A 57,671-nucleotide genomic window follows, 5' to 3' on the forward strand; every position below is an offset into this window, starting at 1 on the left:
CACTTCTCGCAGTGAAGGCTATGTCTGATGAAGTGACTTCTAATAATTAATTTCCTTCATATGAATCAAAAGATACCACTAAAGGTAATGAAGGATCATATTTTTATTTGAAAGGAAAACGGCCTTTCCCCGATTGAAAAAATCGAAAAAAGGCCGCTTTTGTCATAAGCTGCTTAAAATCAAAAAAAGGAACTTCCACAGCTTTATTTCATAAAACTTATAGTTGAGCGAATTCAGGTTCCGCAACTTTTACAAGCTGTTTACCGAGGTTCGTTCCTTTAAACAAACCTAAAAATGCATCAGGTGTGTTTTCGAACCCTTCAATAATCGTTTCTTCATACTTCAGCTTTCCTTCTTGAAGCCACTTACCTAAATCCGTAGCACCTTCTTGGAATCTAGAGGCATAATTTCCAACTGTGAAACCTTTCATTAGTGCACTCGTTTTGATCATCGCCGATTGCAGACGCGGTCCTAGATCTTTTCCTTCTGCGTTATACGAGGAAATCGCTCCGCATAATGGTATTCGGGCATTCGCATTCAAAAGTGTGAAAACAGCATCGGACACCTCGCCGCCCACATTATCGAAATAAACATCGACTCCATCGGGAACAGCATTAGCTAAATCTGTCGCAAAACTTTCACTTTTATAGTTTACGGCTCCATCAAATCCTAGTTCTTTCGTTAAATACTCAAGTTTTTCATCTGAACCAGCGATGCCAACAACCTTCGCACCTTTAATCTTAGCAATTTGTCCGACTACTGAACCAACTGCTCCAGCCGCTCCTGAAACGACTACCGTTTCACCTTCTTGAGGTTTTCCAATATCAAGCAAACCAAAGTAAGCAGTTAAACCGGTCATTCCAAGAATCCCTAAATGAGTTGTGACCGGAGCCACCTTGGGATCAATCACGCGGATTTCCTTTTCGGTGACAACTGTGTATTCTGCCCAGTCGATGTTCCCAACAACGACATCCCCTTGTTTGAAGGAATTCGATTTGGACTCAACAACTTCAGCAACAACGCCGCCCGTGATGACCTTATTCAATTCAAATGGAGCAATATATGATTTGGTATCTTGCATTCTGCCACGCATGTATGGATCGACAGATAAATATAGTGTACGTACTAAAATCTCATTATCCTTTGGTGTGGGAACTTCACTCTCAACAAAGTTGAAATCCCCTTTCGAAGGCATACCTTTTGGACGGTTTGCCAGGGTGATTATTTGTTGTTTAGTTTGTGTCATCATTGTTCCTCCTTGGTTTGAATACGTAATTTCGAAAAGAAGCGTATCACTGATGAAGTTCATAGGTCAAAGAATATGATTGGCTATTGCTTCCATAACACTCTTGATGTAGCCTTTCCTGAAAACCCCAAACATGCTACAGCCTATTATGTCCCATGTTTTCATTTCAATATACGATTCACTCCCGAGAAAAATTTAACGGCCTTTCCCCGATTGGATACCGAGAAAAGGCCGCAGCTTGAAATACTCTATTTTTATCGTGTGCTAGGCAGATGATCAAGCTCCGCACTTTCCCGAATTAAAACATCAGCCTGGACAGTTTGTACTGCAATCATTAAGACTATGTTCGCCCTTGAAAAAACTTTGCAAACATATGTGAACTTGGTTTAATGGATAGTCTACATCAATTTTGAAATAAACATCGTGGCAATTCCAAAGTAAATAAGTAACGAGAGTATATCATTTAGTGTTGTAATTAGCGGACCAGAAGCAACTGCAGGATCGATGTTGAATTTATATAATATCAAAGGAATAATGGTCCCAGCTAAAGTCCCGATAATTAGGGTCATCACTAACGAACTTCCAACCACTAATCCCAGAACGGAATTTCCCTGCCAAACATAAGCTATGATGGAAATCAATATTCCACAGGTAATGCCTATTATCAATCCAACTTTCAATTCCCGTATAATAAGTCTGGTCACGACTCCTTTATCCGTATCACTAGTGATTAGGCCTCTTACAACAACAGCTAAAGATTGAGTACCTGTATTTCCAGTCATCCCTGCGATCATCGGCATAAAGAAAGCAAGCGCAACAACTTTGGACAATGTTTCTTCAAAACCGCTTATAATGGTTCCAGACACTAATCCGATAAATAAAAGTAAAATAAGCCAGGGCAGCCGACGATATGCGGCCACGTGCGCCTTCGTGTCAAAGTCTATAGCTTTACCGGATGCCGATAATTTTTCAATATCTTCATTCGCTTCCTTAATGACAACATCAATAATATCATCGACGGTTACTATTCCTAATAATTCATTATTTTTTTCAACTACAGGAATTGCTAAAAAATCATATCGCTCAATGACACGAGCTACCTCTTCTTGGTCTTCATCAGCAGAAACGGAGATAACCCGGCTATACATAATATCTTGAATTTTTTCAGATTCATCATTTATTATTAAATCCCGATATGAGACAACACCTACTAATTTTTTATCATTATCTATTACATAAAGATAATTGATCGTTTCCGAAAACTCCGCAAAGATTTTCAGTTTTTCAACTGCTTCACGAACCGTATAATGTTGGGGGATCCATACAAAACGGTTTGTCATTATTCGCCCGGCCGTTTCAGGGGGATAATTCATGATATTTTGAACGATTTTTGATTCTTCCTGTTTCATGCCTGAAAGAAGTTCTTCAATTTTTCCAGGGGATAGGTCCTCTAACAATGAAGCTAGATCATCATTATCCATTAAATCCATAACATGGCCGGATTTCTCTATTCCTAATTTACTAAGAATTTTTAATTGATGCACTTTCTCAACTTCTTGAATCAGTTCAGCGATTTGTTCTGAATCAAGTAACAACAAGAAACGTGTATGGTGTTTTTCTGGAAGCCCCTCAAAAGTTCGAGCAATGTCATATGGTTGGAGTTCTTCTAATATTGCTTGAAATTCTTTCTTTTTTCCTTCTTTTAAAACCTTTATGATTTGTAAAGTCATTTGATCTTCCGTCAGGACTTTTATCATTTGTCACTCACTCCTTTTTAGGGGAGCCAAAAAATATTTCCCTTAAATATTAAGAGTAAAAAAAATATTTATTCCCCTTCCAAAATCTTGTTTTCATTCACGTGTATGTCGTCGTGTATAGTTATCCAAATTCCTCACCCCCAGGAAAAAAACAAAAAAACCTCCATTACAAATGAAGGTGTTAAATACGGTAAATATGCGTACATTGTCTGGATGACAAATACAAACAGCCTTATAAGACTGAATGACAAATACAAGCATAAATCCAGTTCCTCCATTCGTAGAGCTTTAGCACTGTGTGGCATAGGACAAAGCCAGCTACATTAAAAACCACCTTATGTCGATGGTTTCTGTTGACCCATTGGCGTCTTTCGACATTTTTGGGCAGTAGCGTATCTCCTACACAGGAGCCTCACCTAACGAGGATATTTAATTTACACATCCACTCTAAAAGAGTTTCTTTTAGATGTCAATGTTTGATTCAAATAATTCTAATTTTGACCTAATATCCCGACCTTTAAAAAGGTAAAGTCAAAACATCACCGACTTAGGCGCTCTCGATTAAAGCAGTCTTATTGAATGTCTGTGAAGCAAATATTCGATTGATTCTTCATAAAGTACATACCAAAATCAGTTATTGGATTCCCCAAATAGACGTGAAATATATTCTATCGAGGTAATTGTTGAAAATATTGTCCTCTTAAAAAGCCTTCCTTCATTTACATAATTGATATTCACCAGTTGGTAATGGTGAACGATCCTTTTTCAACAAAATTTCTCATCCAGAAAAACAATGGCAGGTAATCTAACAAAGAGGAAGATTTTGTATAAATTCATTAGTATAATTGATGAAATTACAATAAGAAAGGAAAGATCACTATGAAGATGCTTATACATGCTTTAAAAAAGAATGCCACATGTATCCTTGAAATCATTTATCTGTATATACTTTTCTTTTTTTCAGAGCTACAAACTACTACTGCAAGCTTATTAAAAATAAAGTAAGAACTATGTAATTTAATCCTCTTGAATGGACTTATGTTAAAAAGATCCTCTAGTTCCCGAACATTCCATAACATTTATTTTATTTCATCTTCATAATTAGAACTTTCAACAGTCATAACAGCCAGTTTGCACACTTTGTCTGTGTAAAATTCCCTCAAGGGCAAAATGCAGATCGATAAACTTGGAGGTCCGACAAGCGTTTTAGGACTTTAACTCAGTCGTCTGTAACTCAATCTAACCAACTTGACTCGATATGCAGCTGAGCCCCTTTTTTCAACAGGTAATGATTATTCTACGTATCCTCCCTACTGAGCTACCTTACTAGCCGTGCACTTGATAAAGAAGTTACTTTCAAGCGAGAAACATAAGTTCACCAAAAAGGGACAAACTGTATGTGAAAAAAGAAAGGAGATGTGAGACATGACAAAAAAATTCAATAAAGGAAGCCGTAACCAAAATTCACCGCATTTACACGGACAAACTCCTGTTAGTGGGGACAACAGCAAAGGAAATAAAAGAAATAAAGATCAGAGCTCTAAATCAGAGTAACTAAATGAAACAAACCGGCCATATTCAGACCGGTTTGTTTCTTATGCAGATAATCTTCTTAGTTATTTGGCAGAAAGAGATCAAAAAGGACAATTCATCATTAGCGTTATCCGAACTGTAATCTGGTAGTATTTCAAGTAACTCTTTTTTAAAAGTCCTTTGACTTACCTTTCTTTTGTTTGGATAGGGCAGATAGAATGGACTGTTCGCCCTCTACTTGATTTCCTAAAAATTTCTTAGTAAGACTTAACTTAAGAACAATTTGGTAAACGATTGTGGCTGAAACGATACTTATGATGGCTCCGACAAGAACATCTGCTGGATAATGGACACCTACCCAAATTCGCGAAATACCTACAAGGACAGCCAAAATTCCCCATAAAAACCCCCAACCTCTTTTGAATAACCAGAAGGTTATACAAAATGAAAAAAATATGATTGTATGGTCGCTTGGAAAGGAATTATTGACTGCTTTTTCAACTAACTTATTAACGTTGGGCAACTCAGCAAATGGTTGATAATTCGTGTGGAATTGCCCTGCTATTTTCGCCAATATTTCTGAGATAACCAGTGTAATGAATGCACAGATTACCATGATTCTATTTTTATTGCTTCGAGAAAACAAAAATATCAGGACTGCCAATACTAAGAAAAAAATCATGTATTCAGCTATGAATACAAAGAAAGGATTTAAATCTGGGTATTGTTTACCTAGATTATTAATCATTCTAAACAATTTACTATTCATTTCGGACAAAGCCATTGAAAAATTCCTCCTGATTGTATTATCACTTTAACCTTTATTAAGCTCCATTATGTATATAAGATGAACTTCAATTAAATCTATATTTTACATCTTTAAGAAAGAAAGTCCATCATCAACATTCAGGATCTATGTATTCCAATACTCAAGTACAAAGACTCCTGCGGGGAAAGTGCGTCTAGGGAGACCCCGCAGGTGCAAGCCGAGGAGGCTCCTTGACCGCCCCGCGGAAAGCGAGTTTCTTAGCGGAAATCAACGTCCATATTGTACAAGCCATAAAAAAACTGTGGCAAACTCGAATTCTTCAAATCTGTATACAGTTTCAGGGATTTTCGATTGGAAGATCCCTTTGGGCTTTATATTAATTCCAAATTTTTGTTAAGGGCAGTTTCTGAAATCTCTAAGTGTCATCAAAATTATGTGGTAAAAAAGCTTATCCTTTCACATTCAACAGATATCCTTCAATTTCGTGCTTTCTTTTTAAAATAACTATTAGCTTTTCAGGGTCACTCTTTTGAAGATCGGCAAATCTGGCTTTCATTTCTTTCTTGCGAGGAAAGTAGGTGGTCATGATAAATTTAATAAACTGCCAGTCTAATTTTTCATTGCAGCCTTTGCCCATATCAGGCCTTGTTTTACCTATATTAGACAACCACCGTTTGATAACACGGTAAAGGCAAACACGGAGAGGAAGTTCCAAATAAATAATCGTATCGGCAAGCTCCGACCGTAAATGAAAAGAATTATTATAATTGCCTTCCATTATCCACTTGTCATGACTCAATACTTCCTTCTGAGCAGAAATAAAATCCTCTAAAGGAGCTTCAACCCAGCCAGGTCTCCAGTAGAATGTATCCAAATGATGCACTTCGATATTCAAATTATCTCCAAGTCTTCTTGCAAAAGTAGATTTTCCGACACCCGCGGACACTCCGATAACCATGATACGTTCCATTGATATACCATCCACTCTCCCCTTTTAGGTTCATAAGAAAAGGCGACCCTTCTTGAAGAAGAATCGCATCAGTTTTAGAAAAGGAAGTATGGTTGCTGCGGTGTCCTGTCATGAACAAGCCCTTCCTTATATCTTATCTCTATTAAATCAGTTGCCCTAAATGTTTCTTCGCCTCGTAATCAACAAGTTTTTCATCCTGCTTGATTCGTGCCAGATAATCCGGGTTGGCTAAAAGCGGACGTCCAATCGCCGCAACGTCAATGATGCCTTTTTCCAGTGCGGCTTCTGCTGTTTCAGGATCAAGCCCTCCCACACCGACTATAATGCCATCCCAGTGGCTGCGTACCAATTCATGCATGGTCAATCCTCTTGCAATCGGTTTGGTAAATTCCATCGTGGATGGGTGAATCATTTTGACTCCTGTTTCATTGAACGCTTCAATAAATGTTTGGATCGCTTTTTCAGGGTCTTCCCACATGTAAGACGGCTGGTCAATTTTCAAAGCCGAGAAACGAATAAGGGTACGTTCCACTCCAACCGCATCAATAACTGCTTTTAGCACTTCCTTCATAAAAGTCAGGCGCTGTTTTAAATCACCACCGTACCGATCGGTCCTTTTATTGGAGGTGTCAGAATTGAACTGGTCTATTAAGTAGCCGTGTGCACCATGAATTTCAACGCCGTCAAAGCCAGCATCCATTGCATTCTTTGCAGCTTGTTTATATTGGTTCACAACTTCTGCAATATCCGTCTCTGTCATTTCTTCAGGAGTGTCAAAAGGTTTGCCGAATCGTGAAACCTTTCCTTCTGCAGCTATAGGTGACGGAGCCTGTGGAGGAAGTCCTCCTGCAATTTCATGGTGACTTGCACGGCCCACATGCCAGATTTGCGCAATAATCGTTCCGCCTTCAGCGTGTACTGCTTCCGTTACCTTTTTCCACCCGTTGATTTGCTCTTGAGTATATATACCGGGAACTCCAGGATTGCCCTTTGCTCTTGGTGAAATCACTACACCTTCAGTAATGATAAGTCCGATTCCATCTTGAGCCCGTTTTCGGTAATATTCTACGGTCAGGTCATTCACAACACCAGTTTCGTTATCGGCAAACGCCCGTGTCATAGGAGCCATAGCCGTTCTTGTTTTTAAGTTCCATGCGCCTATTGTTACAGGTTCAAACATTTTGGTTTTTATTGTTTTCATTTAAGTCCCTCCTGTTAACCGCTTTACCTGAGCTAAATTTAGTAACTATCATTGTGTAAGATTATCCGATAAGTGGTTAATTTTCAAATAATTCACTCTGATTTTAGATCTTTTGATAAAATATGGTAATAAAGACCAATGAAAAAGCCAGACAGAGATACTCTATTCCCTGCTGGCTAATTTATTTTAATATCTTATTAGTCTCGTGCTGTTCTGATAAAAAAAGACACGATCAAACCAATGATTGCAAGGACAAGACCGAAAATAAAGGCATCTTGAACGCCTGCAGTCAATGAACCGCTAATGGCAGATGGATCGAACGGATCTTCTGCATTTGCCATATAAATTTTTTGGGATGCTGACATGATTGTAATGGCAACGGTTGTACCGATGGCCCCTGATACTTGTTGCAATGTATTCATTAGAGCCGTTCCATCCGGATAAAGTTTTTTCGGCAGTTGATTCAGCCCATTTGTCTGGGCCGGCATCATGACCATCGAAACACCAATCATAAGGAGGGAATGCATGACGACTACCATAATGATCGTCGTTTCAGTCGTTACGTTCGTCAAGGTCCATAACATGACAATCATGATAATGAAGCCAGGGATCACTAACCCTCTTGGCCCGAACTTATCAAAAATGCGCCCTGTAACCGGAGACATGATACCATTAAGCACTCCACCCGGTAATAGTACCAGCCCAGCAGAAAACGCAGCTAATGCAAGCCCGGTTTGCAGGTATAGCGGTAAGAGAATCATGGATGACATGATGATCATGAAGGTGATGAAGACAGTTATTAACCCTAACGTGAACATCGGGTATTTAAAAACGCGCAAATCTATCATCGGTTTATCCATGTTGAATTGCCTCACAGCAAACAGGAATAGCGCTATAAGTCCAACAATGATCGAAGATAGAACTATCACATTGCTCCATCCTTGCTCTCCGACAATACTAAAGCCATAAACAATACCCCCAAAACCAATGGTCGATAAAATAATGGATGGTACGTCAATTTTAGGTTTGGTGATTATTGAAACGTTTTGCATATATTTGAGACCGAATAGTAAAGCGATCACAAAGAACGGCAAAGACACCCAGAAAATGTAATTCCACTTCAGGTTTTCAATAATCAAACCTGAAACTGTCGGCCCGATTGCTGGGGCAAACATGATCACCAACCCCATCAATCCCATCGTCGCTCCCCTTTTATGAATAGGGAAAATCAATAAAATGGTATTGAACATGAGAGGCAATAAAAGACCCGTTCCGATTGCCTGGATGACACGGGCTAGCATCAAGATGCCAAACCCAGGTGCAATTGCTGCAATGAGCGTCCCAATGATGGAGAACACCATTGAGGCAATGAATAATTGACGAGTATTGAACCACTGAATCAAGAGTCCCGAAACGGGAACCAATATCCCCAATGTTAATAGGTAACCCGTTGTCAGCCATTGCACGGTGGAAGGACTGACATTGAACTCTTGTATTAGATCGCCCAGCGCCATGTTTAATGCCGTCTCACTGAATAACCCAATGAACCCTGCAATTAAAAATGCAATTAAAATGGGAGTCGTTCTAATGACTGTTTTTTGTTGCTGTGTTGCATCTGTAGACATAAAATATTTCCTCCAATTACTAACTGTTCGACCTAAGCTTAAGATAATTTTTCCGTATGACTTATTTATTTATCAGCAATAATGGTATCTGTTCGGCAATGGCATGGAGAGGTTCCCCGCTTTTCGCCGTTAAGGATAAAAGGATACCGCCTTCAATTAAAGCATTAATTACGATACTCAATTCTTTTGCCCGTTTCTCACTGAATTCCGCCTCGAGTAATTTCTTCACATATATAGATTGCCAATCTTCTATCGCTTCTTGGCAGGCCGTTCTTATCTGCTCACTCGTCGTATATGTTTCTGCTGCAATCGTTCCGATTGGCAGTCCTAATAGATTTTCACTATCACCAAATACCTCGGATAATTGAAAAATATGAGCCTGAATGGCTTTGATGGGGTCATCGATTTCATCAAAGCCCCGTTGAATTTCATCTATCACGAATTCTTTTGTATGAATAATCGCCTCTATCGCCAATTCTTCTTTGCCTTTCGGAAAATAATGATACAGAGAACCTTTTGGGATTCCGCTTTCCTCAATAATGTCCTTAAGCCCTACACCATAATATCCACGTATTCGAAAAAGTCGGGAAGCAGCTTCAATAAGAATGTCTTTAGAGTTTCGTTTCTCTGCCATAGCTGGATCACTCCTTAAAATTATATCAACCGGTCTATTAGAGACTATACTTGTATATCATTGTTTTGTCAAAGATGATACTTATGTATGCATGGAATATGCGATTGAAATTCATTGGAAACAAAAAAGAACACCTCCTAATGGTGTTCTCCAGTTTGTTGACAAAATGGTGTTCGGATTCCGAATAATAAGATGTAGGTGTAAAAAATTTGTGAACGGTCGAATATAGTGCTTCAACGGTCGAATACTGTGCGAGGTAGGTCGAATACTGCGCGTGAATGGCTGAATAAAGTGTGGTTTAGGTCGATAAACTGCGTCAACAGCCCAAGACAATACAGCGGGTCAATTTCTGAAATCAACTGAACTTTTAAATTAGAAAACTGCAGGCAAACTTAGTTTTCATCGAGTTTGTCTACAGCCTGAAGAACACCTTCTAATGGTGTTTTCTGCAAGTTTAAAAACTCGAGAAAATCAATACCTTCTTATAAAAAACCGGCATTTTTTAAAACGCTTCCATTATTATTCAAACACATCGGCCTGCCTCAATATCTTCAAGGATTCTTGTCATGATTTTTGAAATCAAGAATAGCAATTACAAACATGCCAAAGCTTAGCATCAGGGAAATAACTTCGAAAGTACCCATTCATACATCGCCTCCTTATATCCAGCTTTTCCTGATCAGAGATTGTCCTATACAAGAAAAAGATGAAACAGTGGCTTTTAAACAAAAAATAAGCAAACCCAATCAGGGTCTGCCCTTGTACTCCATTCGAATTTCTTTTCAAAAGATCGATTACTGTTAATAACCAAGCTTTTTTTCTACAACGTTCATTAGGGGTTTACCGTCAGAATAAAGCTTTAAATTTTTCAGGAATAATTCCATTACCCGATCTAAGTGTTTGGAAGAGTTGTAAGCATTATGTGGGGAAACCATGACATTTTCCAGCTGCCAGAAAGGGTGGTCCTTAGGTAAAGGTTCTACTTCAAACACATCCAGAGCCGCACCTGCTATGTGTCCATTGCTCAAGGAATGAATTAAATCTTCATCAACAATCGTATTACCTCGGCCGACATTAATTACATAGCTGCCTTTTTTCATTTTATTTAAGCGTTCTTTATTAAAAAAGTATGATGTATCTTTTGTAAACGGAAGGGCCAAGACGACAAAGTCGGACCTGGAAAGGACCTCATCCACTTGATCCATTCCCATTATCAAATCTGCAGGTTCATATTCTGTGTTCCTCTTGGAGGGATTCCGGCGGCACCCAATAACGGTCATACCCAGTGCTTTACATCTCTTTGCTATCTCATAGCCAATATCACCATACCCAATTATCCCCACTGTCGCATTCTCGAGATCTTTCACAGGAATTTCAACCCAAGTTTTGTTTATTTGATTTCTGATCATTGTCGGTACACCTCTTGCTAACGAAGACAGCATCGCAATTGTATGCTCCGCTATCGGGACAGATGTGCAGCCTTTGACATTGGTGATGATGACATCGCTTTTTTGTATATCTTCATTCAGCATGGCCTCCACTCCAGCAGTGTCTGAATGGACCCATTTAATCTTTGGAGCTTTTTTTATAATGTTAAGATTATCATGAAGCCCCAGCGTATAAATGACATCAAACTTCGATAGATCAACTGTTGGCTGTGGTTCAGGTTCACCGAATTCCCATGGTTCGACAACAACTTCCGAACAAAACTCCTTAAACTGATTGATGTATTTTTCCGGTATATCGACCCTTATATAAAGTGAAGGTGCTGTTTTCTTAGAACCGGACATTATAAAACCTCCTCAAGAACCTACGATACCTTTTTCCCTCTTTTATGGGAAAGCAATCCGTTGCGGATTAGACCATGCCTTGCTTTATGGTCACTTCAAGAAATCTGGTTGCTCTTTTCTGATTCTGTCCCAAAGAGGCTGAAAACTCAGCCATCCCTCATATTCCGTTCCCGTTTGTTCTGCCGTTAACTTTGCATACTCTTCGTCTATAAAAATAGGCTTACCTACAGACTCAGCCATTATCTGTGCTTGACATGAACGTTCCATCGTTATGAACCACCACGCAGCCGAATCTACAGACTGGCCTACAGTTAACAATCCATGGTTGCGGAGGATGACAGCTTTGTATTGACCTAAAGCCTTAGCAATGCGTTTCCCTTCTTCGGATGCATAAACCACACCAGTAAAATCATCAAATAATGCATGATCTCTGTAAAATTGGCAGGCATCTTGCGTAATCGGATCTAACAGTCTCCCTAAGGAAGACCATGTCTTTCCATAGACTGAATGAGCATGTGCCGCTGCAATGGCGTCCGGTCGCGCTTTATGAATTTCAGAATGAATGGCAAAGGCAGCACCATTCACAGAATGTTCACCCTCTACAATATCACCTTTATGATTGACCAATATAAGATCCGAAACGGAAATTTGACTAAAATGCATCCCAAACGGATTAACCCAGAAATGGTCTGTATATTTAGGATCACGGACCGTAATATGGCCAGCTATCCCTTCATCGAAACCAAACTTTGAAAAAAGACGGAATGAAGCTGCCAACCGTTCCTTCCTGTGAATGCGCTCTTCTTCCAATGTATTGAATGTTGCGGGTTGCAGGGAAATTGTCTTTGTCATTTTTACTTTCCTCCTCAATTTTTCCGTTTTTTTGCCGAACCATCAATTAGCCATTGTGTCCATGTCAGCTTTACCCTTTATATCTTGCTTTACTTCACTTTTGTTTCTGTGATCATTATTCGGACTTAGGAGAGTGATCGTAGTGATGACGACAAAACTAGTAGCGAGCCCGTACAGGATTGGTTGAGTGGAGGAAGGTCCATTTATCACCAATCCGACAATAATAACGATCATGCTGGCCAGAATTGAGTAAAATGCTGCTGTAGCCGTGACCCTTTTCCAAAAGAAACCAAGGATGATCGGAAAGAACACAGCACCGGATAAAATTGCGTAAGCTACATCCAATGCAACTAAAATATCTTGAATCCATATCGAAACGATTATGGTCAATACACCAATCGTTAAAGTTGTAATTCGGGATGTTTTTAAAAATTGTCGTTCACTCATTTTTGGACCGATATATTTTTTAATGATGTCATTAACAACTAAAGTGGACGAAGCAAGCAAAGTTCCTGAAGCTGTGGACATTAGGGCCGATACCACACTCGCAATGACAACCCCCAATAGGCCAGCAGGTAAAGTTTCCATCGCTATACTGGTAAATGCATTTTGGGGATCGCCTAAATCAGGAAGGATAATAAAAGCGCACATTCCAATGATACTGATTGCAATCGCATAAAAAACACTATATAGTCCCGCTCCAATCGTTCCGCCACGAGAAACAGCTTTGGTTCGTGCGGTAAAAAGTCGCTGCCAAATATCTTGGCCAACAACTACCCCTAGAGTAAATAGTAGGAAATATTGAAAAATCGTCTCTCCGCCAATGTTGCCTAACTCGAAATGTGAGGCCGGGAGATTTTCTTTAAGCGAGCCCCACCCTCCTGCCTTAGAGATGCTCATCGGAAGCATGATAAAGAAAATGCCGATCGTCATGATGACGAATTGCACGACATCAGTCATGGTGACTGACCACATACCTCCTAATATTGTATAAAATAAAACGATCCCACCCCCGACAATCATGGAAACCGTTAAATTCCAGCCGGCCAAAACATGTAAAATTGTCCCCATCCCAATCACTTGCGTTACAGTCAGCATGAATGTATAGATAACAGAGACAAGGGCACTGATCAATCTTGTCTGAGAGTTGTAACGCTTCTCAAGCATTTCACTGATCGTCAATACTTTTAAATTAAATATCTTATTTGTTAAAAACAACCCGATAGCAATAATGCCGAGCCCGATCATCACCACTAGCCAAATACCGGATATCCCAAACTGATAACCTAACTTTGCTGTTCCTAGAGTAGAAGCACCCCCTAATATCACAGCAGCTAAACAGGATAAATACATAAAATGACCAAGATTACGTCCTGCCACAATGAAATCATCTGCTGTTTTTGCCCGTTTGGATCCGATTACTCCCACAATGATTAAAACAGAAAAATATAGAATCATGATCGATATATCCAAAATATGCATGTACACATCTCCTTTTGGGCTTGTATTGTTCTTATCGCTTTGTAAAGAGGGAAGAAAGGATTTCACCGATTCCTTCCTTCTTTACAGTTAAATGAAGAAACTATTTGTTAAATTGGGTTTCCAAATCTCCGACTCTCTCTTTTTTCTCCAGTTTCCCTTTTTTTGCGAGAGCAATGAGTGTGATGAATTCATAGACAATATTAGCGGCTGCGGCAGCCGTGATTTGTCCGTGATCGTATGATGGTAAAACCTCAACAAGATCGAATCCAACAAAATCTATATTCGTCAAGCCTCTCACTAAGGCCAAAGCATCATCAATGCTGGCACCGGAAACTTCAGGGGTCCCCGTTCCCGGAGCATAGACCGGATCTAAAAAATCAATGTCAAAAGATAAAAAAACCGGACCATTCGCAACACGCTCATGAATGACCCCCAGCATCTTTTCGACCCCGATACGTTTATAATCGTTTGTCGTATAAACGCCCAAACCTAAATCCCGGGCATCCTGAAGATCTTCCGGTCCGTACAGACCGCCCCTCATACCAATTTGAAGAGATCGAGATACATCGATGAGACCCTCTTCTATTGCGCGGCGAAAAACGGTTCCGTGATTATACTTTTGGTCAAAATAACTATCCCAAGTATCAGAGTGAGCATCGAATTGAAGCAGGGCAACAGGTCCATGTTTTTTAACGATCGCACGTAACTCCCCTAGTGTAATGGAATGATCGCCTCCCAATGAAATGGGAATGATCCCTTTTTCAATGACGGGGGTAAGCTCTTCTTCGATCTTTTTATATGTTTCAGAAATATACCCCGGAATGATTGGAATATCCCCATAATCTATTCCTGATATATAGTCAAAAATATTAATATCTTGTTCTGGATTATAAGGACGTAAAAGGATTGAAAAATCGCGAATGGCCTCTGGTCCGAATCTCGCACCCGTTCTAAATGATTGCCCGGAATCAAAAGGAATCCCCGTAATGACAAAATCCATATGTTCATCTACCCGTTCAACAAATGGGAGCCGCATAAACGTACGCACTCCACAAAAACGGGGTGATTTGAATGAGTCTTTCGGTTGATACTTCATCATGTAACATCCTCCTAAAATCTAATTCTGCCGTAATTTTTTTCACTCCACTGCAATTGCAGCTGTTCCTACAAACTTCCATCTTTTCTAATAGAATGGCTATGGAAATTCTCTTCTTATCTATTACATAAGCAAGATTCAGGCCAACTATTTTGCTGTGGTATATGAGGCTTTTCGTTATTTTGTTTCATTCAATTGATTAAAAACTTAATCATTTTCTTGTTTTTTAATTTAATTTTTGATTATTTCGACTTTTTGATTTATATTTTAATTAAACATGATCCCAAAACCCAAAGGAGCGGAACTTATGTACGATGATATGCTGGAGGAAGAACTAAATAAGATTATTGAAACATCGAATAATAACATTCTCATTACCGATCAAGATGGGATCATTTTATATTCCAACCCAAAGCTTTGGGAGATTTATGGTATGAAAAGTGACTCTTATATCGGTACCTCCGTCTATCAATTAGAAAGTGAAGGCCTTCTCACACCTTCCATCAATGCGATTGTTTTAAAAGAAAAGAAAGCTAAGCGCATAATGCAAGAAACTAAAACGGGTCATGTTGTCATGTCGACTGGCTATCCCATTTTTAATAAGGAAGGACTTCTCGTTAGGGTAATCAGCTATGGTCAGGATCAAACCGAGATTTTGCAATTGCAGGATCAATTTGAGCAATTACAACGAAAAATAAAAGGCTATCAAACGGAAGTCGAGGATTTAAGAGAAAAGGAACTGGATTACCATTATTTGATTGCCAGAAGTAATGAAACGAAGCATATTTTAAAAACGATCCATAATGTTTCAAAAACCGATGCCACGATTCTCTTATTAGGACCTTCCGGGGTAGGAAAAAGCACTTTTGCCCGTGCTGTTCATGACCAAAGCAACCGAAAGAAAGAACCTTTTATCGAAGTGAATTGCAGCACGATACCTGAAAGTTTGTTTGAATCAGAAATATTCGGCTATGAGCCGGGATCATTTACAGGGGCAAATAAACAAGGGAGGCAAGGCCTGATTGAGCAGGCTGACAGCGGGACTCTTTTCTTAGATGAAATCGGTGAACTCCCACTTGCCATGCAAGCTAAATTACTGAAAGTATTACAGGAAAAAAAGATAAAGCGCATCGGCGGAAAAAAAGAAAACCATATTAACTTCCGCCTGGTTGCAGCAACTAATCAAGATTTGAAGGAGATGGTAAGTCAAGGTAAGTTCAGATTGGACTTATTTTATCGTTTGAATGTGATTCCCATCCAAATACCGGCATTACATGAACGTAAAGAAGATATCCCTCTCTTAATTCAGCATTACTTACAGAAAACCAATGATAAATACCAGAAATTCAAAAAAATCCATCCATCGACTTATGAAGTTTTGACTCATTATCATTGGCCCGGAAATATACGGGAATTAGAAAACTTAATTGAACGGTTAATCCTGACCATCGAAGAGCCTATTATATTTCCCGAACACCTTCCCCAATCCATCACAGGGCAAATAGAACAGCCTGAAGATTCCACGTTCCTGGCAATCGAACAGGAATGTGAAGAGAATTTCGATTTAAAGAAGACACTGGAAAAGGTTGAAAGGCAACTGATTGCAAAAGCATGGAAACAATGTAAAACCACATACGAAATGGCAGAACATTTGGGCATCAGCCAGCCAACAGTCATCTATAAATTAAAGAAATACAAAAAGTATTTGTAAATTCATCTGGACTAGAATCTCTGTAAACCATGAAAGGTCCTTAGCGTATAGTCATAGATGCTATTCAAGCTAAGGGCGCTTTTTGAAACCTTATATGCCGGCAATTCTTGAAGTGAAACCTGTGATATAAACATTTAATCAAAAAAATCCACATTCAAATTGAATGGGATTCACAAATATCACATTTCCAAATTATTAATGCTAAAGCTTACATTAATTCAACCGAATGATCATCAGTGAAGCTCCTGCCCCACCCCAACTGTTAGCGACCTGTCACAGGAACGGAAACACAGTGTTGGTTCCATTCACTGTGAATGACCCTGAATTTTGGTTACTTGGAAGCGTAAACCGATTGCCCCCACTTCTCCTGTTGTACCGGTTGATCCAGTAGCTCATTATTCCCTTTGCTCCAATTGCACCTGTTACTTCCTGCTCCCCTTTTCTTCACACTCCATGATTGTCTCCATTTTTGAAAACAAAAGATATTTTACTATATCAGCAGAATAGGAATTACATAACCTGTCCCGAGATGATTTCATCAACAAAAAGAGGCACCCATAATGGGAGCCTGAATTTTTAGTGAAGGTAAGCTATTATATGTAAACGGTAACCATTCCGCATCCTTATGCTAACACGATGATTGAGAAATGGGATATTCCACCCAGTAACTTAGGAAATATCTTTTCAATTGTACCGAATTTGAAACAGGCTTGCTTATAGTCGGTTATTTCACTGCCTTTTTTATAGCTTTCACTTCATATAATGATCCTTCCGAACTGACGATATATTCAGGCTTTGGTTTCCCAAGGTTCGCTTTATGGCCTGCGATATGGGCTTCACTCTTTTCCCACTGCTTCCAATGTGCCTCTGACTCCCAATTGATCATAATGATGACCTCTTCATCCCCGCGGCGCACTTTTTTCACCATCACACTTAAATCGATGAACCCTTCCTGCTTTTCTATGATCCCCTCCCCACTGAACCGTTTTACTACTTGTTCTGCATTACCTTCTTTTACCACCATTTTTCTCATCTGGACGAACAATATGAACAACTCCAATCGATATACTTATAATGAATCATTTTATTCGATAACGATTCTCATTGTCAATTATTGAGACTTCGACTTAAGTGCACTACTTAAAACTCAAAATCCAAAAAAAATGGATCAGGAAGTTATCATATCTTCCTGATCCATTTTTTATTGTCATTCACCTTTTATCTTTAAGACTTTTGGGAACATAGTCATTCAGTTTATTAAATAAAGAAGTAATGTAGGAGCTGAGTTCGAATCGATCCTCCTGAACAAATTCAACTAACGACACTCCATTCTTTTTCATAACTTTTCCCCCTTATAGTTTTTGTCCCGGTGCATAAACTTTTCAGCCACTAATACCTGTGAATCCTGCCATTAGCGCACTTACATTCTTCTCTCCATCATTATCTTTATTTGATTATACAAGAAAGCGCTTACAATGTAAAATATTATAATACTATAGATTGCTATTTACTTAGTATGTTCCAGATAATGTTTTCTCTTCAGCATATTTATGGTTATCAGCTGTGCTGGCTTTTCAGTGTACATTCCATATCATAACTACTTGTCTTGTTCACAGAGAATAAAATTTCAGGAAATGCCCTTCAATATTTCAGTTAGACGTAGGAACTCTTCCTTATCACGATTTCTTAATGAGTCATCGATTTCTTTTTCAATTTGTGCTTTCCGGTAATCACTAAGGGCCTTTTTTAAAACCATTTCAGCCATCTCTTCAGGTTCAAGCGATGTTCCTGGCAATTGCTTCTCCATACGAAACCAACTCCTTAACCTTTTTTCTATTATACTAAATAACTTGGAGATTATTATTATTTATTAAAATCTTATCCTTTCCTCTTTTTCTTTTCCTTATCCACATGATTTCCACTTTGCCATCCTTCTATACATAAAAATTCTAAATATTATGATTCATAATTAGTAAAACATTTTCATTTTATCCAGGAAGATCGAATCGTTTATTTCCATTACTTTAGAATTAATTATATTCCATTACAGGTAAAGGGAGCTATGTTATTCGCTTCATTTTTTCAGAAAAGTCAGAAATATGTTGACCGGTATGGATAAGCCCTCTAAAATAATCTAAATAATCCAGTTTTTTACTTATATTCATTAACCATCATTTTTGTTCATTTCGGCTTTATTTATTGTTGAAAACGATTTTGATGAAAAACTTAGCATTAAAGGAGCATTTATCATGAAAAAAAGTCGAGTTCTTTTCGCTAGTTTAGCTGGTTCCGTTATTGAGTGGTACGATTTCTATTTATACGGGACAGCAACGGGCCTGGTTTTTACAACTCTATTCTTTCCCAATCATGATCCAGCGATTTCACTTCTTCTCGCCTTTGTCACATTCGGGGCTGGTTACGCAGCCCGTCCAATCGGCAGCATCCTGTTCGGTCATATGGGCGATCGCATCGGCCGGAAGGCAGCACTCATGTTCACCCTTATTGGTATGGGAGGGAGTTCAATGCTAATCGGTGTTCTGCCCACTTATGCCCAGGTTGGGTTGGCCGCCCCCGCCATCTTGGTGGTGCTGAGGTTGATTCAAGGAATTTCCTTGGGAGGTGAATGGGGCGGAGCCATCCTATTGGCAACGGAATCTGCTCCTAAAGGTGTCCGTGGGTTATATGGATCTATTCCCCAACTAGGAGTCCCCATCGGCTTGGTTGCCGGTTCTTTCAGCCTAACCCTTATTAGTTCCTTGACAACCGATGCCCAATTTTTATCTTGGGGTTGGCGGATTCCATTCCTTTTAAGCGGTGTACTGATCGGATTGGCAATCTGGGTAAGGAGTGGCATTGAAGAAACGCCGGAATTTAAAGCGCAGAAAGATAGCGGCGATCTTGCGAAAGTTCCCATTATTGAAACGTTGAAACACGATTGGAAAAGTGTGCTGCAAGTGATCGGACTAAAGATTGGGGATGGGTTCTTCAATGTATTCATCATGTCCTATGTTCTCGTCTTTACTACACTGTATTTTGGTTATTCCCAAGATTCAGCCCTTACCGGCTTAACGATTGGTTGCGCTACAATGCTAGTTACCATTCCTATCATTGGTTACATTTCAGATTTTGTCGATCGAAAAATCATCTATTTTGGGGGCCTTATTCTCCTTTTCGTCTTGGCCATCCCATATTTCACAATGATTGGGCGTGGAGTCGGCTGGTTCTACATTATGCAGGCAATTGTACTCGGCGTCATCTGGGGAGCCATTTTTTCTACACAAGGGACATTATTCTCGGAGCTCTTTCCAGCCAAAGTCCGTTATACTGGATTATCCGTCGGTTATCAGGTTGCGGCAGCCATTGCAGGTTTCGGTCCGCTCATCTGGACCACCATGGCGGAATCATATGGCCCATCCCCTTTGGTATTTGGCGGATTCATGATGGCAGGTCTCGCGATTTCCCTGGCACTTTGTATATTATCACCGCATTTCAGCAGAAGGAGAGAAAAGGATCAAACACTCAAACCACATGAGCTGGATTTGAACTGATTCTAAAATCTCTGGCATGAGTAATAACAGAGGCTGCACGTCCTATCACTCGGACAAGCGGCCTCTGTTTTTTAGAATGCATATACCTCTCTATACTTGTTTACTGCCTACAATCTCCAAAAGATCAGTGAGCGTCCGGATTTCATAGGTGGGCTTGATTCCCAGATTATTAACCTTTTGATGGGGATTGTACCAGCATGTATCCATTCCATAATTCAAGCCGCCCTGTATATCTGAAGTCAAGGAGTCACCCACTATCAACGCTTTCGATTTATCTGTGATCTTTAACTCGGAAAATGCATAATCAAAAATCCCTCTATCAGGCTTCTGAAACCCAGCCTCTTGGGAAACTATCAAGGTCTCAAAGGTATCGCAAAGGGCTGACCCGCCGATTCTTGCTGTCTGCACTGCCGTGAAGCCATTTGTAATAATGGCCAGCCGGCATCCTCCAAGCTTCTCACAAACCTCCAAAGCCCCTGGCACAAGATGTATTTCCTTTCCCAAATGTCCTAGGTACACACGGCCGAAAGCATCCGCATCGATATCAAGCCCATGCTTCAGGAACAACCGCTTGAACCTTTCCACTCCCAGATTTGTTAAATCTATAAGCCCCTGTTCCAAATCCCTCCATAATACCTTACTGATTTCTTGGTAGCATCCCGCATAATCCTCCGCCCCTGTAGGCAAACCGAACTCTAAAAAGGCTTCATGCAGTGCTTTTTTTTCCGATATTCCAAAGTCTAGCAATGTATCATCAACATCAAATAAGATAATCTCGTATTTCATCGCTGCCCCCATAATCATTTTAGTCCAACTTAACACATTTCCTTTAATTAAGTATGGAAAATATATACGCAAGCTTGGAAAACTACAAAAAGGATAGCTTCAAAGGCGCTATCCTTTTTGTATGGTTCTTTATAGAGGATGACTCCTAATGGTAAACTGTTATCATATTTACTCTTTCATGATTATGGCGTTTATTCCATAACGCACAGCTATTATTAAATACCAACAGAAAATAAGAGACTTCCCCTTTGCGGGTAAGTCTCTTATTTTTATGAAGAGCCAACTATTTTCTCGCCTCTCGGCTTTGTACTATTTGAGTCTGGTTCTCTTGTGATGCCAATTTGATTGAATTTATCTTTAATGGACAGTTTGTATGTCAATGATCCTGTGCCGGCTTCATCAGGCTTGAAAGTTCCTGCATTTGTCCGTTTTCCATCTTTCAGCAACCACACCTGATACACCTCGGACTCTTGAAGGCTAGGCAAATTCTGAATTTGCACGATTAACCGTCTTTCTTCTCCTTGCTGCAAAATGTATGCTGCACCGTCCGTATTCATATTTACAGCCGTCTTATCGGCAGGCTGCAAAGATAGCGACGTTTTAACCTCCATTGGCAGATTGATGGCCGCAAGCTCTTTTTTCAGTTGAATATTGGAATATAACAGCACAAACGCCAAAACTAGCGCTGCCAACAAAAGACCTGAGGTTACTGGTGTAAACTGCTTAAAGAAAAAACGACTCCATTTCTTTTCCTTTCTCACTGGAACTTCATCATCAGCCTCAAAGACAAAATTCATGACCTCTGATTTCAGGGAAGAAGAAGGTTCTTTTTCTTCGAAATCCCATTTCAATGAATTCCAGGCTTCCGTCATTTGTTCATACTCCCCAGTGCATTCAGAGCATTGTGTTAAGTGTTCCGCGAATGCTTTTTTTTCTTTTTCTCCCAGTTCACCCGATAAAAATGAAAGCAGGTTAGCGCACTCTATATTCATTTACAAACCACCTACTTCCAAATACTTTTTCAACAATTTAAGCGACTGGTGAAGTCTGCTCTTGATGGTACCAATCGGTTCATTTTCAATTTTGGCAATTTCGGTTAACGAGTACCCTTTCCAATATAGTAAATCAATCAGTCTTTTTTGCGGCTTGCTTAACTTACTTTTTGCATTGGCAATTTCACTGTGTAATAGCCCATTTTCTATATCATCATTCGGATCTTCTAAGTCAATTGGACGACTCATGTCCATGTGTTTATTATTCCGAATATGAACGCTGTCTTTACGGACATAATCCACACACACATTTCGTGTAACGGTCAAAAGCCAGCTTACAAAGTGCCCCTTTTCGGAATTGTAGCTGCTTTTTGTGGTCCAGAGCTTTAAAAAGACCAATTGCACTATCTCTTTAGTTTTATCAGGATTTCCATTTGTGAACTTAAAAATAAAACCATAGATTAATTTAATATGCCGGTCATAAAGTTCTTCCAGAGCAGGACGATGCTTTTTCATTACTAATGCCATCAATTCCTTATCAAGTTTTTCTTTCAATCGCACCTGCAACTCCTCACCAGTAAATTTGGAATAAAACGTGTAACAGGAACGACCATCACTGATCGTCCCTTTTTCTTATTTTGGAAAAACCGTCTTGTTATTTACAATATACCAAACATTTTTCATACCTTCGCCATTGACATCTCCCGCTGACTTATCATTCACAAAGTAGTAGAGCGGAAAACCTTTGTACGTTACCTGCTCTTCCCCTGTATCTTCCCTTTTAATGGTTCCAAAGTCTTTTTCCTTAAACCCTTCAGGGACTGCAAAATCCCTTTCCATGAACGGCGGCCATTTTTTCAGACATTCATCCGTGCAATTGCTTTTTCCTGATTTATCTTTCTTGAAAAAATAAAGTGCCATTCCCCTGGAATCAGCCAAGTACTCGCCTGTTGTTTCACTTTCCAATAATTTTAGGGTTACTGCTTTTTCATCGGCAGTACCACTAACCACTTCATCATTTTGGGGTGAATCATTAGCTTCATTTCCACATGCCGCCAAAACTAGGACCATAATAAAAACTGAAAATACCATCCACTTTTTCATATACTCTCACTCCTTGTCAATTTACTTCCATCCCCAGTTTTGAAATACTTGATGGGATTCTTCCGTTTTAAGATAATCAATGAATTGTTTTGCCTTTTTCTTGTTATCACTCTTACTCGTTATGCTTATCGGGGTTCCTCTATAGAGCTTGTCTTCCTCAGGGAGCTGAACCAGGTCCGTAACATCCGCCAGACGGTAATGCCAGGATTCATATGTAATCCAGGCGTCTAATTTAGAATTTGCCTTCCATAGATCGATGGCTTCTGCACTGGACTTCACTGAAATGGCAATATTCCTGCTAATTCCAGGAATCAATCCTTTCCTTCCAGCCAAATCTTCCCATAGCCCCAGTTGCCCGGCTCCATTAACATCCACAATCTTTACACCCTTCTTTGTCAAATCCTCCAAGGACTGTATACTCTTTGGGTTTCCTTTTCTAACCAGGATGCCAGCTGACCGTGTATACAACTCTGTACGGCCTTTTTCATCAAGGAGCTCCGGATGATCATGCATAAAATCTGTTAGCATATACTCGGACCCTCCGTAAATGATATCTGCATCCTGTTTGGCTTGATCAATCCATTTTTCTTCGGGTCCCGCTGTTACTTCAACTTTTATCCCCGTTTCTTTGGTGAATTGTTCCGCCACTTCCTTGATAGGTCCAAGAGGGCCACCTGGTCCATAGACTTTTACTACGTCGTCAACAGCTTGCCCCCGTTTCGGAACCATTTCCGGTGAAAATCCTAACAGTACTAGCATCAATGATATCCACACAACAAAAATGACCTTTTTCAAGTCTTTCCTCTCTCCCTTCTAAAAAGCCTTTGTACTATAGATAACGGGACAAACTTCAAAACGGTTTGAAAAAATTGTTAATTATTTTTAACCTTCAGCAAAATACATCTGGTGATATTAAGCTATTCTTCTTTTTTCTCATAAAAAAACCATTCGAAAAGTATCTTTCTTCGAATGGGGCATGACTTTAATTACATACTTTTTCAAGTCTCTATAACCAAGTGACAGAAAAGGTTAGCTTGAATTGCTTCCCTTTTTTCTCTGTTTATTTCTTTTAACAACAGCTATCACCAACAATAACAAAGGAATCAACGTTTGCATCAAAACCCCATAAAAAGGGAAGGCGATGATATCAAAACGACTGACATCCATAGCGCTAGGATACGACCAAAAGCTGAATTCTACAATCAAAATCCCTATCGGCCATACAACAGGACGATAGTCGGAGAGATTCAGCCACTGCGCGGTACCCAAAGCAGCCGCATAATAAAACACAGAAATTTTGACAAACGCTCCTACTATCCATACGGCCATGATGGCGGACTCCAAATGTTCAAAAAAGTCGGCAAAACTGATGTACCGAGATACATTCATCAGGGGATAATTCTTTGTGGATGTTGTTGATCCAAGTACAAAAAGAACGATAAGATTCACCACAACTAACGTCATCATTACGGCAAACACAGTCATCATCCCATATTTCATTCCTTTTTTCATATCCGCTAAAAAAGGGAGTAGAAAAATCATCAAAAAAAACTCGCTGAACCATCCACCTGGTACAATCGAACCCTTGATTGGAGGCATAATTCCATTCCCCAATATCGGGAATATATTCTTAAATTGAAGATCAGGGCCCAGTAAGATGATTAAGAGGAGGATTGGAATGATAAAAACGGGAACAAACAATTGGGCAGCTCTCCCCAACACTTCTATCCCTCCGCGTACGATAATGGCACAGAGGAGTATCATCGATGCCATGATCACGCTAATTGGGGTTTTGACCAGAAAAGAGTCGACAATATATTCTCCGTAACTTCTTAGGATTTGCCCTGTGATCGGGATATAAAAAAACAAGAATAAAAAACCGAGAATTTTCCCTGGAATCCGACCAATGATCTGTTCACTGAATTGGATAACCGTTTGTTTCGGATAAAGTTTGTGAAGTTTATAAGCGATATACACCGTCGCAAACCCGATGAGGGACGCCAAAATGGGGGACAGCCATAAATCAGTTTTGGCATATTTCGCTGTGATGCTTGGAACACCGAGAATGGCCGTTGCCACAATCGTCGGATACATCATGAATGCCATCTGCAGAGATGAAATTTTACCTTTCTCCATCTGCTTCCTCCTTTCTGTAATAGTATGTAAATCTGAAATCACGCAACCGACTGATAGATTTACTTTTAACTATTCAAACGGCTTAATAAAGAGATTAATCCATTCAGTACGTCCTGCCCTCTGCGCGAGTACGAACATAGATAGCACCTAAACGATAGGATATTTAGCATAAAAAATGCCCAGTCAGCTGGTTTCGGTTCCTTTACGATTTCTTTTCCTTACTACAGCAATCACCAACAATAACAGAGGAATAATCGTTTGCATCAAAATACTTTGTAAAGGGAAGACGTTGATATCATTACGACTGACATCCACAGAGCTAGGCAACGACCACAAACTGAAAATGACAATCAAAATCCCTATCGGCCATACAACAGGACGATAGTCGGAGAGATTCAGCCACTGTGCTGTACCTAAAGCAGATGCATAATAAAAAACGGAAATTTTTACAAACGCCCCTACTATCCATACCGCCATGACGGCGGACTCTACATGTTCAAAAAAGTCGGCCAAACTGATGTATCGAGATACATTCATCAAGGGGTAAAGCTTTGTGGATGTTGTTGACCCGAGTACAAAAAGAACCGTAAGATTCACCACAAATAACGTCATCATCACGACAAACACAGTCATCATCCCGGATTTCATCCCTTTTTTCATATCCGCCAAGAAAGGAAGGAGGAAAATGATCAGGAAAAACTCGCTGAACCATCCACCCGGTACAATCGCACCCTTGATTGGAGGCATAATTCCTTCCCCTAATATCGGGAATATATTCTTGAATTCAAGATCGGGAATCAGCAAAAGGATTAAGATACAGATTGGAAAAATGAAAACAGGTACAAACAATTCAGCAGCTCGCCCCAACACTTCTATTCCCCCGCGTACGATGAACGCACACAGAAGCACCATCGATGCCATGATCACACTAATCGGGGTACGTACCAGAAAAGAGCCGACAACAAATTCTGCGTAACCTCTAAGGATTAGCCCCGTGTTCTGGATATAAAAAAACAAGAATAAAAAACCGAGAATCTTCCCCGGAGCCAACCCAATAATCTGTACACTGAATTGGATCACAGTTTGCTTCGGATACAGATTGTGAAGTTTATAAGCGATATACACCGTCAGATACCCTATCAGCGCAGCAAGAATGGGGGACAGCCATAAATCGGTTTTGGCATATTTCGCTGTGATGCTGGGAATCCCGAGAATAGCCGTTGCCACAATCGTCGGATACATCATGAATGCCATCTGTAATGATGAAATTTTCCCTTTCTCCATCTGCTTCCTCCTTTCTGTGACGTAACCTACTGATGGACTCACTTTTCCATAAACTCTCCAAATGGCCTGAAAAGAGTTTCGATCCATTGAGTGGGTCCTGACATCTGTGGGAGATTGAACATGGACAGAGCCAAGCCAGTGAGGAGCAGTGTAAGAAATGCCATTTTATCTTTTTTAGGATTTTGTTTCATTCTCGGCCATTCATACAAAATGATTAGAGCTACAACCACACTTGTACAAAAAAAAGCCCCCCATCTCATTTGTCCTTCACCTCTTCCTCAGACAATCCTGCCGGTTTGTTTATATAGCCCTGTCTTCGAATATGGGCCGCAACATCGACTTCCACTTCCATTTCTGAGAATATCTCATCCCAGTGGTTATCAACCTTATTAAACTGTTTAGGATATTTCCTATAGAAATCTTTACCTAACCCTAAAATGTCCGCTTTCTTATGCTGAGTATTCAGAAAAGCCATCTCGATGCGTTTTTCTATATCTTTTTGATATGCCCGTTCTGCAGCTTTTAGAGACTTAGGATTTGAAAGGTTTAAATTCGTTCCATTTTGTATAACAGATCCATCTGTATTTACCTTCACCAATAATTTCCATTCTCCGTTGATAATTTGCGGAATGATCTTGACTTTGGCTGACACTGGACTTAAAGATATCTTCCCTTTCACCCCTTTGGGTTTTATGGTCACGGTATATGATTCCACTTCATCCCTTAACCACAATAGCCCTCTTGTTTCTTTTTCCGTCATCATCCCAGTCATTTTATCTTTTTTGAACACGGCTGTCCCGACAATGTAAGGAATTCCCTGTAATTTCGTTTGCCCTTTCCCTGGGGGTAAAATTTTAACGAATGGAAGTGCGGCCGCTTGAGGTATACCCGTTAACATTTCATCTAAATCCTGCAGTGTTACCAGCATCCCGATATGTAAATCAGATAGTTCTCTAAGCACTTCGCCTGAATAGTTTTCCAGGGGTGGCAAAGATTCAAGAATAGGCTTTGCTTTCCCTTTGCTGACATACACATTTGCTTTCTCTCTTGGCTGCGGATGGCGCAGCAGAAAATCCAGCTGCTCTTGAATTCCTTCCTTCGCTAACTGTTCACCGAATACAAATACTTTACAATGTCCCCAAAATACTTTTCGCGGAAGCTTGCTCTGAAGCTTTGACAATGCATCTGAAATATTAGAGCCTTTTTCATATCTTACCAATGTCGTAACCGCACCCCCTCCTTGACTGCTCCCTCCTCCTTGACCGCCGCCTCCACCACTTATTGAACTTGGAATAAAAACTTGGACGGATAGTTCGATGTGATCATTATCGTTCTTATCGATGGCGGCTGCTGTGACAATCGCCAAATCAGTGATTTCCACTCGATCCCAACAACCGCTTAGAAAAGGGGTTGTTCCACAAATACCGAGCAAAAGAAGGACGCTTTTCATGAAATGACGCCTCTTTACTTTCTCCAATATCTTTGTTCGCCTCCAACCATTATTCACTCCGTTTCACTTCCCCTTTTTGGATTTGGTCCCTGCTCCGGAGGTTGACGGTATACATTAGAATCCCCTGTGAGGCGCGGACGTGTAGTCATCTTCCACCAAGGAGCCCTCCACAGCACATCTTTCAGCTCTTGATCTTTTAACGGTGCCAGTGGCGTTAAGTAGGGAACGCCGAAGGAACGCAAGCTGCATAAGTGAATGACTATGGCAATGATCCCCATCATGATACCAAGCAGTCCTAATGTACCGGCAAGCAGCATCATAGGAAAACGCAGCATCCGGAAAGCAATTCCGGCAATATAACGAGGCATCATAAAAGAAGCGATTCCCGTAATCGCAACTACAATGACCATTGGCGCTGAAACCAACCCCGCTTGTACGGAAGCTTGACCAATCACTAGCGCTCCAACAATGCTGACAGCAGAACCTACCTGCTTCGGCAATCGAACCCCTGCCTCTCTTAGTGCTTCAAAGGTAATTTCCATAGCCAATGCCTCTACTATTGCAGGAAAAGGGACCGATTCCCGTGATGCCGCGCTGCTTAGCAGGAGTGCGGTTGGGACCGCCTCATGATGGAACGTCAAAATAGCAACATATAGGGACGGAAGCAAAAGAGATAATCCCATAAAAATATAACGTAACCAACGGATAAAGGTGCCTGCCATAAAACGTTGAGCATAATCCTCTTGTGATTGAATCAAAGAAAAGAAGGATATTGGTGCAATTAAAGTAAAAGGGGTTCCTTCTACAAGAATGACAGCCCGTCCCTCCAGCAAGCAAGAACAGGCTACATCCGGCCGTTCTGTCGTCATGATCTGAGGGAAAGGTGAATACGGATTGTCCTCAATCATTTCCTCGATGTACTCGCTTTCTAAAATACCGTCTATTTTAATTCGTTCCAACCGAGTTGTAATCTCTTCAATCAGTGTTTTATCCGCTAGTCCATCAATATAAGCAATCGAAACATTCGTCCTGGTATAAGTTCCGATCTTCATCGATTGTATTTTAAGGGCAGGACTTTTAATAATACGTCGCAATTGGGACGTATTTACCTCTAGAGATTCAATAAATCCCTCTCGTGACCCCCTAACTCCCCCCTCTGCCATAGGTTCTTCAATCGCCCGCTTTTCCCATTTGGACAATCCTAAAGAAAATCCATCGCTTTCCCCTTCATATAGAAGGATCGGGTTTCCAGTGGAAATCGATTCAATGCAGTCCGCCAACATATTCACTTTTACCACTTTAGGAACGGGCATTTTATGTTCAATAAACTCATTTAATGGCTGTGGCTCTTTTGATGACTCTTGCATGAGTGGAGATAGAACATACTGCTCTATCGCCTCGATGTCTGAGAGTCCCGCAATGTAAATAAGCATGGCTCTCGTCTTTCCGAAAAGTAAGAACGAACGGAACATGACATCCGAGCAATTATCATAAACTGAACGAAGTGTTTCTACATTTCGGCTGAAATTCACATCAAGTGAATCTGCAGGCTTAGAATCTTGGTAATTATTTTGTACACTGGATTTTTTTTCTTTCGTTTTCCTTAACAATTTGCCCACATTACGAATCAAGCTGGTTACCCCCATTTTTTTGCAGGTCGCTCTAACTCCATTTTTCTATGTTTCTTCATTAAGGGTATTTTATACAGAAAATCCTGTGCCCGGCATGAACTTAATTTTCATTAGCATGTTTGAAAAGCTATGTTATAAGTTGATTTTGAATAAACCGTAAACTCTTGTGATATCCTGTTTGTAATTAATAACTAAGGGGTATATCAAAAATCGAGGCTATATATTAAAATACTGTCTCTCGCTAAATAGTGTTTTTTGAACAGCTACGCAAGACCATAAAATGGGGGTTATTTTTTAAGGATGGATATTCGCTTTAAAATACCTCTTTTTTTTCTTTTTAAATAAGTTTCATGGGCAATCAGACTAAAACATTAGAAGATAAGGGAGATTCTATGTCATTCTTAATCACATTGCTCGGATTATTGGTGTCCACAATAATCGCTACAATATTAAATGCCATATGGCCTCGTATTCCACTACCGATATATCAGATATCCATGGGTGCAGTGCTTTCATTATTGCCATTTCAATTATCGTTGGATTTTCATTCAGAATTATTCATGATCTGTGTTATTGCTCCATTACTCTTTACAGAAGGAAAAAATACGTCCCGTAAAGAAATGCTTGAATTGCGTAAGCCTATTCTGTTATTGGCATTTGGGTTAGTATTTGTGACTGTTTTTGCAGGAGGTTTCTTCATCCACTGGTTAATACCTGATATGCCGATGGCTGTTGCCTTTGCTTTAGCAGCTACAATTACCCCTACGGATGCTGTAGCGGTACAATCGATTACAAAAGGATTGAAATTGCCCGGAAATATGATGCCCATCCTTGAAGGTGAATCACTTTTCAATGATGCTGCTGGAATCGTGGCTTTTAAAGTTGCCCTGGCAGCTGCCTTAACTGGAGCATTTTCAATAAAGGATGCTTCGCTTAATTTTATATTTGTAGCTATAGGCGGTATCTTCATAGGTATCCTATTGGGCTACTTAATCGTCAAATTACGATTATTTTTACGGGTTCATGGACTTGAAGAAATCTCCATGTCTATTGTTATTGAGCTAATTACGCCTTTTGTCATATATATGGTAGCTGAAGAATTCCATGTTTCCGGAATCTTGGCAGTGGTTGCCGCAGGTGTAATTCATGGCATCGAGCGGGATCGCCTTCAAAATTCCACAACTAAATTGCAAATTGTATCATCTAATACATGGTCTGTATTAGGTTATGTTTTGAATGGACTTGTATTTGCTTTATTAGGATTTATGTTGCCGAGTGTTTATCAGGAAATTGAGTCCAACATAAATAGGGGTAATCTTTTTGGAATAAGTGTTTTGATTGTTCTTTTATTATTGATGATCCGTTTTATTTGGGTATACTTTCTGCATGATACTTTTACGAAAAACAGAGTGAATCCATTAGAGCAATTCATTATGTCCAGGGTTCATCCAGAAGATAGCGAGGACACTGATGATGAGAATGTTTCAAGACCACGATTTGCATTTTTGACATCCGTTTGCGGCATTCATGGAACCATTACATTAGCTACAGCTTTATCCATACCATATTTTATGCCAGATGACACTTTATTCCCGATGCGTAATACAGTCTTGTTCATCGCAGCTTGCGTTATATTGTTAAGCGTCACATTGGCTACGGTTCTCTTGCCATTACTGGTAAAGACACCGATTGAATTCAAAGATGAACGCCTAACCTCTGAGGAGGCTTATGAAATTGTTTTAAATAAAACGATCGATCAGCTAAGCAAAGAAGCAACCATGGATAATCAGAAAGCTGTCAATCAAGTAATGGAAGATTTGAATGAACAACTGATTGATTTGGAACGGGGAATCACGAACAGACCCGATAATCGGACAATACGCGATTTAGTGGAGCAAGGGGCCAATAAGGAATTGGAAGTCGTTTCTGGACTAGTCGAAAAAGGAACTATATCTGAAACAGCCTTAGAACTTTATAAAGTGTATCTTTCAAGAACCTTAAATTATATGCAAAAATCTTCGCTGAAAAGGGCTTGGATCAATTTGCAGGCGATTCTTTTCAAGAAAAAGATCAATGTCAAATGGGATAAGAAATGGGAAGCGAAATTAGAGGACTCCATCGTTAAAAACGCGGACCTGATCCGGGAGTTCCGCAAAGCCCAAAAAGAAGCTTCTAAGGAAGCCATTTCATTGATCAAACAACAAACTACACCTGAAAACCGTCATGAAGTGATGCTTGTCATTCAAAGATATAATCGTTATTTGAATCCATTCGGAACATTAAGTGAAAAAGAAGCAAACCGCTTTGAAGAGATGGTGAGTCATTTTCAGTTGATTGCAATGCAAATCGAACGTGATATCATTCAGCAAATGGTTGAAGATGAGCAAATATCCATGCAAACAGCAACTGAGCTTAGACAAAACTTAATCTATGATGAAATGATAATGATACAAAATTAAGAAATGAATTAGAGACACCGTTACGACAGGGAGCGGTGTCTCTTTATTTATATCCACATCCTCTCTCAATTCCTTCTTTTATCAAGTCCATCATTCAATATTTTCACTTGGAAGCGAAAGTAGAGATAGAATACGGTCCAGATGATCATATAGAATGGTATGAAAATCCCAATTCCTATAGCTAATCCTTTTAAGCTGAATGGAATCCAACCAACAAAGAAAGATAATAGGAAGTAAAGAATGCTGACAGTAAGGAAGTGCAGAATGGTTTGAAATAACAAACTCCATTTTTCATTTTCAAAGAAGAGTGTTGCCGTGCTGAAGAACCACCCACATAATATGCAGCCTATCGCGTTTTTCACAAATATTCCACTGTCTAGTGAACCCCCAAAAGCGATCACTCCAAAACATGTCAGCACCATCACGAGTGCCCCAAAACAAATTCCAACAAAGCTACGGAATAATAGTGTTTTCATCATAATCCCTTCCTTTTCCATTGAAATGCTTTCTTGATTCCTTGAACATAGTGCCGAGAAACATATTCTTTTTCCCCTGATCGAAAATACACACATAAGGTCCCGTTGAAAGATGCCTCGAATCTGCTTAACTCATCTAAGTTGGCAATCACTGACTTGGACAATCGCACGAATTGATTACGAGGAAGGTCCCTTTCCAGTTCATATAACCGTTCTTTCATTTCGAAAGTACCCTGTTTCGTCCGGACCATTATGGAATCTTGCTCTGTGAACAAACAGATAATTTCTTCTGCCCGGAAGATATGCTGCATTTCTTCTTTTTTGCCGACAAAATACGGTCTTTTCCTCTCCTTCAAACGCTCCATCAGTTCCTGGACTTCCTCATTCCATTCGTGATTTCGGATAAGCACCTCTATCGCCTTGATCTCCTCATCTATCTCTACGTTTATTTTCATCTCTGCGACCTCCATTTGCTTATAATGTAAGTATATTAATATCTAGATATTTCGCTTGTGATTTCCAGCTACACGCAACTTACTAGCGATAACATGCTATAAATGGATACTCAGATACACTAAATAACCGTCCAAAAAATTGGACGGCCCTTTAATACAAAAAATCTAATCCTGCTTTTGAATCCGTTTTTATAAATCAGCTTACTATTGACCTGTTCCAAGGGTCCGGATCACTCTTTGCTTGTAAAAGTACTTGGCATCACCACAGCGATTACCTCTCCACGGGCGCAAAGCTTATCGATGGCAAATACCTCTGTTTCGATTCTCCATTTCTTTGGATGAACCTCATGAATCGTCCCAACGGCTGTTAATGGCACATCATTTGGGGTTGGCTTTACGAACTCCACTTTCAGTGATGCAGTCACAAACCTGGGAGGCTCCACTCCATCTCCAATTTCATGTCCATTTTTACGATGCATTGCCAATGCAGCAGAGCCTGTTCCATGACAATCAATTAAAGAAGCAATCAAGCCGCCATAAACAAATCCGGGAATTGCGATATGCTCTGGACGTGGTGTATAAATTGTCCTTGTTTGCTCACCTTGCCAACCGGTTCGAAAGTGATGACCCTCTTCGTTTAAACGACCGCATCCATAACACCATGCAAATGCATCCGGATAATCATCTTGAATCGCTTTTACCACAATCTCCTCCATCATCTCTCCTCCTTTTTCAGAATATTATAACATCTATAAAGGGAATTCCCAGATAGTTTATTGAGCTTTCAGCTTTATACATACTGCAGAAATCGATAACATACATAAAAAGTTTGCAAGAATCCTTGCTCCTTATTTCGATAAATGACAAAGGCCCCTGTAAGCAAAGCAGCATTCAGGGGCTTTCATTTGAAAATATATAGAGTTAAAGAAGTGTATCCCCCATTGCATGGTCTTTTATTTTGTTGCACGCTTACCTTCTTAAAAGTTAAGCCTTTTTCTTAAATCCCAATACTTGAATGTCATTTTACCCATTTTTGACTTCGAAAGTGAATCATATTTACGTCCAAGTGCCAGGTTTTGTTTTTCTAGCTTAGTAATTTGTTTAAGTTGAACTGTGTTCAGTTTTTTTAATTGCTTTACTTCTTTAGCTAATTCTTTATTTTTCCCTTTCATATCATATTTTTCTTTATCAGCAGTTGCCCGTTCCTTCATTGAAATTTCCACATCTTTTGGCTTTAATTTAGGATTTCCATAGGTTTCAAATCCTATAGTTTTTAAATATGGCATGTTATTTTGAAAATTTAGTTCAAAGTTTCCATAACTTTTATGGATGTGGAGAAATGTATAACATCCGGCTTTTTCTGCTGAAATGATTTGACCATATCCAGACAGTTTAAACAGTTTTTCGACTCGCCTTATTTCTTCAGGTATGTTTTTGACGATGTAGGTGAAAACTTCGTCAACATTTAACTCTGCAGGCAATTTTTTCACTTTATTTGATGGTGCATGCTTATTCAGTTCATCAATGTCATCTACATCAATATAAAACATATTTGTGCTTTGCTCTACAAAATCTGTAATACGCTTGCTCCATAATAGTACTTGCAGTTTTTTTATTGCTTCCGAAAATAAAAACTGCCTGCTGACCTGATACATTCGTTTTGCCGCAAACTCATATATATCCTTATTGCATAGTGCTAATTTGACAGTGTCACGAAAATCCTTCTCTGTAACGGCATATAACGGGTAATCTTCGCCAAAAAGCTTTATATGCATTTTGGTTGGATTCATTATTACAGCCTTCCTTAAAATCCCATACTCCAATAGCTTTGTAGACAGTTCCAGACTGCTGTCCATTTCCTCACTTCTCCAGGTTATCCCAATATCACTGTTCACGATTAATTGTTGGGCATTCTCCCTTGTCAATGCCCCGTACCATGTAAGACCATCTGTATTTTTAAGAAGGTATGCCGCTTCTTCCTTAAACTGAGAATCATCTTTAACCCATTTGAATTTATCCCCCGCTACATCAAGTGATAGATTCGGAATCACGCGTTTTAATTCTTTAAAAGCAGTAATAATGGGAATGGTCTTCCAATCCGGGTCGAATTTCCCTGTATATACAAGTTTGTTTTTTAACCGGGTCTGCACTTCCGCTGATTCAACATTGGGTATCATCGGGGTAAGCAGGGAAACTTTGTTTTTTTCTTTATTCAAATTAAGAATTTCAATGACAAATTCGCACATCTCTTCTGTTTGACATAAGAAATACGCACACTGTTCATATATATTTTTGATGCTCTCAAATTTTTCTTCATTAACATCCTGGCCTATATGAGTCAACCCTGTAGCATAAACCAATGTATTCTCTATGATATGCTTATGCTTTGCTATTTTTTCAACAGTCTCAATGCTTCTAACAAATAGCCAATCATATTCCTTTTGATTCCAATAATGAGAAATGAGCATTTCAGCTATATCAAAATCAATGACACCTTTTTTTACCCATTCATCATCGGTGGCACTGAAAAAAGGATCAACAAAAGGATTAAGAATGGTTATATTATCAAATTTCTCTAGAGGCTGAATTAATATATCACGTTTGACTGGGCTAGCTAGAAGTAAGTCAACTTCGATGTTGGAATCTAGCGCAATGGTCGATGCTAAGGAAGATAAAAATACTGCAGATCCATCCATTGAATTCATGTCAATAAAGCCAAATAGAAGTACCTTCATTTTTCTGTTTTCAACTAGTTCATGTGAATTCAAAGTTTTCACTCCAATGACTGAAATCTGATATGAATCTTTTATTTTTTTATTTGTTCTTTAATAGATGATTTAAGCGCAAGATATTTTAACGTGAATTTCCCTGCATATGTAACGTTGAATTTGTGTTCTAATAACTTAAGTCTTTGTATTTCTTTGTTAAGCTTAATATTTTCTTTTTGGGCCATCTTACTTTTTTCTAATTCTTCTCGCAGCATATTGTTTTCTTTTGTCATGTTCTCAATGGTTTTTTGTTTTTCAGTGCCATTGCCCTCTATGAGCTCCAATGTCATGGACATCATGTCTTTCATTTGTAATTCGAGTTCCTCGTACATAGTTTTCCAATATTCGTTTCGTTCGTCCATATTGAAAAAACTCCCTTCCATTAACCTTGGATAATCTCCAATTCTCTTTTAATAACAACATCTACCGCGCATTTTTCTCGAATCGACTGAGAAGCTTGTTTTGACACTCTTAAAAATACGTCCGGGTTGTAATATAAGCGCTCTATTGCATCGGCAATTTCGATAGGAGACTCAGGTTTTGTTAGAAGGCCAGAAACGTCATGTTTAACGAATTCCGGGATTGCCGTAATATCTGTTGAAACCGGCACTAGCCCACTCGACATTGCCTCACACATTGAAACCCCTTGAGAATCCAAACGGGTCGGGCAAAGGAAAATTCCATACTCCTTATGTAATGCAGCGATTTGGTCCTGAGATAGGAAACCTTTATGAATCGTTACATTCTCAAAATCGCTGATTGGCTCAACGGTTTGATCGAATAATTTTCCATCACCATAAAATGCAAATTCCAACTTATCGAAGTATGGTCTCTTCGATAGTTCAAGAACTGCTTTCACCGATAAATCATTGGCGTATTTTCGCGAAGCGTATGGCCTGATTGAAAGGACTCTTGTCCGCATTTCAACTGGCTTTTCAATTAAGGTAAAGAGATTGTCATCTATTACATTAGGAATGATTACTGAATTTTTCGATTCTGCTCTAGCATCACATTCCGCTATATGTTCTTTGAACCATTTGGAAATATGAACAAAGGTTGTATCCAACTCATCCGTTTGATAAAACCAATTCATGAAAGAAAGCTGTGCTACATAATAGTCGTCCGACATTTCAAGTATCTTCCGCAAGCTTTCAGGGCTTTCAAGAAAATTAAACCACCTTCTATGCCATGCCTCCGTTTCAAATCCATGTATCCAGGTAATAATCGGTAAATCTGTGTTCGTTTCTTTTATCGCTTGTACCATTTTTGGATTAACAAAATGAATGAGCGCTTTTTTATGTACTTTATGATTTAAGAAAATGCGCAGATGCTGTTCAGTTCCACGATAAACAGGCACATCTTCATACGTATACTTTTCTGCTTTTTTATAGGCAGGATGCAAAACAAAGACATCAACCTTCAAACCCTCATCCAGATAAGCCTTGACTCTTCGGTGGATAAACCCATTCCGATATAACTGATCTTCATGTGGATAAGCATTCGTAATGATTACATATCTATCTTTTTCACTAAATGTAAGCTCATATAGATTTATAGATTCCTCCATTTTTGTTCACTCCTACTATTCAGTCATCTTCAATCGGCCTGCTACTTATCTGTAAATGAAGGATTTTTAAGAGATTCTTTTCCAATCACCTTTAAAACCGTCAACCGATTATAACAAACATGTATTACTGAATATTGACATCAATATGATAATTCTGTAAATAAAAGTAAAGTTTTCATGAACTTTTGTAGCCTTTTGTAAAGTTTCATTAATGTCATGACTGGGAGCATCAGTACTAGCATGAAGGAGGATGGCAAATAAACAGCAACATAAAGTAGGAGGGCGTTCCATTTAGCGGAAACGCCCTCTTGCATATAAACTTGTGTATTTTAAGTCTATTAATATAACTTGGAAGTAAAGGGTATAATTTCCACCATGAAACGTTTTAATCAATTATAAAAAGTCCACTATTATCCTCCATAACTTGTCTACACCATTACAATAAAAATTCATACTATATAAAAAAGGGAATTGTCAAAAAAAGGAGGTGCGATCTTACATGATACCCATAGATGATTGTAAATTATTAATTTCATGCTGCAATAATAAAGGTGGTCTTTATTTAGTCCAATTTAAACAGCAACAATATGAAATAAATAAAGTTTTAAATGTTAGATGCACAGGCATTACAAAATACGGCAGCTCTTTTGTCGTAATTTCAAGTTCTCATGGAATCTTCATTTTGGATGAAAACTTGAAGGTTATAAAGAATAAAGCTTTATCTATAGAATTAGATTTACATGGTGTAGCAATAGATGATGATAAAGCTTATATTATTGAAACCAAAACTAACTCAATTGGTATTTATAATTTGAAAAACAATTTGGAAAGAATCGATGAAATTAGATTTTCACCTGAAAATGACGATGTTTGCCACGTCAACGATTTGTATATAGCAAATGATAAGCTATATGTATCGATGTTTTCATATCCTCCAAGGAAAAATTTCCTCTCTTTTGCAGGTTATTTCCCTAATAAAACAATCCACCAAGGTGTGATTCTTGAATATTCTTTACAGGAAAGAAAAGTGGTTAAGATTTGTCATGATAAATTACTTCAACCTCACAGCGTACTTCATTATGATAATAACCTGTATTATTGTGTTTCAGGTGAATTCCTAGTAAAAAGTAATGAGGAAGTTATTTTTAAATGCCTTGGTTATACTCGCGGTTTAGCAGTTAGAAATCAAACGATGTTCATTGGCCAAAGTGAGAGTAGGCACATACCGGTTTTACTAAAAAAAAATACGAACATATTACTGGATTGCGGGATTTATGTTCATGACATCTCTACGAAACTTTCATCTTTTATCCATATACCTTCTGAAGAAATTTATGGAATATTGGTTATTTAAAAACAGTGAAATCATATTTTTCAGTTGTTGAAATTTTTTTATCCTTAATGGAAATCATTCGTTTAGTTACCAGATCATAAGGATCTCTTTCTTTATTCACTTGAACAGTCAGTGAACTTTTTTCTACCTTCAAGAATTATTCAAGCATGTTTTTGTAAGAATAGAATAGAATCGAAAAAAGACCAATTTGCTGAAGAGAGTGATATAGATGGAACCAATTACCTTTAAAGCATTTGCAATCACTAATGAAATCGATTTGAACAAAATCGCCATTCATTGCGGCATTCCAAAAAAATTCACCTGGGAAGAGCCTTTAATCCTTAAAGGCGATATTCTAAGTTCCATCCTTAATAAAAATGTGGACGAATCGCAGCAGGTGCTGGTTTTTTCCTTTGGCAGCATTGTCTTCATCAATTACTCACACGCGAATGAGATTAAGGAGTTTTCATCCTTTATCCATTCTTTCGAGCCGGTTATTGATCTCGACAATTTAGATAGATATACAGACGATTACAGCCTTCACTTCAGTGAAACTGAAAACATCAATTTGACAGACGAATATGTAGTTGTGCCTAAATATGAATTTTTTTACCCTGAATTAATTTCCACCATTCTCGCAAAATCGGTGGCACTTGAAAAAACTGAGGAACAACTCGGAAAAATCCACGACAAGCTCGAAGCCATGATAGACCGACTGGAAAAAGGCAAGCTGAGAATCGGTAATAAGGAACTAGCGAGGACGACTGCAAAAATCGTACGTCACGAGTATAATACCCTAGCGTACATCATGATTCTGGACAAACCTGATATTACATGGACAAGCAGCATTGCCGGCGAATTTTATGACAGCATGCTTGATTTTTTTGAATTGAATGATCGGTATAAAATCCTGAAAAGTAAAACCGAAATTTTATATAACATTATGGATGGGTTTTCTAACATCAGCCATTCGATCAGAGGACTATTCGTTGAATGGATCATTGTAATCCTCATTGTCTTTGAGATCGTTCTGACGTTATTAGAAATTGCAGGATGGATTCCATGAATTCTGAATCATATCGTATGGAATACCTTCTAAATAAATAAGCACCATTTAAGTGCTTCAGACTGTAGACAAATTCGAAAAACGGGTTTGCCTACAGTTTTTTTCTTTGAAAAACGTTCCCATTGATTTCAGAAATCCGCCCCCTTTCCGTGGACTGTCCAATTCCTAAGTTTTCTGATGATCGTCTCATGGGTGCCTGTTTTTCTTTCATCTTACTCTCCCGAAGTATTTCATTTGTTTAATACAGGGCAAAGTGGAAAATAAATTCCTCCCCTTCTTCCCCATTGAATCTGTACCCTTTATCAATGAATCCAGCTTTTTTATATAAATTTATCGCTGGAAAATTCGAATGATGCACTGTTAGAATAATCTCATCTTTATCTGGATAACTAAGTTTGATCATATCAGGCAACACTTTTAAAGTCTTAAAAGCTAGCCCCTTTTTTTGATGGCGCAAATCCAAGGAGAATGATTTTAGAAGAATTGCATTCTCATTACTTGTATATTGATTTCCCGCTTTATCCGTATATAAGGCAAAACAACCAATCAAATCCTCATCTAAATAAATAACCATGGGGAGGTTATATTTATCCTTCCTGAAGTCTTCAATAACTTTCAAAGGTAAAGAAGTATAGATTGCTTGTTCTATAGGTAAACAATAATTGCTCAGCGCCTCGTAGTTATTTTCCATAAAAGGTCTGATAGTTAATCCAGTCATCATACTTGCACCCCATTTTTACATTTATACAAATCCATATTAACAGATACTAAAGTTTTACAATGCACTGCAAAATAAAAAAAAGGAATGGATTTGTTTACCATTCCTTCAGACTGTAGACAATGAAAATCAAGTTTGCCTGCATTTTTTATTTGAATAGTTCAGTTGATTTCAGAGATTCACTCCCTTTCCGCCGACTGTCTGCCAAGCCTCCTCGGCACAAGCGCCTGTGGGGTCTCGGCTAGCCAGTTATTCGGCAGGAGTGTCGCAAATCTCTTCAATCCAATGAGGATTATAGTAAAAAAACATAAGGATAATTTAGTCTTGTTTTACAAATCATGATTCGGGATGAGACCATTCCGAATCCACTTTTGTCACAAACTGAAGGAGTTTCCAATCCTTTTTTCTTCTGTTTTTGAACTCATGATGTTAAATCATTTAGACGCTGATAATTCACTTTCCGTTACCCATTTATGATTCTTCACTTTTTCTCCACCCGCAGTCGGTGTGAAATCGACCATATAAACAGTCGTTTTTTCGGCAGATTCAACTTCAGCGACAGCCCCGTTCATTCCTTCCATATGAGAAGCATTTACTGTGACCTCCGCTCCGGGTTCATATGTTTTCTCACCTGCATCTTTGATTTCTTCGTGAATGATCCATTTATGATTTTCAACTTTTTCTCCGCCAGTTGAAGGCGTATACGAAATTGCATAAGCAGTCGTATCAAAGGCACCCACTATTGTTGCTTCCGCCCCCTTCATGCTTTCCATATGACCTGATTCGATAATCGCTTGACTTCCAACTTCATAGGTTGGATTTTCTGCAGCTTTTAATCCTTCTGGGACATCACCCGTGCTAGAATGGTTCATGTCCATTTCACTATGTTCCTTTTCTTTTTTGTCTTCTTTGTTTTTATCATCGCTGTTGGAACATGCGCCAAGGACTAAAAACAGGGCTGATAATAATGATAAGATGATAGGCAATTTTGTTCTTTTTTTCATATTGAATAAAACCTCCCTTATGATTACATCCATCTTACCAATTAAATATGCAGAAAATATGGAGTACACTCGTGACAAAAGATGTGAAGCTTCATACTTTTTTCAGAAATAGTCCTGCCTCAATTTAAGCGTTCATTAGCCACCACAATCGCTACTTTTATTGCTATTCGACTTTTCTTGAAGAAACTTTTTGAATTGCTCTTTTGTAACATCCGATTTCATTGCCAATGTTACTAGTTCCAGCCATTCGTCAGGAAAGTTTTCATCAAAATCGTTCATATCATCATCTCTTTCTTTTTATCTTTAGTTGATTTATCTGTATGGGGTAAGGTTCAATATTGAGTCTATTTTTCCACGTGAAACTATATTCGGAATATCATTATAAATTATCTCAAGCGTCTATAGCTGGATTTTAGTGTAAATTTAATAAGTCTTTACATTTACATATAAGTCTCAATGTTTTGTTATCTAATTCCATTTTTCTATATACCTTTAATAATAAAAGTGAACAGCATGCTATCGGGAGTGGTTTAACAGAAGTAAAAAGAGATGGTTTATTGATAGAGGTTATTTGAGGTATTCAATCCTAACGGATATTGCTTGGAAACGAAGCAAGAAGGACTTTGCTAAAAGTCCTTCTTATGTTTAGTCTCCCAAAGCTGATTGTTCGATTTTTTGCATGATATGTGAAAGGTTCATGGAGGCATGTTTTTTATAATCCCTGCCTATGGATTTGAATAACCCTTTCGCTATTCCTATTAACATGATTTTGGTATGACCATCCGAAATAATGGACTTATTAGGGAAACTTGATTCAGCTTGTGCACCTCCAATCTTATTAGCTGTTTCCTTAATGAAATCAATGATTTTAATTTCCTGTATTTTTCCTTCGATATCGGTTTTATAGATAATTTGATTTCTCCAAAGCTTTAGCTCAATCCTCTGTTTAGTATAATCGAAGATGTCTTCCGTAATAACATTGCTCATTTGAATGGAGTCTTTAATAGGATACAATCTTGGGTTAGGATTGATTTTCTTTATTAAGGATTGATCAATCGTGACCTTTTCCCGCTTTATGCGCGTATTTTTCGTTTCACATAAAATCAGCCTTAACTGTCCGGCAATTATATTATTAAACTCTTCTAATCCAAAGAGCTCAACGAGCATTACGCTATATTCCAAAATGGTGATCGCTTCATCGAATTTTCGTTTAGCAGCAGCATTCGATCTAGTAAAAACCAATTGATTCTTTTTCTCCATATCCTTCTCACCCCACTGAATTCAAATCTATTTAATGAATAGTAAAAACATCCAGTTGATTTCATCCGGAGCCTTTTTTGGCCGTTCTCGATTTTTTTCATCCTTAACAGCACTTTATCCGGCCGTTCTCATACTTATTCGACCTTCAACGCACTTTATTCGGTAGTTCTCGAACTTATTCGACCTTCAACGCACTTTATTCGACCGTTTTCAATTTTTTTCGTCCTTCACCTCAGTATACCTGCGGGATCTCGACGATCATTGTATTCATAAAAAGACTGTCGAGAATGGACAGTCTTTCGGTATGGACTCCTTTGATATTCAGTCCTTTTCCACTATCTATCGAAGTGCTGTTTCAATAACTCTTTAAATCGTGTTCCATCTATTTCTTCTTTCGTCACTTTCCCATCATCCCACCGTGTAAAGGATGAATCAGTTAAAGTGATGTTCCCGTTGTTTGTCAAACGGGTGATTAATGGATGCTTATTGAATGGCGACTGGGGATTTTCCCTGATGATCGTTTGGACCTCATTAAGTTCCGCTACATTTCCTACGGGTTTTGAAGAATCGAAAGCATACCCTATTCTCCAATTCTGATCTTTATGTTTCAGTTTTAATTCAAGGATATGATCTCCATGGTCGGTACTTTCTTTTTTTATTCGGAATTCACCATTTTGGGAAACGACGGTTTCACCGTTCAATGGAACTGGTTTTAATGGTAGATTCCCGCCAAAACCCGTATCGACCAGATAGGATTGGCCCTCATGGTTCAATAGAATGGTAACATGGGTCCTTCCTATGGTCATCCACCCCTGATTATAAATGACACCTCGAACCAAGAATACATTAAAGTCATTTTCCTTCAGGAAAAAATAAAGGGCTGCATTCAATTCATAGCATAATCCACCCTCATTCCTCACGAGGACTTTGTTCATGATATTGGCTTTATTGATATCACTTAGATGGGATGCCATGATTGATAAGTTTTCAAACGGAATGGTTTTAGCAGTTTTATCCAGAATTTCATCTAATTTCCCAAATGTCAGTTTCATATCTTCCTGGAGCCCTATTCTTTTCCTGAATAATGCATTCAGTTCATTCATTACGATTCCCCCATTTTAACAGATACCAATGAAGAGCATCTTGACTTTGTATATATTCATTATACTTTGCCCATAATTAATTCTTCAACGATATGCCATTAACAAAACCCACATTCCACTTTTTCCTTATCAAGCACCATTAAAAGAGGCCGCCCAATAATGTCGCAATTCTGGGTAACCTTTTCCATACATGCTTCGAAGCTGTTTTCTTTAATCACTCATTTACCTGTAAGATGATTTTACCCAAATTCTTATTTGCTTCCATATGTTCATGCGCCCTTTGTACCTCTTCAAAAGGGAAGACATGATCCACGATTGCCTTGATTTCATGTTGGAGGAACAACGGCATGGCCTTTGTAACGAATTCTTCCGTTAACTCTTTTTTATATTCATCACTTCGAGGAGTTAATAGAGTGCCTTTTAATTGAACTCTTTTTAAGAGAAGTTCCATCAAGTTCACCTTCTCGACTACAGTTCCTCCTAGAATCCCTATCAGTACCCATCGTCCATCAGTTTTTATGCTTTTAAGGTTTTTCTCCCAGTAAGAAGCACCGATGAAATCCAGGATAACATCCACTCCTTGATTATTTGTAGCTTTCATTACTTCCTCATCAAAAGATTGTTCTTTATAATTGATACAGATATCCGCCCCTAATGAGTGACAGAAATCCAATTTTCCCTTTGAGCCGGCTGTAGTGATGATCTTCGCTTTTGTCAGTTTTTTTGCCAGTTGGATAGCTGCTGTGCCTACACCGCTTCCGCCAGCATGAATCAATACCGTTTCTTGATCCGTCAATTCACCTAACCAAAACAAGGTTTGATACGCCGTCAAGAATACTTCGGGAATCGCAGCCGCTTCTTCAAATGACAAGTTATCCGGGATCTTCATTGCTCTATCTGCCGGCATCAAGGCATATTGAGCATAACCGCCGCCGTTTACAAGGCCCATCACCCTTGTCCCTAATTGTATATTTGCACCGTCCCCTGTTTCCACCACTTCCCCAGAAACTTCAATCCCCAATATTGGGTTTGCCATATAACCGGATTTCCCTTCTCGTGAAACAATATCCGTTCTATTTATAGCAGAGGCTTTCACCTTAATTAATATTTCCCCTTTTCCGGGCATGGGCTTGGAAAAATCTTTAAACAGTAATTGATCTGCTCCACCCGGTTCTTTAACTACCACTGCTTTCATTTGTCCCACTCCTTACTATTAAATTAGTGACCACACTTTTAAAATGGTTTGTCTTGAAGATGGAAACTATGCTACTCCAAAAAATATCCACAAGCAAATAATTAGGTTTTGTAGTTGATAGAATAAAAAAAGCCGATGTCCCTTTAGGGGCCATCGAGCATTTTTTGAAAAGTTTCTATTATCTTTTATTAAGCGATTGACTTCTATCCAGGTCATGATGCAATTGTGCTGCCGGAACCTTAGGGTTAGGAATCTGCCCTTTTGCAACTGGTTCAGCTACATAAACAAAATCTCCTGTACCATCTGGGGCGCTCCCTGTTGCCCACAGTCCGTCTGCTGATTCATTACCTTCTGACAAGTTCCAGAATTCGTACGCTTCCGGTTGAGATTCCATTTCCGCTTCCGGTGGGAATGACGCGGGAACGACAACGCCATTTTTTTCTTCAAGTTCTGCAATGGCCGCCATCCATTGATATTGGTGGTAACGATCACGGGCTAACATTTTACGGAAGGTGGCACGTACCCCCTCATCTTTGGTCATATGATATAAACGGGCCACTTGAAGGCGTCCTTGGCTTTCAGCATGAAGATTCGATCGCATGTCCGCTAATAGATTTCCGCTGGCTACAATATAAGATCCGTTCCAAGGCACCCCATTCGAGTTGGTTGGCAGTCCCCCAAGACCACTTACGAGCAAATGCTGGGGATTGATTCCACCCATGATGGCTGCTGTAGCAGGATCTTTTGCGGCTTCTGCTTGATCTTCCGGAGAAGCGCCATCAAGCAATTGACTAATGAGCGAACAAAGCATCTCTACATGTCCAATTTCCTCTGTACCAATATCCATCAGCATATCTTTGTATTTTTCTTCTCCACGGCAGTTAAAGCCCTGAAAAAGATATTGCATCATGACAGTCATTTCTCCAAACTGTCCACCTAACACTTCCTGAATTTGACGGGCAAGCATCGGATCTGGTCGATCTACCTTAACTTCAAATTGCAATTCTTTTTGATGGCGAAACATATTAACTCCTCCTTTTTTTTATGATGTACGGTTTTTTATTACCCGCCTGTCCATGCTTGAAACCTGAATCCAGTTATAATGAACAATAATTAGAAAAAATTTACATACCATTAATAATCATTACTGAACTAAAAAGCCAAGGATTATCTTTGGGCTATGAATCCCTCAATAAATAAGATTTATAAAAGGTCCATTTACTTGTCTATAACTTTACAATACAGGGTAAAGTAGAAATAACCATATATAGGAAGGTTAAAAAGGAGGATGGAAAATGGATTTCAAGCCCCGAAATCAAAAAAATCAATCTATTTCACAATTACGTTATACTTATTCCGCTCGTAATCTATGGTCCGGTTTTCTATTCGGGATCGGATTGGTGGCATTCATCGATGAGGCCATCTTTCATCAACTATTGCATTGGCACCATTTCTATGACAAGTCCACATCCAATATTGGGCTTGTTTCGGATGGTTTATTTCATGCCCTAAGCTGGTTCGCAACGGTAGGGTCGTTATTCATGTTCGCTGACCTTCGCCGTCGAAAGGGATTATGGCTGAAAAGGTGGATAGGGGGAGTTTTGCTCGGGGCTGGTTCTTTTCAGTTATATGACGGAATCATCCAGCACAAGCTCATGCGTCTCCATCAAATCCGTTACAATGTCGATATTCTCCCATACGACTTGATTTGGAACATTGCAGCCACAATCATGATCTTGATCGGCATTATCCTCGTCATTCAAACAAGGCGCAGCTTACTTAAAATGAAAGAAGATACCAGTAATGCACAGTAATGGACATATTCATGATAATGGGGCTGGTTTTGAACCGATTTTATTGATTCTTTTGGCGGTTGTTATAGTGATTTATATCGCAGCTGCCGTAATTTCGAATCGCCGCTATAAAAAATGGCCCTTATACCGTACGCTCTTTTGGATTCTTGGCACCATCTGTGCAGCCTCTGCAATTATAGGTCCCATAGCCAATCTCGCACATATGGACTTCACGGCGCATATGGTTGGCCATTTACTGCTTGGAATGATTGCACCCATCCTGCTCGTGTTTGCTGCACCTATTACTCTTGCACTGCGAACACTTGATGTACAATCAGCAAGACGCCTTTCAAAGGTGTTGAAAAGTTGGCCGCTGCGCATTATAAGCAATCCAATCACTGCCTCTGCGCTTAATATTGGGGGGCTTTGGATACTTTATACGACTGAGTTATATGGGTTGATGCATCATAATGCCCTTCTACATGCATTAGTGCATTTTCACGTGTTCATTGCGGGTTATCTATTCACTGCGTCTATGATTTATATGGACCCGACGCCCCACAGGTTCAGCTTCATGTTTCGTGCTGTCGTATTTACAATTTCACTGGCCGGCCATGATATCCTTTCTAAGTATATTTTTGCCCATCCTCCAAGCGGAGTCACAAAGGAACAAGCGGAAAATGGAGGAATGTTAATGTACTATGCGGGTGATGCCATTGACGTTGCACTTATTTGCATCCTTTGCTATCAATGGTTCAAAGCCACCCGGCCCAAGGGGTCACTTGCCTTGTAGGAAGGACGGTTACATATTACTTAGTTAAACTCCCATGTTTCTGTTTAATCGTCCAACATTTAGCTCATACTAATTTTTGATGAAAAAAATTTAGGATGGAGCTGAATGGAAAATGGAATTTGAAGCTAACAATTCTACTGAAAATGCTCTTCGTGATTATAAAGCTGGAATCGGTGCCTTTACGCAAAAAATGCCTGTTCTCGCAGAGAAATTCAATTCGTTTACGGAAGAGTGCTTTAAAGAAGGTCAATTATCCCAAAAAGAAAAACAGCTTATCGCATTAGGAATAAGCTTATATTCACAAGATGAATACTGTATTATCTACCATACAAAAGGATGTCTTGATCAAGGCTGTTCCGAACAGGAAATTCTTGAAGCCATTGGTGTGACCGCAGCATTCGGCGGAGGAGCCGCCATGAGTCAGGCTGTAACCCTCGTCCAGGAATGCATCCAAGATATAAATCAGATGAAACAGTAAGAAAGAAGGGATAGGACAAATAGTCCTATCCCTTCTTTCTGTTGCTTTTAATGACTCATGTTGTTGTTATTTCCTTGTGCGGGTGCATATGAATTCAACATTTGCTGCATATCCTGCTGTGCAAGCTGCGGAACTTGATAGTAATGATGTTTGTTTTGATATATCGAAATCTCATATGCCATTTCAATGCAGTTCGGAACGGAATCTGCAAATACGCGGCGAACAACCGGATTCGTTATTTCAAGCGCTGCCATCGCTTTCATGGATGCTGCAGACTTAACAGCTCCAAGCATCATGCCTGAAATACATTCATCCGTAATTTCCGATACGGATTGCAAAGGTTTCTTTGGCTGAGTTGGTGTCAATCCATATATAAAATCGTTACCTTGATTCATTTTGTAGCTCTGAGTCCGTTTAGAAGGATCCTGGCCCGATTGGAAGCACTCCAGTGAAATATTATATTCATCTTGGATGAACTGATATTGACGATCCAGAATATCTAGTAATTCCTGATCCTGGATATGCTGACGCAAAAGAGTATACGTATTTAAAGTACCAATTGTTCCCGACAACACTTCATGTACATCGAATACTTCGTGACCACCGTGATTCATTTGTGGGGGAATGGCACCCGTTTGCATGTTCTGGTGTACTTGACCTTGTTGATATTGGTTTTGCATTGTATTTCCCTCCTCGTTTTATCAATGATGCGAACAAGTTTAGTATGTTGAACCCCAACTGGATTATTCAATCTAAACTCTTCCAAGAAGACCAATCAGCTGCTGCATCATGTTTTCTGTATAAAAAAAACGTGGCGTTTTAAACTATAAACACTTTATATGTTTGGGAGGATTTCCAATGACACATCAATGCTTCTATTGTAGTGATGACACGGAAGAAAAAAAAATCCATGTCGTAACGTTTCAAGTTACTGACACGGATAGAAATGAAATGCTCTGTGATGAATGTTATCAAGAATGGCTACAAGGAATAAAAGGTTAAGCATTAAAAGCCCTCTAACATTTCCCAAACATCTTTGATGCATACTTGGAAGAATTCAGGGTAACTTAAATGCGTTAAATAGTGAATTTCAAGGAGGATGGTTATGGGAATTTTAAGCGGAAATCCGAAAGAAGAGCCTATGCATTACGGAGAGGTATTCGGAACATGGGCATTTCTTACAACTACAAAAGGGCTGATTGCCTGTCATCAAACTATGCTTAATCATACTGGCGACAAGGACCTGCATAAATTACTTGTTGAAGTGATCAATCAAGGGAAACAGGAACATGACCAACTTGAATCATTATTAAAAGAAAATAACGTAGGACTGCCTCCGTCACCACCTGAAAGACCTAAAGCTAATTTGGAGGATATTCCAGTCGGGGCACGTCTTCAAGATCCTGAAATCTCTGCTTCAGTATCAATCGATATTAATGCAGGATTAGTTGCTTGCAGCCAAATCATGGGTCAATGCATCCGAGAAGATATTGCACAGATGTTCGCACAATTCCATACGAATAAAGCTGCATTGGGTGCTGACTTCCTAAGATTGAATAAGGAAAAAGGCTGGCTTGTCCCTCCTCCTCTTCATATTAATAAAACAAGTATGTAAATATAATGAAATATCCCCTAATCATGTTGACATCGTGATTGGATGCCCAACATGATTAAGGGATTAATTCCGATAATGAAAGGACGATTAAGGAATCACTACCATTGCAGACTTTCGATTAAGTGGCACTTTGTGCATTGTTGACTATAATCAGTTTTTACAAATTCATGATTACAATTCTCGCGAAAAATGTTCAGCTCCCTTTTCAGCTGTTCCAATTGAGTTTCCAACTGTTTCATTTCAACTTTTATTTGGATTACCCGATTCATCGAATTCTCCCTCTCGTCGGAATCACAGATAGATTTCCCCGTCCGTTTTCCTAAATTCATTCGCTTTTTCTTTAAGACCTTCATCGATTACCGACTCAAAACCCAGACCCTTTTCCTTCGCCAAATCACGGATGTCCTGAGAAATCCTCATACTGCAGAATTTGGGTCCGCACATTGAACAGAAATGGGCTGTTTTGGCACCCTCTGCCGGAAGTGTTTCATCGTGATATTCAACTGCCCTTTCAGGATCGAGGGAAAGATTGAATTGATCTCTCCAACGAAATTCGAATCTAGCCTTCGAAAGGGCATCATCCCGTTTCCGTGCCTGGGGATGGCCTTTTGCAAGATCAGCTGCGTGGGCTGCAATTTTATAAGTAATGACCCCTACACGAACATCCTCTTTATTCGGAAGTCCCAAATGCTCTTTCGGTGTCACATAACAAAGCATGGCCGTTCCAAACCATCCAATCATGGCAGCACCAATCGCAGAAGTGATATGATCGTATCCAGGAGCTATATCCGTTGTCAATGGTCCCAGGGTATAGAATGGAGCTTCTTGACAGACTTCCAGCTGCTTATCCATATTTTCTTTAATCAAATGCATCGGTACGTGACCGGGTCCCTCCACCATGACTTGAACATCGTGCTTCCAAGCAATCTTCGTCAGTTCCCCAAGTGTTTCCAATTCAGCAAATTGAGCCTCATCGTTTGCATCTGCAATGGAGCCAGGACGGAGGCCGTCACCTAATGAGAAAGAGACATCATACGCCTTCATGATTTCACAAATCTCTTCAAAGTGAGTATAGAGAAAACTTTCTTGGTGATGGGCCAAGCACCATTGTGCCATGATGGAGCCCCCCCGGGAAACGATTCCCGTAACTCGCTTTGCTGTCATGGGAATGTATCGCAAAAGCACACCGGCGTGTATGGTGAAGTAATCGACACCTTGCTCAGCCTGCTCGATTAATGTATCCCGGAAAACTTCCCAATTTAAATCTTCCGCGACTCCATTCACTTTTTCCAATGCTTGATATATCGGAACCGTCCCAACTGGCACAGGTGAATTCCTGATAATCCATTCCCGGGTCGTGTGAATATTCTTTCCGGTGGAAAGATCCATTATGTTGTCTGCACCCCAACGTGTAGCCCAAGTCATTTTCTCCACTTCAGCTTCGATCGATGAACTAACAGCGGAATTTCCAATATTCGCATTTATTTTCACATGAAAATTACGTCCGATGATCATGGGCTCACTTTCAGGATGGTTAATATTTGCCGGTATGATCGCCCTCCCGCTAGCTACCTCTTCTCTTACAAACTCAGGGGCTACATTTTCCCTGATCGAGATGAACTCCATTTCCGGAGTTATGATACCTTTTCGGGCATAATGGAGCTGGGTTACGTTTTGCCCATTCGCTGCACGCAATGGTTTTCTTTTCAATCCCGGAAAAACTTCTGCTTTGGTTCGTGACTCTTTTTTATACCCGTTATCTTCGGGCTTTATTTCACGCCCTTCATACTCTTCAACATCTTCCCTTTCCAGAACCCAGCTGCGTCTAATCGGGGCAAGACCTTTATGAATATCAATGGGATATTCTGAATCCGTATAAAAACCGCTTGTGTCATATACTCGTAAAGGCGGATTCTCCTCTTCGCCGAATGACCCTGTAGTCGGACTTAGCTTAATTTCACGCATGGGTACCCTAATATCGGGTCTAGATCCCTCAACATACACTTTTTTACTCCCGGCAAAACTGGACATAATTGAAACGTTCATGTCATTTACTGAATTACTCATCATGATTTCATTTCTCCTTTTTAAGTTCATTTAAAAAGGACAAAATCCAATCCATTTCGCACGAAAAAGCCAGATCTCATATTTAAGACCTGGCTAACGTTAGTATGGCTACAGAAATGACCAATTGAAATGTCATTGTTTAGTAGATTCTAACTTCCCCACGCTGGTATGAACCAGATCAGGTCCTGAGGGTTAAGAAGCTTAAGCGCTTCTCTCTCAGCCCAACTTATATTGGACACCCCTAGTCTGAATAATTTAATTGATTACAGGATAACTATATCTCACCCTTTTCATTCTGTAAATAATTTGAAAGACCTAATATTTTCATTACAACTCTCAAAAATTTGTTATTTGAAGGAGAGCCGTCAATTAATTCCCCAGGCCCTCAAGGATAGGGTAGAGCTCCTCTAAATGCTTGATTTCATAGGTTGGAATCACTTCATTCCGTTCCTTATCATGGCGATTTATCCAAACCGACTTTATGCCTACCCGTGATGCTCCAAGGATATCCGTCATTAAATTATCGCCGACCATCAATACTTCATCTTTATCAAGCTCCATGATTTCCAAAGCATGCTCAAAAATGGAGGCATCCGGTTTACCTCTTCCAAATGCGCCTGATATCACGATTTGGTCGAAATAAGGAACCAGTTCAGGCGTAATTTCAAGTTTGGTATTTTGCAGCTCAGGAGATCCGTTCGTAAGCAATAGCAATTTATACTTCCCTTTTAATTCATCCAGAACACGGAATGTTTCTTCATAGATAAATGGCTTTTTGCGTCTCTCTGCAGGGAAACGTTCTGCCAGTTCAAGCCCAAATTCCGGGTCATCGATCCCTAATGCCAATAACCCTCTCGTCCACGCTTCTTTCCGATAAGCCGGAGCAATCCCGGCCATCTTCCTGAATTCATCATGATCATCCTGGAAATTTCCCCATAGCCCCTCAAATGGGTTGATTCCGATCATTTGTGTGAATGCATATGTATCGTAAGAAGAATAAAGCTCACGCGCTTCCTTTCGCACAGCTTCTTCAAACTCGTCGACATTCAGATCATATTTCTCCTTGGCCACTTCACATGTGGCCACAAAAGCCTCTTTTACACTTTTCTGATCCCATAGTAATGTATCATCTAAATCAAAAAAAACTGCCTTCAGCAAAATGTCCACCCCTCTTTCCCTATTATTGAATTCGTAAAAATTACACTATTACAATAATAAACCACAACCAATAAAAAAAGAATAACTATTCGGAAAATGACTTACCTTTTCTAGTGGGAAACCCTTATCCACTTATCATCTTTCAAATACATACAGCTTTCCATTACTGGCAATCTTGAATTTCGGACCGGTGAACCCCCGTCGGATCAGCTCTTTCCTCATATATACCATGAGGGCGGCATGACTCACGATCAGAACATCCCTTTCCCCCTTTGCAAAGACTTCATCCAATACTTTATTGATCCTTCGCTCTGCGATCTTAATTTCCGCCCTTGTCTGCTTGTTGAACACCGAGCAGCAGCGAATCCAGATGGCCCAAAGGATGAATGGCAGCTTTACCCTTCCTTTAAGAGGCGGGGAAGGTATTTCCCGCAGCTCCTCCATCCGGTGAACCGTACCTGGATAGATATGTTCCGCTGTCTTGACAGCTCTCGACATATCACTGCAATAACATTCCTGCCATTCCTCCACGCCAAATAAAGTCGTTCCATAAATAATATCCGCTGCATCATAGTCCTCAAACCATTGCTTCATATCATCCGCCGTCACAGACCTCCCAGTAGGAAATTCATGTGCCACCTTAAAATGCCGTACCAAACCAATTTTCATATCTTCTCCTTTTTTATCTTTTAAAATATACGTTTCTTTTTCTTGTAAAAAGCCCTTATCAATATATTACCCTATGTAAAACTATAAAAAAAAGTATGTTGAAACCATTAACCCCTTACTGAACTCTCCTTGACACTGTGTATATGTTTAAAAATTCTTAAAGATCCAGCGTTTAATTATGATAGCATCGAAAAAAGAGAACGCATTTCGCATTCTCCCAGACCTGTAGATTAATTTTGCCTAGAGTTTTTTTGAAGGTTTGTAAAATTCGAACGTTCCCTCCAGGCACTAGCTTTCCGCGGGCGCTCTTTGCGCCTTCTGGGTCTCCCTTGGACACACTTTTCCCGCATGTGTCCCGCACACCCGGCTCCGTTCAATTTTGTTTAGGACCCCTTTTCTCTATAAATTGAGGGAAAGCATCTCGCCTTCTCCATTTATCGTTTAATCCATGAATTGCAGTTCTGTTATCGTACATCTTTTCCTGAATTTATATTTTCCGCTCAAATCACTGAATTGATAATCATTGAGAGATTTCCCCAGTTGTTCCCTCAGCTTATCCACAGTGATGGATTCCTCAACTGCCTCTTTCCAATTTTCATTTCCGATCAACTCATCGAACGGAATGGTAGTCAGGACTTCATCATATATCTGGATGCTTTGATCGATGCCGAAGCTGCCATAGATACTGCCATTTTCATCAGCAAAGATATGATCCGATTCCAATTCCTCCACCAATACTTCCAGATATTCCTTTGACTTAACAGGCTTGATGGCAATCTCTGCTTCCGCCTTTACAGGTCCCAATCTCTTATCGACGATCTCTATCGTCAATTTAACGTGAACGGGCGGATACCCAAACCCTTCACAAAGTTCTGTTGCCGAATTATATACCATCTGTACGTCCTCCTTTTGACACTATCATTATATAATATAAATAGTACATTTCATTACCAAAAACCCTTATTCAAGTTCACTTGCATCGTATTTTTATAGCAACTCTTTTTTCAATTCATGCGCTCCTTCAAACACTGAAGGGTCAATCGTCATATTTCGGGATTCGCTGATACGAAAGCCACGAATCCTGATAATTATCATTCATATTTCATATCTCATTTATACGTTAATCGATAATACACCATTAACTTTGATCTATTTAAGAACTCAACTAAAAAATCCAATGCAGCTCAGGGCATTGGACTTTTATAAGCTTTACATTATGGCTTTAGCACCACTTTAATACATTCATCTTCGTGATCGTTAAAGATTTGATAAGCCTCACTCGCTTTTTCTAGAGGGACTTTATGGGATATGATTTCCGTGGGGTCGAACTCTCCAGCCGTGATCTTATCAAAAAGCTTGGGCATGTAGTGAATGACCGGTGCTTGTCCCATTTTCAAATTAATGTTCCGCTCAAATAAATTGCCTAATGGGAACATATTATATTTGGATCCGTATACGCCAGTCAGTTGGATCGTGCCGAATTTACGTACGGCGTTAAGTGCAATCTCGATCGCACTTAACGTTCCACCCTGAAGTTTCAGCTTTTGCTCAATCGCCTCTATCGTTGATTTCTTGCCATCCATTCCCACACAATCTATGACCACATCTGCCCCGCCTGAAGTGATTTCCTTAATGTAGCTGCCCATATCGTTATATTCATCGAAGTTATACGCCTCAACCTTATTCATCTGTTTAGCCTTATTGAGTCTATAAGGAAGATTGTCGATGGCAATGACCCTTTTTGCTCCTTTCATCCAAGCGAACTTCTGAGCCATCAAGCCAATCGGTCCACAGCCCAATACCGCTACCGTATCATCTTTCTTGACGCCAGCGTTCTCTACACTCCAATATGCGGTTGGCAGCACATCGGACATGAACAAAAGCGCCTCATCTTCAAGTTCACATGACTCTGGGATGACAAACGGCATGAAGTTTCCATATGGTACCCTTAAATATTCTGCCTGCCCGCCTGGATAGTTCCCATATCGCTCCGTAAAACCAAAGTACCCGCCTGTATCCACCGCTTCATTGGGGTTGGAATTATCACATTGACTCTCCATATCATGTTCACAATAATAACAGTGCCCACAAGAAATGTTGAAAGGCAGGACAACCCTGTCCCCTTTTTTCACCTTTGTCACTTCCGGACCCACTTCTTCGACGATGCCCATCGGTTCATGACCAATGACATAATCTTTATGCGTCGGCAAAGCACCCTGATATATATGGAGGTCGGACCCGCAAATAGCCGTTGAAGTCACTCGGACGATGATATCATCCTTTTGCTGAAGTTTCGGATCTTCAACTTGTTTTACCTCTATATCTTTTGCTCCTTGAAAAGTTACAGCCTTCATATTAAACCTCCTAAAATATTCTTAATACATTTGATATACCCGTCAAAAAAGGCTACTAAGCCTATGAACATCTAATTTCCCCAAGAATCTCTTCATTATGCTGCACCTGGATGACAAAAAAAGCCCCGGAAACCGGGACTCACCTATGAAACCATTTATTTAGGAACATTATTATTGTGCTTATACTCACTTAGTACCTCGTTGAATACATCGGGATAATTCGTAAACAGCCCCGTTGCACCCCATTCAAGAGCCTTTTTCATATCCGCTCTTTCATTTACTGTATATGGATGGAATTGGAGGTCATGGTCGCGAACCATCTTCACATATTGTCCGTCTACCTTATTGAAGTTCGGGCCAACGCCAATTGCATATTCCTTAATGGACTCCAATTCTTCATTGGAAATGGTTGCTGGGTTCTTATAAGAAAAAAGTTGCACAAGCGGTAACTTTGGATTCATGTCATGAACCTTCATAAGGCTTTCTTTACTGAACGACTGAATTAATACATTCTTGGTACGGCCTTTTGAATCCACCATTTTATATTCTTCCAGAACCTGCAGGAGTTCTTCTTCCATTCCCGGATATACTTCAGGGGACTTTGTTTCGATATAGTAATTGGCTTGCTTTCCGAACTTCTTAAAGACTTCTTCAAGAGTGGGAACCTTTAACCCTTCATATACCTCTTTTGCCAATTGCGGATATTTTTCATTGAACCATGTACCGGCATCCAGTTGCTTGATTTCAGCCAGCGTTAAATCCTTCACTAGACCAGTACCATTCGTTGTACGATCAACCTTTTCATCATGCATTGCTATCAATCTTCCATCCTTGGTCATTTGAAGATCAATTTCTATGTAGTCGCCCTTCATTTGTTCTCCCAATTGATAAGCGGGAATGGTATGTTCAGGTGCATAACCAGAAGCTCCCCGATGTGCGATATTCACGATTTTCTTCTCATAAATAGACGAATTGGAATGATTTCCTTTTGCTGCTGAAGCCCCCATGGAAGTAGCCTGCAATATAAAAGCCGCACTCATCATACATAAACCGAATTTCTTTATATTCGTTTTCATTTCCCTCTCTCCCTCCTATTATTACCATTATTTTAAAAGGAGAATGTGAATCTACAGCGAATATAATGTAAAGAAATAATATAATAGTTAAAATGGTTAAAAAAACCTATCAAACACAGGGCATTCATGTAGTTTGTTGTACCTAATTCAAAATTCGGATGACAGCTTAGATTAAAAACCCGTTAAAAGCCTCTTTTTATAAAAAATCATAATTGAAAAATGTGCTAAACATGGATACTGGTAATCCAATAAGAAAATATAAAAAGTTTTTTGGGATGTACATATTGAAATAGTAGAAAAAAACAGTCCCCTAAATGAACATAACTAAATATTTCTAAATCCTTCTCCATTACAAACTCCTTACTACTCCGTTAAATAATTATTTAACCGGTTCATTGACACATTAAGCTTTCCATATCCATATTAAACCAAACTTAAAGCCGCTAAATTCCTGATATTAGATATGATGTGCCAATGTTGACATACCAAGAGGGTCTGGAGGGATTGGTTACCTTAACTCCCTGACTTCCCCCTTCCGGTACTGAATTCCACCCGAACCATGCCTTTTCTAAAGTATAAGCAGAGAGACTATATAGTGACAAAATCTATCTTTTTCTGATTTACAAAAAACTAGTATCATATTACTATTAAACAAACAGAATATTAA

Annotated in this window: 54 protein-coding genes, 1 pseudogene and 2 riboswitches; of the genes and pseudogenes, 11 read left to right on the top strand and 44 right to left on the bottom strand. The window is 39.4% G+C overall.

Going from position 1 to position 57,671, the window contains the following annotated elements:
- Positions 1–217: 217 nt before the first annotated feature.
- Positions 218–1,246, bottom strand: a complete 1,029-nt coding sequence (locus ABOA58_RS22985; protein ID WP_350302955.1) for an NADP-dependent oxidoreductase — start codon at positions 1,244–1,246, stop codon at positions 218–220.
- Positions 1,247–1,644: 398 nt separating this feature from the next.
- Complete coding sequence (gene mgtE, locus ABOA58_RS22990) at positions 1,645–3,003, bottom strand: magnesium transporter (RefSeq protein ID WP_350300174.1); 1,359 nt, start codon at positions 3,001–3,003, stop codon at positions 1,645–1,647.
- 265 nt (positions 3,004–3,268) lie between these two features.
- A riboswitch (M-box (ykoK) riboswitch) is annotated at positions 3,269–3,434 on the bottom strand.
- A gap of 994 nt (positions 3,435–4,428) precedes the next feature.
- On the opposite strand from mgtE, the gene ABOA58_RS22995 reads away from it, so the two are divergent.
- The gene (locus ABOA58_RS22995) at positions 4,429–4,557 is read left to right on the top strand and encodes a hypothetical protein (protein ID WP_350300175.1); all 129 of its coding nucleotides are present in this window, start codon (positions 4,429–4,431) and stop codon (positions 4,555–4,557) included.
- 148 nt (positions 4,558–4,705) lie between these two features.
- Here ABOA58_RS22995 and ABOA58_RS23000 read toward each other — a convergent pair whose 3' ends face one another.
- From ABOA58_RS23000 to speB, 10 genes and pseudogenes are all read right to left on the bottom strand, one after another.
- Positions 4,706–5,320 (bottom strand): undecaprenyl-diphosphatase, encoded by a 615-nt coding sequence (locus tag ABOA58_RS23000; protein WP_350300176.1) that lies wholly within the window; start codon positions 5,318–5,320, stop codon positions 4,706–4,708.
- A 433-nt stretch (positions 5,321–5,753) separates the two neighbouring features.
- A complete protein-coding gene (locus ABOA58_RS23005; protein WP_350300177.1) occupies positions 5,754–6,275 on the bottom strand; it encodes a topology modulation protein in 522 nt (173 codons plus the stop codon).
- A 142-nt stretch (positions 6,276–6,417) separates the two neighbouring features.
- Positions 6,418–7,464, bottom strand: a pseudogene (locus ABOA58_RS23010) (alkene reductase); the annotation flags it as partial.
- 209 nt (positions 7,465–7,673) lie between these two features.
- On the bottom strand, positions 7,674–9,101 hold the full coding sequence (locus ABOA58_RS23015) for an MDR family MFS transporter (protein WP_350300178.1): 1,428 nt from the start codon (positions 9,099–9,101) through the stop codon (positions 7,674–7,676).
- Positions 9,102–9,162: 61 nt separating this feature from the next.
- Positions 9,163–9,735 carry a TetR/AcrR family transcriptional regulator gene (locus ABOA58_RS23020; RefSeq protein WP_241594823.1) on the bottom strand — a complete coding sequence of 191 codons (573 nt, stop codon included), beginning with the start codon at positions 9,733–9,735 and terminating at the stop codon, positions 9,163–9,165.
- A 551-nt stretch (positions 9,736–10,286) separates the two neighbouring features.
- Positions 10,287–10,379 (bottom strand): putative holin-like toxin, encoded by a 93-nt coding sequence (locus tag ABOA58_RS23025; RefSeq protein WP_220126990.1) that lies wholly within the window; start codon positions 10,377–10,379, stop codon positions 10,287–10,289.
- Positions 10,380–10,535: 156 nt separating this feature from the next.
- The gene (locus tag ABOA58_RS23030) at positions 10,536–11,525 is read right to left on the bottom strand and encodes a D-2-hydroxyacid dehydrogenase (RefSeq protein ID WP_350300179.1); all 990 of its coding nucleotides are present in this window, start codon (positions 11,523–11,525) and stop codon (positions 10,536–10,538) included.
- Positions 11,526–11,615: 90 nt separating this feature from the next.
- Positions 11,616–12,395, bottom strand: coding sequence for a class II aldolase/adducin family protein (locus ABOA58_RS23035; RefSeq protein ID WP_350300180.1), 780 nt, complete (start codon positions 12,393–12,395; stop codon positions 11,616–11,618).
- Between the two features lie 24 nt (positions 12,396–12,419).
- Positions 12,420–13,859, bottom strand: coding sequence for a sodium:solute symporter (locus ABOA58_RS23040; RefSeq protein ID WP_350300181.1), 1,440 nt, complete (start codon positions 13,857–13,859; stop codon positions 12,420–12,422).
- Between the two features lie 100 nt (positions 13,860–13,959).
- Complete coding sequence (gene speB, locus ABOA58_RS23045) at positions 13,960–14,958, bottom strand: agmatinase (RefSeq protein ID WP_350300182.1); 999 nt, start codon at positions 14,956–14,958, stop codon at positions 13,960–13,962.
- A 304-nt stretch (positions 14,959–15,262) separates the two neighbouring features.
- On the opposite strand from speB, the gene ABOA58_RS23050 reads away from it, so the two are divergent.
- The gene (locus ABOA58_RS23050) at positions 15,263–16,666 is read left to right on the top strand and encodes a sigma-54 interaction domain-containing protein (protein WP_350300183.1); all 1,404 of its coding nucleotides are present in this window, start codon (positions 15,263–15,265) and stop codon (positions 16,664–16,666) included.
- Positions 16,667–17,390: 724 nt separating this feature from the next.
- On the opposite strand, the gene ABOA58_RS23055 is transcribed toward ABOA58_RS23050, so the two are convergent.
- From ABOA58_RS23055 to ABOA58_RS23065, 3 genes are all read right to left on the bottom strand, one after another.
- Entirely contained in the window at positions 17,391–17,711 is a 321-nt protein-coding gene (locus tag ABOA58_RS23055) for an antibiotic biosynthesis monooxygenase family protein (RefSeq protein ID WP_053533860.1), read from the bottom strand.
- Positions 17,712–17,877: 166 nt separating this feature from the next.
- A complete protein-coding gene (locus ABOA58_RS23060) occupies positions 17,878–18,006 on the bottom strand; it encodes a hypothetical protein (protein WP_260359184.1) in 129 nt (42 codons plus the stop codon).
- A gap of 287 nt (positions 18,007–18,293) precedes the next feature.
- Positions 18,294–18,473 (bottom strand): IDEAL domain-containing protein, encoded by a 180-nt coding sequence (locus ABOA58_RS23065; RefSeq protein ID WP_034315231.1) that lies wholly within the window; start codon positions 18,471–18,473, stop codon positions 18,294–18,296.
- A 442-nt stretch (positions 18,474–18,915) separates the two neighbouring features.
- Between ABOA58_RS23065 and ABOA58_RS23070 the strand changes: the two genes are divergently transcribed.
- Positions 18,916–20,214 carry an MFS transporter gene (locus ABOA58_RS23070; protein ID WP_350300184.1) on the top strand — a complete coding sequence of 433 codons (1,299 nt, stop codon included), beginning with the start codon at positions 18,916–18,918 and terminating at the stop codon, positions 20,212–20,214.
- A gap of 90 nt (positions 20,215–20,304) precedes the next feature.
- On the opposite strand, the gene ABOA58_RS23075 is transcribed toward ABOA58_RS23070, so the two are convergent.
- The 9 genes from ABOA58_RS23075 to ABOA58_RS23115 form a co-directional block, all read right to left on the bottom strand.
- Positions 20,305–21,000 (bottom strand): YjjG family noncanonical pyrimidine nucleotidase, encoded by a 696-nt coding sequence (locus ABOA58_RS23075; RefSeq protein ID WP_350300185.1) that lies wholly within the window; start codon positions 20,998–21,000, stop codon positions 20,305–20,307.
- A gap of 269 nt (positions 21,001–21,269) precedes the next feature.
- Positions 21,270–21,992, bottom strand: a complete 723-nt coding sequence (locus tag ABOA58_RS23080) for an anti-sigma factor (RefSeq protein ID WP_350300186.1) — start codon at positions 21,990–21,992, stop codon at positions 21,270–21,272.
- Positions 21,993–22,547, bottom strand: a complete 555-nt coding sequence (locus ABOA58_RS23085; protein ID WP_350300187.1) for an RNA polymerase sigma factor — start codon at positions 22,545–22,547, stop codon at positions 21,993–21,995. It lies immediately after the preceding gene.
- Between the two features lie 78 nt (positions 22,548–22,625).
- The gene (locus tag ABOA58_RS23090) at positions 22,626–23,096 is read right to left on the bottom strand and encodes a COG4315 family predicted lipoprotein (RefSeq protein WP_350300188.1); all 471 of its coding nucleotides are present in this window, start codon (positions 23,094–23,096) and stop codon (positions 22,626–22,628) included.
- Between the two features lie 21 nt (positions 23,097–23,117).
- A complete protein-coding gene (locus tag ABOA58_RS23095; RefSeq protein WP_413020417.1) occupies positions 23,118–23,855 on the bottom strand; it encodes an extracellular solute-binding protein in 738 nt (245 codons plus the stop codon).
- A 270-nt stretch (positions 23,856–24,125) separates the two neighbouring features.
- Positions 24,126–25,232, bottom strand: a complete 1,107-nt coding sequence (locus ABOA58_RS23100) for a GerAB/ArcD/ProY family transporter (RefSeq protein ID WP_350300190.1) — start codon at positions 25,230–25,232, stop codon at positions 24,126–24,128.
- Positions 25,233–25,415: 183 nt separating this feature from the next.
- Entirely contained in the window at positions 25,416–26,516 is a 1,101-nt protein-coding gene (locus ABOA58_RS23105; protein ID WP_350300191.1) for a GerAB/ArcD/ProY family transporter, read from the bottom strand.
- A 256-nt stretch (positions 26,517–26,772) separates the two neighbouring features.
- Complete coding sequence (locus tag ABOA58_RS23110) at positions 26,773–27,993, bottom strand: Ger(x)C family spore germination protein (RefSeq protein ID WP_350300192.1); 1,221 nt, start codon at positions 27,991–27,993, stop codon at positions 26,773–26,775.
- A gap of 26 nt (positions 27,994–28,019) precedes the next feature.
- Positions 28,020–29,612 carry a spore germination protein gene (locus ABOA58_RS23115; RefSeq protein ID WP_434547750.1) on the bottom strand — a complete coding sequence of 531 codons (1,593 nt, stop codon included), beginning with the start codon at positions 29,610–29,612 and terminating at the stop codon, positions 28,020–28,022.
- 377 nt (positions 29,613–29,989) lie between these two features.
- On the opposite strand from ABOA58_RS23115, the gene ABOA58_RS23120 reads away from it, so the two are divergent.
- The gene (locus tag ABOA58_RS23120; protein WP_350300194.1) at positions 29,990–32,056 is read left to right on the top strand and encodes a Na+/H+ antiporter; all 2,067 of its coding nucleotides are present in this window, start codon (positions 29,990–29,992) and stop codon (positions 32,054–32,056) included.
- Between the two features lie 65 nt (positions 32,057–32,121).
- Here ABOA58_RS23120 and ABOA58_RS23125 read toward each other — a convergent pair whose 3' ends face one another.
- The 6 genes from ABOA58_RS23125 to ABOA58_RS23150 all read right to left on the bottom strand — a co-directional run bounded on the left by ABOA58_RS23125 (position 32,122) and on the right by ABOA58_RS23150 (position 37,322).
- Positions 32,122–32,535: a DUF3021 domain-containing protein gene (locus ABOA58_RS23125; protein WP_350300195.1), complete on the bottom strand. Its 414-nt coding sequence runs from the start codon at positions 32,533–32,535 to the stop codon at positions 32,122–32,124.
- Positions 32,532–32,987, bottom strand: a complete 456-nt coding sequence (locus ABOA58_RS23130) for a LytTR family DNA-binding domain-containing protein (protein WP_350300196.1) — start codon at positions 32,985–32,987, stop codon at positions 32,532–32,534. The genes ABOA58_RS23125 and ABOA58_RS23130 overlap by 4 nt, the downstream gene beginning before the upstream one ends.
- Before the next feature lie 230 nt (positions 32,988–33,217).
- Entirely contained in the window at positions 33,218–33,703 is a 486-nt protein-coding gene (locus ABOA58_RS23135) for a PaaI family thioesterase (RefSeq protein ID WP_350300197.1), read from the bottom strand.
- 261 nt (positions 33,704–33,964) lie between these two features.
- On the bottom strand, positions 33,965–35,755 hold the full coding sequence (locus ABOA58_RS23140; protein WP_350300198.1) for a hypothetical protein: 1,791 nt from the start codon (positions 35,753–35,755) through the stop codon (positions 33,965–33,967).
- A 38-nt stretch (positions 35,756–35,793) separates the two neighbouring features.
- On the bottom strand, positions 35,794–36,117 hold the full coding sequence (locus ABOA58_RS23145; protein WP_350300199.1) for a hypothetical protein: 324 nt from the start codon (positions 36,115–36,117) through the stop codon (positions 35,794–35,796).
- Positions 36,118–36,137: 20 nt separating this feature from the next.
- Positions 36,138–37,322 carry a glycosyltransferase family 4 protein gene (locus ABOA58_RS23150; protein ID WP_350300200.1) on the bottom strand — a complete coding sequence of 395 codons (1,185 nt, stop codon included), beginning with the start codon at positions 37,320–37,322 and terminating at the stop codon, positions 36,138–36,140.
- Between the two features lie 499 nt (positions 37,323–37,821).
- Here ABOA58_RS23150 and ABOA58_RS23155 point away from each other — a divergent pair, with 499 nt between their 5' ends.
- Entirely contained in the window at positions 37,822–38,676 is an 855-nt protein-coding gene (locus tag ABOA58_RS23155; RefSeq protein WP_350300201.1) for a DUF4915 domain-containing protein, read from the top strand.
- 208 nt (positions 38,677–38,884) lie between these two features.
- Entirely contained in the window at positions 38,885–39,721 is an 837-nt protein-coding gene (locus ABOA58_RS23160) for an RMD1 family protein (protein ID WP_350300202.1), read from the top strand.
- 238 nt (positions 39,722–39,959) lie between these two features.
- Here the strand turns inward: ABOA58_RS23160 and ABOA58_RS23165 are convergent, their stop codons facing one another.
- The 7 genes from ABOA58_RS23165 to ABOA58_RS23195 form a co-directional block, all read right to left on the bottom strand.
- Positions 39,960–40,442, bottom strand: a complete 483-nt coding sequence (locus ABOA58_RS23165; RefSeq protein ID WP_350300203.1) for a GNAT family N-acetyltransferase — start codon at positions 40,440–40,442, stop codon at positions 39,960–39,962.
- A 431-nt stretch (positions 40,443–40,873) separates the two neighbouring features.
- Positions 40,874–41,443: a YdhK family protein gene (locus ABOA58_RS23170; RefSeq protein ID WP_350300204.1), complete on the bottom strand. Its 570-nt coding sequence runs from the start codon at positions 41,441–41,443 to the stop codon at positions 40,874–40,876.
- 135 nt (positions 41,444–41,578) lie between these two features.
- On the bottom strand, positions 41,579–41,722 hold the full coding sequence (locus tag ABOA58_RS23175) for an anti-repressor SinI family protein (RefSeq protein ID WP_350300205.1): 144 nt from the start codon (positions 41,720–41,722) through the stop codon (positions 41,579–41,581).
- A gap of 366 nt (positions 41,723–42,088) precedes the next feature.
- Positions 42,089–42,703, bottom strand: coding sequence for a hypothetical protein (locus ABOA58_RS23180; protein ID WP_350300206.1), 615 nt, complete (start codon positions 42,701–42,703; stop codon positions 42,089–42,091).
- Positions 42,704–43,038: 335 nt separating this feature from the next.
- Positions 43,039–43,806 carry an arylamine N-acetyltransferase family protein gene (locus ABOA58_RS23185; RefSeq protein WP_350300207.1) on the bottom strand — a complete coding sequence of 256 codons (768 nt, stop codon included), beginning with the start codon at positions 43,804–43,806 and terminating at the stop codon, positions 43,039–43,041.
- A gap of 214 nt (positions 43,807–44,020) precedes the next feature.
- Complete coding sequence (locus ABOA58_RS23190) at positions 44,021–45,001, bottom strand: NAD(P)H-quinone oxidoreductase (protein ID WP_350300208.1); 981 nt, start codon at positions 44,999–45,001, stop codon at positions 44,021–44,023.
- A 178-nt stretch (positions 45,002–45,179) separates the two neighbouring features.
- Positions 45,180–46,025: a manganese catalase family protein gene (locus ABOA58_RS23195; protein WP_034305265.1), complete on the bottom strand. Its 846-nt coding sequence runs from the start codon at positions 46,023–46,025 to the stop codon at positions 45,180–45,182.
- A gap of 271 nt (positions 46,026–46,296) precedes the next feature.
- Here ABOA58_RS23195 and ABOA58_RS23200 point away from each other — a divergent pair, with 271 nt between their 5' ends.
- The 3 genes from ABOA58_RS23200 (at position 46,297) to ABOA58_RS23210 (ending at position 48,065) form a co-directional block, all read left to right on the top strand.
- Positions 46,297–46,815, top strand: a complete 519-nt coding sequence (locus tag ABOA58_RS23200; protein ID WP_350300209.1) for a DUF2243 domain-containing protein — start codon at positions 46,297–46,299, stop codon at positions 46,813–46,815.
- Entirely contained in the window at positions 46,805–47,587 is a 783-nt protein-coding gene (locus ABOA58_RS23205) for a cytochrome c oxidase assembly protein (protein ID WP_350300210.1), read from the top strand. Before ABOA58_RS23200 ends, ABOA58_RS23205 begins: the two co-directional genes overlap by 11 nt.
- 112 nt (positions 47,588–47,699) lie before the next feature.
- Positions 47,700–48,065 carry a carboxymuconolactone decarboxylase family protein gene (locus tag ABOA58_RS23210; RefSeq protein ID WP_350300211.1) on the top strand — a complete coding sequence of 122 codons (366 nt, stop codon included), beginning with the start codon at positions 47,700–47,702 and terminating at the stop codon, positions 48,063–48,065.
- Positions 48,066–48,112: 47 nt separating this feature from the next.
- On the opposite strand, the gene ABOA58_RS23215 is transcribed toward ABOA58_RS23210, so the two are convergent.
- Positions 48,113–48,745 carry a spore coat protein gene (locus ABOA58_RS23215; RefSeq protein WP_350300212.1) on the bottom strand — a complete coding sequence of 211 codons (633 nt, stop codon included), beginning with the start codon at positions 48,743–48,745 and terminating at the stop codon, positions 48,113–48,115.
- 178 nt (positions 48,746–48,923) lie between these two features.
- On the opposite strand from ABOA58_RS23215, the gene ABOA58_RS23220 reads away from it, so the two are divergent.
- Together ABOA58_RS23220 and ABOA58_RS23225 are read left to right on the top strand one after the other, a co-directional pair.
- A complete protein-coding gene (locus tag ABOA58_RS23220; protein WP_241593859.1) occupies positions 48,924–49,067 on the top strand; it encodes a hypothetical protein in 144 nt (47 codons plus the stop codon).
- A gap of 103 nt (positions 49,068–49,170) precedes the next feature.
- Positions 49,171–49,680 (top strand): DUF3231 family protein, encoded by a 510-nt coding sequence (locus ABOA58_RS23225; RefSeq protein ID WP_137019868.1) that lies wholly within the window; start codon positions 49,171–49,173, stop codon positions 49,678–49,680.
- A gap of 291 nt (positions 49,681–49,971) precedes the next feature.
- On the opposite strand, the gene thiC is transcribed toward ABOA58_RS23225, so the two are convergent.
- From thiC to ABOA58_RS23255, 6 genes are all read right to left on the bottom strand, one after another.
- Positions 49,972–51,750 carry a phosphomethylpyrimidine synthase ThiC gene (gene thiC / locus ABOA58_RS23230; protein ID WP_350300213.1) on the bottom strand — a complete coding sequence of 593 codons (1,779 nt, stop codon included), beginning with the start codon at positions 51,748–51,750 and terminating at the stop codon, positions 49,972–49,974.
- Between the two features lie 135 nt (positions 51,751–51,885).
- A riboswitch (TPP riboswitch) is annotated at positions 51,886–52,000 on the bottom strand.
- A 116-nt stretch (positions 52,001–52,116) separates the two neighbouring features.
- Positions 52,117–52,905 carry an HAD family hydrolase gene (locus ABOA58_RS23235; RefSeq protein ID WP_350300214.1) on the bottom strand — a complete coding sequence of 263 codons (789 nt, stop codon included), beginning with the start codon at positions 52,903–52,905 and terminating at the stop codon, positions 52,117–52,119.
- A 135-nt stretch (positions 52,906–53,040) separates the two neighbouring features.
- The gene (locus ABOA58_RS23240; protein WP_350300215.1) at positions 53,041–53,574 is read right to left on the bottom strand and encodes a histidine phosphatase family protein; all 534 of its coding nucleotides are present in this window, start codon (positions 53,572–53,574) and stop codon (positions 53,041–53,043) included.
- A 441-nt stretch (positions 53,575–54,015) separates the two neighbouring features.
- Positions 54,016–54,468, bottom strand: coding sequence for a hypothetical protein (locus ABOA58_RS23245; RefSeq protein ID WP_350300216.1), 453 nt, complete (start codon positions 54,466–54,468; stop codon positions 54,016–54,018).
- 320 nt (positions 54,469–54,788) lie between these two features.
- The gene (locus ABOA58_RS23250) at positions 54,789–55,928 is read right to left on the bottom strand and encodes a zinc-dependent alcohol dehydrogenase (protein ID WP_350300217.1); all 1,140 of its coding nucleotides are present in this window, start codon (positions 55,926–55,928) and stop codon (positions 54,789–54,791) included.
- A gap of 155 nt (positions 55,929–56,083) precedes the next feature.
- Positions 56,084–57,004 (bottom strand): glycerophosphodiester phosphodiesterase, encoded by a 921-nt coding sequence (locus tag ABOA58_RS23255; protein ID WP_350300218.1) that lies wholly within the window; start codon positions 57,002–57,004, stop codon positions 56,084–56,086.
- Positions 57,005–57,671 lie beyond the last annotated feature (667 nt).

The organism is Peribacillus frigoritolerans, from assembly GCF_040250305.1.
Taxonomy (GTDB): Bacteria; Bacillota; Bacilli; order Bacillales; family DSM-1321; genus Peribacillus.

Bases quoted from the DNA above. Each gene is read 5' to 3' on its own strand.
- ABOA58_RS22985 (WP_350302955.1), bottom strand. From the start codon at position 1,246: ATGACACAAACTAAACAACAAATAATCACCCTGGCAAACCGTCCAAAA.
- mgtE (WP_350300174.1), bottom strand. From the start codon at position 3,003: ATGATAAAAGTCCTGACGGAAGATCAAATGACTTTACAAATCATAAAG.
- ABOA58_RS22995 (WP_350300175.1), top strand. From the start codon at position 4,429: ATGACAAAAAAATTCAATAAAGGAAGCCGTAACCAAAATTCACCGCAT.
- ABOA58_RS23000 (WP_350300176.1), bottom strand. From the start codon at position 5,320: ATGGCTTTGTCCGAAATGAATAGTAAATTGTTTAGAATGATTAATAAT.
- ABOA58_RS23005 (WP_350300177.1), bottom strand. From the start codon at position 6,275: ATGGAACGTATCATGGTTATCGGAGTGTCCGCGGGTGTCGGAAAATCT.
- ABOA58_RS23015 (WP_350300178.1), bottom strand. From the start codon at position 9,101: ATGTCTACAGATGCAACACAGCAACAAAAAACAGTCATTAGAACGACT.
- ABOA58_RS23020 (WP_241594823.1), bottom strand. From the start codon at position 9,735: ATGGCAGAGAAACGAAACTCTAAAGACATTCTTATTGAAGCTGCTTCC.
- ABOA58_RS23025 (WP_220126990.1), bottom strand. From the start codon at position 10,379: ATGGGTACTTTCGAAGTTATTTCCCTGATGCTAAGCTTTGGCATGTTT.
- ABOA58_RS23030 (WP_350300179.1), bottom strand. From the start codon at position 11,525: ATGTCCGGTTCTAAGAAAACAGCACCTTCACTTTATATAAGGGTCGAT.
- ABOA58_RS23040 (WP_350300181.1), bottom strand. From the start codon at position 13,859: ATGCATATTTTGGATATATCGATCATGATTCTATATTTTTCTGTTTTA.
- speB (WP_350300182.1), bottom strand. From the start codon at position 14,958: ATGATGAAGTATCAACCGAAAGACTCATTCAAATCACCCCGTTTTTGT.
- ABOA58_RS23050 (WP_350300183.1), top strand. From the start codon at position 15,263: ATGTACGATGATATGCTGGAGGAAGAACTAAATAAGATTATTGAAACA.
- ABOA58_RS23060 (WP_260359184.1), bottom strand. From the start codon at position 18,006: ATGAAAAAGAATGGAGTGTCGTTAGTTGAATTTGTTCAGGAGGATCGA.
- ABOA58_RS23065 (WP_034315231.1), bottom strand. From the start codon at position 18,473: ATGGAGAAGCAATTGCCAGGAACATCGCTTGAACCTGAAGAGATGGCT.
- ABOA58_RS23070 (WP_350300184.1), top strand. From the start codon at position 18,916: ATGAAAAAAAGTCGAGTTCTTTTCGCTAGTTTAGCTGGTTCCGTTATT.
- ABOA58_RS23075 (WP_350300185.1), bottom strand. From the start codon at position 21,000: ATGAAATACGAGATTATCTTATTTGATGTTGATGATACATTGCTAGAC.
- ABOA58_RS23080 (WP_350300186.1), bottom strand. From the start codon at position 21,992: ATGAATATAGAGTGCGCTAACCTGCTTTCATTTTTATCGGGTGAACTG.
- ABOA58_RS23090 (WP_350300188.1), bottom strand. From the start codon at position 23,096: ATGAAAAAGTGGATGGTATTTTCAGTTTTTATTATGGTCCTAGTTTTG.
- ABOA58_RS23095 (WP_413020417.1), bottom strand. From the start codon at position 23,855: ATGCTAGTACTGTTAGGATTTTCACCGGAAATGGTTCCGAAACGGGGG.
- ABOA58_RS23100 (WP_350300190.1), bottom strand. From the start codon at position 25,232: ATGGAGAAAGGTAAAATTTCATCTCTGCAGATGGCATTCATGATGTAT.
- ABOA58_RS23105 (WP_350300191.1), bottom strand. From the start codon at position 26,516: ATGGAGAAAGGGAAAATTTCATCATTACAGATGGCATTCATGATGTAT.
- ABOA58_RS23115 (WP_434547750.1), bottom strand. From the start codon at position 29,612: ATGGGGGTAACCAGCTTGATTCGTAATGTGGGCAAATTGTTAAGGAAA.
- ABOA58_RS23120 (WP_350300194.1), top strand. From the start codon at position 29,990: ATGTCATTCTTAATCACATTGCTCGGATTATTGGTGTCCACAATAATC.
- ABOA58_RS23125 (WP_350300195.1), bottom strand. From the start codon at position 32,535: ATGATGAAAACACTATTATTCCGTAGCTTTGTTGGAATTTGTTTTGGG.
- ABOA58_RS23130 (WP_350300196.1), bottom strand. From the start codon at position 32,987: ATGAAAATAAACGTAGAGATAGATGAGGAGATCAAGGCGATAGAGGTG.
- ABOA58_RS23135 (WP_350300197.1), bottom strand. From the start codon at position 33,703: ATGGAGGAGATTGTGGTAAAAGCGATTCAAGATGATTATCCGGATGCA.
- ABOA58_RS23145 (WP_350300199.1), bottom strand. From the start codon at position 36,117: ATGGACGAACGAAACGAATATTGGAAAACTATGTACGAGGAACTCGAA.
- ABOA58_RS23150 (WP_350300200.1), bottom strand. From the start codon at position 37,322: ATGGAGGAATCTATAAATCTATATGAGCTTACATTTAGTGAAAAAGAT.
- ABOA58_RS23155 (WP_350300201.1), top strand. From the start codon at position 37,822: ATGATACCCATAGATGATTGTAAATTATTAATTTCATGCTGCAATAAT.
- ABOA58_RS23160 (WP_350300202.1), top strand. From the start codon at position 38,885: ATGGAACCAATTACCTTTAAAGCATTTGCAATCACTAATGAAATCGAT.
- ABOA58_RS23165 (WP_350300203.1), bottom strand. From the start codon at position 40,442: ATGATGACTGGATTAACTATCAGACCTTTTATGGAAAATAACTACGAG.
- ABOA58_RS23170 (WP_350300204.1), bottom strand. From the start codon at position 41,443: ATGAAAAAAAGAACAAAATTGCCTATCATCTTATCATTATTATCAGCC.
- ABOA58_RS23175 (WP_350300205.1), bottom strand. From the start codon at position 41,722: ATGAACGATTTTGATGAAAACTTTCCTGACGAATGGCTGGAACTAGTA.
- ABOA58_RS23180 (WP_350300206.1), bottom strand. From the start codon at position 42,703: ATGGAGAAAAAGAATCAATTGGTTTTTACTAGATCGAATGCTGCTGCT.
- ABOA58_RS23185 (WP_350300207.1), bottom strand. From the start codon at position 43,806: ATGAATGAACTGAATGCATTATTCAGGAAAAGAATAGGGCTCCAGGAA.
- ABOA58_RS23190 (WP_350300208.1), bottom strand. From the start codon at position 45,001: ATGAAAGCAGTGGTAGTTAAAGAACCGGGTGGAGCAGATCAATTACTG.
- ABOA58_RS23195 (WP_034305265.1), bottom strand. From the start codon at position 46,025: ATGTTTCGCCATCAAAAAGAATTGCAATTTGAAGTTAAGGTAGATCGA.
- ABOA58_RS23200 (WP_350300209.1), top strand. From the start codon at position 46,297: ATGGATTTCAAGCCCCGAAATCAAAAAAATCAATCTATTTCACAATTA.
- ABOA58_RS23205 (WP_350300210.1), top strand. From the start codon at position 46,805: ATGCACAGTAATGGACATATTCATGATAATGGGGCTGGTTTTGAACCG.
- ABOA58_RS23210 (WP_350300211.1), top strand. From the start codon at position 47,700: ATGGAATTTGAAGCTAACAATTCTACTGAAAATGCTCTTCGTGATTAT.
- ABOA58_RS23215 (WP_350300212.1), bottom strand. From the start codon at position 48,745: ATGCAAAACCAATATCAACAAGGTCAAGTACACCAGAACATGCAAACG.
- ABOA58_RS23220 (WP_241593859.1), top strand. From the start codon at position 48,924: ATGACACATCAATGCTTCTATTGTAGTGATGACACGGAAGAAAAAAAA.
- ABOA58_RS23225 (WP_137019868.1), top strand. From the start codon at position 49,171: ATGGGAATTTTAAGCGGAAATCCGAAAGAAGAGCCTATGCATTACGGA.
- thiC (WP_350300213.1), bottom strand. From the start codon at position 51,750: ATGATGAGTAATTCAGTAAATGACATGAACGTTTCAATTATGTCCAGT.
- ABOA58_RS23240 (WP_350300215.1), bottom strand. From the start codon at position 53,574: ATGAAAATTGGTTTGGTACGGCATTTTAAGGTGGCACATGAATTTCCT.
- ABOA58_RS23245 (WP_350300216.1), bottom strand. From the start codon at position 54,468: ATGGTATATAATTCGGCAACAGAACTTTGTGAAGGGTTTGGGTATCCG.
- ABOA58_RS23250 (WP_350300217.1), bottom strand. From the start codon at position 55,928: ATGAAGGCTGTAACTTTTCAAGGAGCAAAAGATATAGAGGTAAAACAA.
- ABOA58_RS23255 (WP_350300218.1), bottom strand. From the start codon at position 57,004: ATGAAAACGAATATAAAGAAATTCGGTTTATGTATGATGAGTGCGGCT.